This window comes from Arthrobacter sp. efr-133-TYG-104 (genome assembly GCF_030208915.1).
GTDB lineage: Bacteria > Actinomycetota > Actinomycetes > Actinomycetales > Micrococcaceae > Arthrobacter.
The window spans coordinates 288,358-345,122 of sequence record NZ_JARVTA010000002.1 but is presented as its reverse complement, the minus strand read 5'-3'; the positions used below and the strand labels follow the sequence as shown (position 1 = coordinate 345,122).

54 protein-coding genes (2 of these 54 only partly in view) are annotated in these 56,765 nt (G+C 62.7%); 35 read left to right on the top strand and 19 right to left on the bottom strand.

Annotated features, from left to right (window positions below; genetic code table 11):
- A protein-coding gene (locus QRN04_RS03780) for a Gfo/Idh/MocA family oxidoreductase (protein WP_284974811.1) crosses the window boundary here: on the top strand, window positions 1-964 show its 3' portion. Its footprint begins 71 nt before the window's first position; only the last 964 of its 1,035 coding nucleotides appear in the window; its start codon lies beyond the left edge, outside the window; the stop codon is at window positions 962-964.
- A 124-nt stretch (window positions 965-1,088) separates the two neighbouring features.
- Here QRN04_RS03780 and iolB read toward each other — a convergent pair whose 3' ends face one another.
- Window positions 1,089-1,982, bottom strand: coding sequence for a 5-deoxy-glucuronate isomerase (gene iolB / locus QRN04_RS03775; RefSeq protein ID WP_284974810.1), 894 nt, complete (start codon window positions 1,980-1,982; stop codon window positions 1,089-1,091).
- Between the two features lie 16 nt (window positions 1,983-1,998).
- Complete coding sequence (locus tag QRN04_RS03770; protein ID WP_284974809.1) at window positions 1,999-2,739, bottom strand: GntR family transcriptional regulator; 741 nt, start codon at window positions 2,737-2,739, stop codon at window positions 1,999-2,001.
- Between the two features lie 244 nt (window positions 2,740-2,983).
- On the opposite strand from QRN04_RS03770, the gene QRN04_RS03765 reads away from it, so the two are divergent.
- From QRN04_RS03765 to QRN04_RS03740, 6 genes are all read left to right on the top strand, one after another.
- Complete coding sequence (locus QRN04_RS03765) at window positions 2,984-3,319, top strand: DUF3311 domain-containing protein (protein ID WP_284974808.1); 336 nt, start codon at window positions 2,984-2,986, stop codon at window positions 3,317-3,319.
- Window positions 3,316-5,010 carry a monocarboxylate uptake permease MctP gene (gene mctP / locus QRN04_RS03760; protein ID WP_284974807.1) on the top strand — a complete coding sequence of 565 codons (1,695 nt, stop codon included), beginning with the start codon at window positions 3,316-3,318 and terminating at the stop codon, window positions 5,008-5,010. Before QRN04_RS03765 ends, mctP begins: the two co-directional genes overlap by 4 nt.
- A 170-nt stretch (window positions 5,011-5,180) precedes the next feature.
- Window positions 5,181-5,918: a GAF and ANTAR domain-containing protein gene (locus tag QRN04_RS03755; protein WP_284974806.1), complete on the top strand. Its 738-nt coding sequence runs from the start codon at window positions 5,181-5,183 to the stop codon at window positions 5,916-5,918.
- A gap of 198 nt (window positions 5,919-6,116) precedes the next feature.
- Window positions 6,117-6,611 (top strand): hypothetical protein, encoded by a 495-nt coding sequence (locus QRN04_RS03750; RefSeq protein ID WP_284974805.1) that lies wholly within the window; start codon window positions 6,117-6,119, stop codon window positions 6,609-6,611.
- 110 nt (window positions 6,612-6,721) lie between these two features.
- The gene (locus QRN04_RS03745; RefSeq protein ID WP_284974804.1) at window positions 6,722-7,471 is read left to right on the top strand and encodes an ABC transporter permease; all 750 of its coding nucleotides are present in this window, start codon (window positions 6,722-6,724) and stop codon (window positions 7,469-7,471) included.
- A gap of 64 nt (window positions 7,472-7,535) precedes the next feature.
- Window positions 7,536-8,906 (top strand): sensor histidine kinase, encoded by a 1,371-nt coding sequence (locus QRN04_RS03740; protein ID WP_284974803.1) that lies wholly within the window; start codon window positions 7,536-7,538, stop codon window positions 8,904-8,906.
- Here QRN04_RS03740 and QRN04_RS03735 read toward each other — a convergent pair.
- Entirely contained in the window at window positions 8,903-9,574 is a 672-nt protein-coding gene (locus QRN04_RS03735) for a response regulator transcription factor (RefSeq protein WP_284974802.1), read from the bottom strand. The two genes, QRN04_RS03740 and QRN04_RS03735, sit on opposite strands and share 4 nt — an antisense overlap.
- Window positions 9,575-9,667: 93 nt before the next feature.
- Between QRN04_RS03735 and QRN04_RS03730 the strand changes: the two genes are divergently transcribed.
- Both QRN04_RS03730 and QRN04_RS03725 read left to right on the top strand, forming a co-directional pair.
- A complete protein-coding gene (locus QRN04_RS03730) occupies window positions 9,668-10,396 on the top strand; it encodes a phosphatase PAP2 family protein (protein WP_284974801.1) in 729 nt (242 codons plus the stop codon).
- 50 nt (window positions 10,397-10,446) lie between these two features.
- Complete coding sequence (locus QRN04_RS03725) at window positions 10,447-11,154, top strand: DedA family protein (RefSeq protein ID WP_284974800.1); 708 nt, start codon at window positions 10,447-10,449, stop codon at window positions 11,152-11,154.
- A gap of 49 nt (window positions 11,155-11,203) precedes the next feature.
- On the opposite strand, the gene ligD (QRN04_RS03720) is transcribed toward QRN04_RS03725, so the two are convergent.
- Window positions 11,204-12,457: a non-homologous end-joining DNA ligase gene (gene ligD / locus QRN04_RS03720; protein WP_284974799.1), complete on the bottom strand. Its 1,254-nt coding sequence runs from the start codon at window positions 12,455-12,457 to the stop codon at window positions 11,204-11,206.
- Window positions 12,458-12,559: 102 nt separating this feature from the next.
- Here ligD (QRN04_RS03720) and QRN04_RS03715 point away from each other — a divergent pair, with 102 nt between their 5' ends.
- Complete coding sequence (locus tag QRN04_RS03715; RefSeq protein ID WP_284974877.1) at window positions 12,560-14,308, top strand: pyruvate dehydrogenase; 1,749 nt, start codon at window positions 12,560-12,562, stop codon at window positions 14,306-14,308.
- Here the strand turns inward: QRN04_RS03715 and QRN04_RS03710 are convergent.
- The gene (locus QRN04_RS03710) at window positions 14,305-16,881 is read right to left on the bottom strand and encodes an excinuclease ABC subunit UvrA (RefSeq protein WP_502868757.1); all 2,577 of its coding nucleotides are present in this window, start codon (window positions 16,879-16,881) and stop codon (window positions 14,305-14,307) included. The two genes, QRN04_RS03715 and QRN04_RS03710, sit on opposite strands and share 4 nt — an antisense overlap.
- A 217-nt stretch (window positions 16,882-17,098) precedes the next feature.
- On the opposite strand from QRN04_RS03710, the gene QRN04_RS03705 reads away from it, so the two are divergent.
- From QRN04_RS03705 to QRN04_RS03695, 3 genes are all read left to right on the top strand, one after another.
- Window positions 17,099-18,145: an iron ABC transporter substrate-binding protein gene (locus tag QRN04_RS03705; protein ID WP_284974797.1), complete on the top strand. Its 1,047-nt coding sequence runs from the start codon at window positions 17,099-17,101 to the stop codon at window positions 18,143-18,145.
- 100 nt (window positions 18,146-18,245) lie between these two features.
- Window positions 18,246-19,745 (top strand): ABC transporter permease, encoded by a 1,500-nt coding sequence (locus QRN04_RS03700; RefSeq protein WP_502868756.1) that lies wholly within the window; start codon window positions 18,246-18,248, stop codon window positions 19,743-19,745.
- Window positions 19,742-20,905, top strand: coding sequence for an ABC transporter ATP-binding protein (locus QRN04_RS03695; protein WP_284974796.1), 1,164 nt, complete (start codon window positions 19,742-19,744; stop codon window positions 20,903-20,905). The genes QRN04_RS03700 and QRN04_RS03695 overlap by 4 nt, the downstream gene beginning before the upstream one ends.
- 21 nt (window positions 20,906-20,926) lie before the next feature.
- Here the strand turns inward: QRN04_RS03695 and arfB are convergent, their stop codons facing one another.
- Window positions 20,927-21,355, bottom strand: a complete 429-nt coding sequence (gene arfB / locus QRN04_RS03690) for an alternative ribosome rescue aminoacyl-tRNA hydrolase ArfB (RefSeq protein ID WP_284974795.1) — start codon at window positions 21,353-21,355, stop codon at window positions 20,927-20,929.
- Window positions 21,356-21,481: 126 nt separating this feature from the next.
- On the opposite strand from arfB, the gene QRN04_RS03685 reads away from it, so the two are divergent.
- The 7 genes from QRN04_RS03685 (at window position 21,482) to QRN04_RS03660 (ending at window position 27,479) form a co-directional block, all read left to right on the top strand.
- A complete protein-coding gene (locus QRN04_RS03685; RefSeq protein ID WP_284974794.1) occupies window positions 21,482-22,240 on the top strand; it encodes a phosphotransferase in 759 nt (252 codons plus the stop codon).
- A gap of 40 nt (window positions 22,241-22,280) precedes the next feature.
- Window positions 22,281-22,781 (top strand): phosphotransferase, encoded by a 501-nt coding sequence (locus QRN04_RS18110; protein ID WP_350224907.1) that lies wholly within the window; start codon window positions 22,281-22,283, stop codon window positions 22,779-22,781.
- Window positions 22,782-22,804: 23 nt separating this feature from the next.
- Window positions 22,805-23,149 carry a phosphotransferase gene (locus QRN04_RS18105; protein WP_350224906.1) on the top strand — a complete coding sequence of 115 codons (345 nt, stop codon included), beginning with the start codon at window positions 22,805-22,807 and terminating at the stop codon, window positions 23,147-23,149.
- Window positions 23,150-23,472: 323 nt separating this feature from the next.
- Window positions 23,473-23,847 (top strand): hypothetical protein, encoded by a 375-nt coding sequence (locus QRN04_RS03675; RefSeq protein WP_284974793.1) that lies wholly within the window; start codon window positions 23,473-23,475, stop codon window positions 23,845-23,847.
- 478 nt (window positions 23,848-24,325) lie between these two features.
- Window positions 24,326-24,931 carry an RNA polymerase sigma factor gene (locus QRN04_RS03670; RefSeq protein WP_284974792.1) on the top strand — a complete coding sequence of 202 codons (606 nt, stop codon included), beginning with the start codon at window positions 24,326-24,328 and terminating at the stop codon, window positions 24,929-24,931.
- Between the two features lie 163 nt (window positions 24,932-25,094).
- A complete protein-coding gene (locus tag QRN04_RS03665; protein ID WP_350224905.1) occupies window positions 25,095-27,041 on the top strand; it encodes a sigma-70 family RNA polymerase sigma factor in 1,947 nt (648 codons plus the stop codon).
- Between the two features lie 84 nt (window positions 27,042-27,125).
- Window positions 27,126-27,479, top strand: coding sequence for a TraR/DksA family transcriptional regulator (locus QRN04_RS03660; protein WP_284974790.1), 354 nt, complete (start codon window positions 27,126-27,128; stop codon window positions 27,477-27,479).
- Window positions 27,480-27,491: 12 nt separating this feature from the next.
- Here QRN04_RS03660 and QRN04_RS03655 read toward each other — a convergent pair whose 3' ends face one another.
- Window positions 27,492-29,405 (bottom strand): FAD-binding monooxygenase, encoded by a 1,914-nt coding sequence (locus QRN04_RS03655; protein WP_284974789.1) that lies wholly within the window; start codon window positions 29,403-29,405, stop codon window positions 27,492-27,494.
- Between the two features lie 193 nt (window positions 29,406-29,598).
- On the opposite strand from QRN04_RS03655, the gene QRN04_RS03650 reads away from it, so the two are divergent.
- The 3 genes from QRN04_RS03650 (at window position 29,599) to hrpB (ending at window position 34,369) form a co-directional block, all read left to right on the top strand.
- Complete coding sequence (locus tag QRN04_RS03650; RefSeq protein ID WP_284974788.1) at window positions 29,599-30,534, top strand: 5'-3' exonuclease; 936 nt, start codon at window positions 29,599-29,601, stop codon at window positions 30,532-30,534.
- A gap of 126 nt (window positions 30,535-30,660) precedes the next feature.
- Window positions 30,661-31,704, top strand: a complete 1,044-nt coding sequence (locus QRN04_RS03645) for an NAD(P)-dependent alcohol dehydrogenase (RefSeq protein WP_284974787.1) — start codon at window positions 30,661-30,663, stop codon at window positions 31,702-31,704.
- Window positions 31,705-31,804: 100 nt separating this feature from the next.
- Window positions 31,805-34,369, top strand: a complete 2,565-nt coding sequence (gene hrpB, locus QRN04_RS03640) for an ATP-dependent helicase HrpB (RefSeq protein WP_284974875.1) — start codon at window positions 31,805-31,807, stop codon at window positions 34,367-34,369.
- An 18-nt stretch (window positions 34,370-34,387) separates the two neighbouring features.
- Here the strand turns inward: hrpB and QRN04_RS03635 are convergent, their stop codons facing one another.
- Both QRN04_RS03635 and QRN04_RS03630 read right to left on the bottom strand, forming a co-directional pair.
- Window positions 34,388-36,031 (bottom strand): amidohydrolase, encoded by a 1,644-nt coding sequence (locus QRN04_RS03635; protein WP_284974786.1) that lies wholly within the window; start codon window positions 36,029-36,031, stop codon window positions 34,388-34,390.
- Window positions 36,021-37,478 carry an APC family permease gene (locus QRN04_RS03630; RefSeq protein WP_284974785.1) on the bottom strand — a complete coding sequence of 486 codons (1,458 nt, stop codon included), beginning with the start codon at window positions 37,476-37,478 and terminating at the stop codon, window positions 36,021-36,023. The genes QRN04_RS03635 and QRN04_RS03630 overlap by 11 nt, the downstream gene beginning before the upstream one ends.
- 147 nt (window positions 37,479-37,625) lie before the next feature.
- On the opposite strand from QRN04_RS03630, the gene QRN04_RS03625 reads away from it, so the two are divergent.
- Together QRN04_RS03625 and QRN04_RS03620 are read left to right on the top strand one after the other, a co-directional pair.
- On the top strand, window positions 37,626-38,243 hold the full coding sequence (locus tag QRN04_RS03625; protein WP_284974784.1) for a TetR/AcrR family transcriptional regulator C-terminal domain-containing protein: 618 nt from the start codon (window positions 37,626-37,628) through the stop codon (window positions 38,241-38,243).
- Window positions 38,240-38,980 (top strand): M50 family metallopeptidase, encoded by a 741-nt coding sequence (locus QRN04_RS03620; RefSeq protein ID WP_284974783.1) that lies wholly within the window; start codon window positions 38,240-38,242, stop codon window positions 38,978-38,980. Before QRN04_RS03625 ends, QRN04_RS03620 begins: the two co-directional genes overlap by 4 nt.
- A gap of 23 nt (window positions 38,981-39,003) precedes the next feature.
- Here the strand turns inward: QRN04_RS03620 and QRN04_RS03615 are convergent, their stop codons facing one another.
- Window positions 39,004-39,669 carry an alpha/beta hydrolase family protein gene (locus QRN04_RS03615; RefSeq protein WP_284974782.1) on the bottom strand — a complete coding sequence of 222 codons (666 nt, stop codon included), beginning with the start codon at window positions 39,667-39,669 and terminating at the stop codon, window positions 39,004-39,006.
- Window positions 39,670-39,802: 133 nt separating this feature from the next.
- Here QRN04_RS03615 and ligD (QRN04_RS03610) point away from each other — a divergent pair, with 133 nt between their 5' ends.
- Window positions 39,803-40,825, top strand: a complete 1,023-nt coding sequence (ligD, locus tag QRN04_RS03610) for a non-homologous end-joining DNA ligase (RefSeq protein WP_284974781.1) — start codon at window positions 39,803-39,805, stop codon at window positions 40,823-40,825.
- 3 nt (window positions 40,826-40,828) lie between these two features.
- Here the strand turns inward: ligD (QRN04_RS03610) and QRN04_RS03605 are convergent, their stop codons facing one another.
- The 5 genes from QRN04_RS03605 to QRN04_RS03585 form a co-directional block, all read right to left on the bottom strand.
- On the bottom strand, window positions 40,829-41,449 hold the full coding sequence (locus tag QRN04_RS03605) for an L-threonylcarbamoyladenylate synthase (RefSeq protein ID WP_284974780.1): 621 nt from the start codon (window positions 41,447-41,449) through the stop codon (window positions 40,829-40,831).
- A 20-nt stretch (window positions 41,450-41,469) separates the two neighbouring features.
- Complete coding sequence (locus QRN04_RS03600; protein WP_284974779.1) at window positions 41,470-42,372, bottom strand: ABC transporter permease; 903 nt, start codon at window positions 42,370-42,372, stop codon at window positions 41,470-41,472.
- On the bottom strand, window positions 42,359-43,312 hold the full coding sequence (locus QRN04_RS03595) for an ABC transporter ATP-binding protein (RefSeq protein WP_284974874.1): 954 nt from the start codon (window positions 43,310-43,312) through the stop codon (window positions 42,359-42,361). Before QRN04_RS03595 ends, QRN04_RS03600 begins: the two co-directional genes overlap by 14 nt.
- Before the next feature lie 62 nt (window positions 43,313-43,374).
- Entirely contained in the window at window positions 43,375-44,388 is a 1,014-nt protein-coding gene (locus QRN04_RS03590) for a LolA family protein (protein ID WP_284974778.1), read from the bottom strand.
- 152 nt (window positions 44,389-44,540) lie between these two features.
- The gene (locus QRN04_RS03585; protein WP_284974777.1) at window positions 44,541-45,473 is read right to left on the bottom strand and encodes an N-acetylglucosamine kinase; all 933 of its coding nucleotides are present in this window, start codon (window positions 45,471-45,473) and stop codon (window positions 44,541-44,543) included.
- 222 nt (window positions 45,474-45,695) lie between these two features.
- Between QRN04_RS03585 and QRN04_RS03580 the strand changes: the two genes are divergently transcribed.
- The 4 genes from QRN04_RS03580 (at window position 45,696) to QRN04_RS03565 (ending at window position 49,483) form a co-directional block, all read left to right on the top strand.
- On the top strand, window positions 45,696-46,490 hold the full coding sequence (locus QRN04_RS03580) for an IclR family transcriptional regulator (protein ID WP_284974776.1): 795 nt from the start codon (window positions 45,696-45,698) through the stop codon (window positions 46,488-46,490).
- Window positions 46,491-46,660: 170 nt separating this feature from the next.
- Window positions 46,661-47,479, top strand: coding sequence for an SDR family NAD(P)-dependent oxidoreductase (locus tag QRN04_RS03575; protein ID WP_284974775.1), 819 nt, complete (start codon window positions 46,661-46,663; stop codon window positions 47,477-47,479).
- A gap of 52 nt (window positions 47,480-47,531) precedes the next feature.
- Complete coding sequence (gene chcC1 / locus QRN04_RS03570) at window positions 47,532-49,196, top strand: 4-oxocyclohexanecarboxylate 2-dehydrogenase (RefSeq protein ID WP_284974774.1); 1,665 nt, start codon at window positions 47,532-47,534, stop codon at window positions 49,194-49,196.
- Entirely contained in the window at window positions 49,193-49,483 is a 291-nt protein-coding gene (locus QRN04_RS03565) for a Dabb family protein (protein ID WP_284974773.1), read from the top strand. Before chcC1 ends, QRN04_RS03565 begins: the two co-directional genes overlap by 4 nt.
- A 22-nt stretch (window positions 49,484-49,505) precedes the next feature.
- Here QRN04_RS03565 and QRN04_RS03560 read toward each other — a convergent pair whose 3' ends face one another.
- The 3 genes from QRN04_RS03560 to kynA are packed head-to-tail and all read right to left on the bottom strand — an operon-like array spanning window position 49,506 to window position 52,539.
- The gene (locus tag QRN04_RS03560; protein WP_284974772.1) at window positions 49,506-50,372 is read right to left on the bottom strand and encodes a PaaX family transcriptional regulator; all 867 of its coding nucleotides are present in this window, start codon (window positions 50,370-50,372) and stop codon (window positions 49,506-49,508) included.
- A 7-nt stretch (window positions 50,373-50,379) separates the two neighbouring features.
- Window positions 50,380-51,618, bottom strand: a complete 1,239-nt coding sequence (kynU, locus tag QRN04_RS03555) for a kynureninase (protein ID WP_284974771.1) — start codon at window positions 51,616-51,618, stop codon at window positions 50,380-50,382.
- 51 nt (window positions 51,619-51,669) lie between these two features.
- Complete coding sequence (gene kynA / locus QRN04_RS03550; RefSeq protein WP_284974770.1) at window positions 51,670-52,539, bottom strand: tryptophan 2,3-dioxygenase; 870 nt, start codon at window positions 52,537-52,539, stop codon at window positions 51,670-51,672.
- A 148-nt stretch (window positions 52,540-52,687) separates the two neighbouring features.
- Here kynA and QRN04_RS03545 point away from each other — a divergent pair, with 148 nt between their 5' ends.
- From QRN04_RS03545 to QRN04_RS03530, 4 genes are all read left to right on the top strand, one after another.
- The gene (locus QRN04_RS03545) at window positions 52,688-53,233 is read left to right on the top strand and encodes an HAD domain-containing protein (protein WP_284974769.1); all 546 of its coding nucleotides are present in this window, start codon (window positions 52,688-52,690) and stop codon (window positions 53,231-53,233) included.
- A gap of 209 nt (window positions 53,234-53,442) precedes the next feature.
- Window positions 53,443-54,648, top strand: coding sequence for an inorganic phosphate transporter (locus QRN04_RS03540; RefSeq protein WP_284974768.1), 1,206 nt, complete (start codon window positions 53,443-53,445; stop codon window positions 54,646-54,648).
- Window positions 54,645-54,866 (top strand): hypothetical protein, encoded by a 222-nt coding sequence (locus QRN04_RS03535; RefSeq protein WP_284974767.1) that lies wholly within the window; start codon window positions 54,645-54,647, stop codon window positions 54,864-54,866. The genes QRN04_RS03540 and QRN04_RS03535 overlap by 4 nt, the downstream gene beginning before the upstream one ends.
- A gap of 13 nt (window positions 54,867-54,879) precedes the next feature.
- Window positions 54,880-55,419, top strand: a complete 540-nt coding sequence (locus QRN04_RS03530) for a dihydrofolate reductase family protein (protein ID WP_284974766.1) — start codon at window positions 54,880-54,882, stop codon at window positions 55,417-55,419.
- A gap of 45 nt (window positions 55,420-55,464) precedes the next feature.
- On the opposite strand, the gene QRN04_RS03525 is transcribed toward QRN04_RS03530, so the two are convergent.
- Complete coding sequence (locus QRN04_RS03525; RefSeq protein ID WP_284974765.1) at window positions 55,465-55,929, bottom strand: hotdog fold thioesterase; 465 nt, start codon at window positions 55,927-55,929, stop codon at window positions 55,465-55,467.
- 157 nt (window positions 55,930-56,086) lie between these two features.
- Here QRN04_RS03525 and polA point away from each other — a divergent pair, with 157 nt between their 5' ends.
- On the top strand, window positions 56,087-56,765 hold the 5' portion of the coding sequence (polA, locus tag QRN04_RS03520; RefSeq protein WP_284974873.1) for a DNA polymerase I. It continues 1,964 nt past the right edge of the window; 679 of the gene's 2,643 nt are visible here — the first part of the coding sequence; the start codon lies at window positions 56,087-56,089; its stop codon lies beyond the right edge, outside the window.

Sequence of the window (56,765 nt, the reverse complement as noted above, 5' to 3'; positions counted from 1 at the left end):
CCTACGCGATGTGCTTCATCGGCGTGGAGTGGACCTGCAGCTGAGGCTCACTGACGTCGCAGCGGACCACGCACGCACTATCGCTGCCGGGCTCGGTGCGGAGTTCTTCCCTTCAGCGGCAGCGATGCTTGCTTCGGGGCTGGACGGGTTGATCATCGCCACGGGAACTGCGACGCACCCGGAGCTTATTCGTGGGGGCGTTACAGCCGGCATCCCGGTCTTTTGCGAGAAACCGGTGGCCATGAACGTCGCAGAATCCCTACCAGTGTTGGACTTCATCAGGGATAACCGCGGGGTAGTCCAGATTGGCCACCAGCGTCGGTTCGACGCCGGGTACCTTGAGGCCAGGCGGGCTTTCCTGGCCGGTGAGCTTGGCTGGATCCATTCACTGCGCGCGGTCACCTGCGACATGGCGCCGCCGCCGGTGGAATTCCTGGCCACCTCCGGCGGCCTCTTCCGGGACTGTTCGGTGCATGATTTTGATATTGTCCGGTGGTTAACCGGGCGGGAGATCGTTGAGGTCTACGCGAAAGGATCCAACCGCGGCGACCCGGCTATCGGGGGAGTGGGAGACGTGGACACCGCCTTGGCCCTGATAACGCTCGACGACGGCACCGTGGGCACGGTTTCGGCGAGCCGCTACAACGGGGCCGGACATGACGTCCGGCTGGAGATCCAGGGTTCGGACAACTCGGTCCTCGTTGGGCTGGACGATAAAACGGCATTGGTATCGGCTGAAAGCGGTGTCTCCTTTCCCGGCGGCCGCCCGCACCAGACCTTCGCTGAACGCTTCGACCAGGCCTACCGGTCCGAGATGGCCGCTTTCGTCGAGTTGATTTTGGGAGAGCGGAGTAATCCCTGCACGCCGGAGGACGCCGTGGCGGCTTCCTTGGTAGCTGATGCTGCCCAGGAGTCCCTCGCTACCGGAGCGCCAGTACGGGTGGGAGTCAGTGTTCTGAGCTGACTAGGTGCAGCCCGAAAGCCCTGGAGAATAAACAGCGTGCTCCTTCCGGAACGTATTTCCGGAAGGAGCACTGTTTTGTTTGCGGGGAGTTGTAACCGGTGGCAGCCGGGAGGAGTACTTTTGGTCAGGCCCCGAACGGTAGCCGCGGGTCGATCTCCATGCCGTCCCAGCTTTGCCTGACCCAGCCGTGGTGCGGATCATCGCTGATCAACCATTCGCGTACCGGTCCGGGGCCAGCCATGACGTTGAGGTAGTACAGGTCGTAACCCGGGGCCGCCATCGCTGGGCCATGCCAGCCGTAAGGAACCAGGACCACGTCCCCCGTCCGCACCTCAGCGGAGACATCGATAGGCCGTTCGTCAGAGGCATACACGCGCTGGTAACCGATCGCATCAGCGTCGCTCGGGGCCCCCATGCCTGCAGCCACCTGCGTTTCGAAGTAGTAGATCTCCTCGAGATGTGTCTCGCCCTCCTTTTCTTCATCATGCTTGTGCGGAGGGTAGGACGACCAGTTACCGGCCGGGGTAATGACTTCGCAAACAATGAAACGATCTGCTTCCAAAGCCGCAGGGGTCCCGAAATTGTGGACCTGCCGGGAGCAGTTGCCGCCACCGCGAAGTTCCACGGGGGTTTCCGCGGCGGTGATCAGCCGCGTGGGGTAAGACGACTGTGCAGGCGCGGTCGCTACGGCTACGCGTCCGCCGTCGCTGGCCTTGATGGTGATCGCCCGCCCGATGCCTGAATACAGGACGTCGCTTGGGCCATGAAACACCGAGGATCGCCCGGCGAGGGCGTAGTCGACGTCGTCAACCGTAACGCTGAATGATCCGCTCAGGGGTATGACGATGCGTTCCTCATCAACAGCCGGAAGGTCAACCGCATTCCCGGCTGGGAGGGTGGCAACTTTCAACCCGGTATGTTTCCAGCCAGCTACCGCAGTAGTGGAGTCCGATGTTCCAAGGGAGATATCCCAATTACCGTCGGAAGCAGTTCCCAGAGGGTAGACCCAATTGGTCATAGTAGGTGTCCTTGCGTTAGCGCTGTACGAGGGTCATTTCAAAACTGTAGGAATCGGCCCGATACACGTGGTGGCCAGTCTCGACGTTGCGGCCGGTGTCGTCCACGGCCGTGCGCTCCATGGTTACCAGGGCGGAGTTGACGTCTGTTTCGAGGAGGGGCGCTTGGTAGTCATTAGCGATCATGGCCCCAATCCGTTGGGTTGCCAATCGGAAATTCACACCGCCACGTCGAAGAATGGAGTAAAGGCCTTCGGAGGCGAGCATCTCTTCATCCATCGCCGCAATGTCGTCCCGGACCCAGTTCTCCATCAGCGCCAGCGGCTTGCCGCCGACTTTACGAAGGCGGGTGAAGTGGTAAACCATGGAGCCCGCCGGAAGCTGAAGCGTGGCGAGGGTCGGTGCGTCTGCCTCGACGTGGGAGAAGGTCAGAACCTGTGTGGTTGGATTCTTGCCGTCGTTGGTGAGGTCATCGAACAGGCTCGAAAGTTCCAAGGGGCGCCGCACTTGGCTTGATACCACTTGGGTCCCGACTCCCCGTTTCCTGACCAAGAGACCGGAACGGACCAGTTCGTCCATAGCTTTCCGCATTGTGGGGCGGGACAGATTGAGCTGGGCGGCAAGGTCGATCTCGTTCTCCAACCGGCTGCCGGGTTCCAAAAGGCCGCTATGGATAGCCGCTTCGATGCCCTGGACGACCTGATGGTACAAGGGCACCGGAGAGGAACGGTCGATGTTGAGACCCAGTTGATTTGCCATTGGACATTCCCCACGTTTGAGGCCCACCCGCAACGTTGCGGATATGTCGCCATTTGTTCGCTTGATAGGACATACTTTCAAGATGATGTTAGCAGGATGGTAGAAATGGTCAAGATTCGGGCTTCCCGACTGTAAGCAAACTGTCTATTCTGAACGTGGACCGGAGTGGTGCCGGTCCGGCAGGCCACCCGTACGTTCCGGGAACCCTTCCTGATGCGGGAGCCGTCTTCATAAGGAGGCGTCCATGTCCAGTGCCGATATGCCGACCAGTCCCGAAGGGCCGGCCCGTCCTGATGTCCCGACCGACCGCGATACGCCAACCAGGGGGCCGGCCAAGTCCGCCCCGTATGTGATCGCCGGCATTCTCCTGGCCATCGCAATCGTTGTGCCCCTGTTTGTGCCGAGCTACTCGAGCAATAGCCCGCGCTTGGCCGGCATCCCGTTCTTCTACTGGTACCAGATGCTGTGGGTGCCCATCACCGCGGGCCTGGTTGGCATCTCGTATCAGGTGGTGGTCAGGGAGGATCGACGACGTCGGGACGCCATACGCGGTGGGGTCGGGCAGGGGGAGGTCCGATGAACGCCATGAGCGTGCCGGTGGCTACACCGGACCGGCCGGTGAACGGCGTGGCACTCACCGTCGTCATCGTACTTTTCCTGGTGGTGGCCGTCGTTGGCTTCCTCGCCGCCCGCTGGCGCGCTGGGGAGAAGAGTGGCCTTCATAGCCTTGACGAATGGGGACTCGGTGGCCGCGGATTCGGCACATGGGTCACATGGTTCCTTCTGGGCGGGGACCTTTACACGGCTTACACTTTCGTGGCGGTCCCGGCCGCAATGTGGGCCACCGGGGCGGTCAGCGGGTTCTTCGCCGTTCCCTACACCATCGTGCTCTATCCGATTGTCTTCGTGCTCATGAGCCGGCTATGGTCCGTCTCCCACCGCCACGGGTTCGTGACACCGGCCGATTTCGTGGGCGGGCGCTATGGAAGCCGGGTGCTCACCGTCGCGGTGGCCGTCACCGGCATTGTGGCGACGATGCCCTACATTGCGCTCCAGTTGGTCGGCATCAAGGCAGTCCTGACCGTACTGGGCCTGGGCAGCGCCGAGAACGCGCTGCTGACGGACCTGCCACTGATCGTCGCCTTCGTCGTCTTGGCTGCTTACACCTACACCTCGGGACTTCGCGCTCCGGCGCTTATCGCCGTCGTCAAGGACTTGCTGATCTATCTCGCGGTCATCGTCGCCGTCATTTACCTGCCGATTAAATTCGGCGGCTGGGACAGCATTTTCGGCGCGGCACAGCAAAAACTGACTGCAGTGAGTCCGGCGACAGGGAAACCCGCGGGCGTCTTCATTCCGGGAGCAAGCAGTTACTCCGCTTACTGGACGCTGGCACTGGGTTCGGCATTGGCGTTGTTCATGTACCCGCACTCAATCACCGGCGTTCTGGCAACGAAGAGCCGGAATACCATCCGTAAGAACGCAGCCGTGCTGCCGCTATATTCATTGATGCTGGGCTTCCTGGCCCTTCTGGGTTACGTCGCCATCTCAGCGGGTACCAAACCCATTGACCTGAACGGCACTGTCAACCCCCAACTGGTGGTTCCACAACTCTTCCTTGACCACTTTCCGGCCTGGTTCGCAGGGATCGCACTGGCAGCGATCGCCATTGGGGCCCTGGTTCCTGCGGCCATCATGTCGATTGCCGCAGCAAACTTGTTCACGCGCAACATCTACCGGGACCTGATTCGGCCCACCGCAGACCCGCGGCAGGAAGCGAAAGTTTCCAAGATCGCTTCCCTTGTGGTCAAGTTTGGTGCCCTCGTGTTCGTTATCGGGATGGATCAATCCGCTGCCATCAACATGCAACTCCTGGGCGGGATTTGGATCTTGCAGACCTTCCCGGCCATCGTCGCCGGTCTCTACACCCGCTGGTTCCACCGGTGGGCTTTGTTCGCCGGATGGGCCGCTGGCATCTTGTACGGCACTATCGCCGCCTACAACGTGGTCAACCCCGCGACGAAAGCTCACTTCGGCGGCTCCGTCTCAGCCATTCCGGGCACCGACATCCAGGTGTACATCGCCATCGTGGCTTTCGTGATCAATATTCTGGTGGCGGCAATCCTCACGCTGGTCTTCCGGGCGATGAAGATGGCAGATGGCAAGGACATCACGCGGGAATCGGACTACGGTGCAGACGAGCATGACCCGAAAGTTGCCGAGATCGGACGCTCCTACCCTTTAAGCGAATCAGGTGATGTATTGGGGTAGCTGCGCGAATCGACCGGCGATAACCGCCATCTGTCCAACTTTGAAGCAAAGAAGAAATTCATGCATAGTTGAGTTGAAGTTTTGCGCTGAAGAAGTCCGGCGATTCATTGGCTTGCGCCCGGAGGATAACGCTTTGCACGACTTCAACGATGCTCTTCTGGGCGGCCACCATGGCAACTGAAGAACAGCACGATGACTTTCAACGGCTTCACCGGCTCATCACAGGCAGCGGGGATGTCAAAGGATTCCTGGACGGCATGACCAGGTTCGCAGCCACCACCATGAGCCGGGCAACGGGCGCACGGGTCGAGTGCGCGGTGACGTTGTGGCGCCGGAAACGAGCGGTCACCATCGCGGGAAGCAGTGACGACGCCATTCTGCTGGACGGGATTGAGCAGTCCAATGGTGACGGCCCCGCCCAACTGGCGTTGGAAAGTTCAACGCCAGTGCTGCTCGCTGATGTCGGCACGGACCAACGTTGGCCCAAGTACTGCAAAGATCTATCCCTGTCCGGCGTCCGGAGCGTCCTCGGTGTTCCGTTGTCCTTGGGTGAGGACGCATCGGCGGCCCTGAACTTCTTTGCAGGTGCCATCGGCCTTTTCACCGAAGAAGCTATCCAAGAGGCGTCTGTCTTCGCCGATATCGCGGCCCAAGCGTTGCGGCTTTCCCTTCGGATCGCTGCCGCTGACTTGCTCGCGGAAGACCTGAAGGCGGCAATGGCGCGAAGGACCGCCATCGATCTGGCCAGCGGCATGATCATGGCGCAGAACAAGTGCACACAGGAAGAAGCCTTTGACTTCCTCTTGAAGGCCTCCCAAAATCGAAACCAGAAGCTGCACGACGTCGCGCTTGCCATGGTCAGTGGGCATTCCGGTAAAACGGAAGTGTCCGCTACTTTCGACAACTAGGATTTCGCCAACGAGGGCATCCGCCGTCAACGGCCCAAAGACACGGCGACACCTCCACCTGTGTCTTCACAGCGCCCGAACAGCCTGACGACAGGGCAGGCACAACGCACAACTCGAAGCTGAGTACATGGCCGCTCCGGCGGCCTGCCGGCGTGCCGGGTAACCCGACGCGCCGGGTCCAACTCAGGAGGAATGCACATGGCAAAGATCAATACGACCACCGCCGGCATCATGCTCGCTGCTGTGATCGGAGGTGGTGTGGTAGGAGTTTCTACATTGCCGGCAATGGCTGACACTGGAGGCACTTCATCCAGTTCGACGGCGGCCACCAACGGCTACGGTACGGAAACCCAAGCTGCCCAGGGACCGCACCAAGCCAACGGCATCACGGAGTCAGTCCTCACCGGCGATACCGCGGCCAAGGTACAGGCGGCCGTCAAGGCCGCGCAGCCAACGGCCACCATCGACCGCATGGAGACCGACGCCGATGGTGCCACTTATGAGGCACACATCACCAAGTCCGATGGCACCCACGCAACGGTGAAGCTTGACGCCAACTTCAAGGTCACCGGAACCGAGGCCGGTCCCGGCGGGGGCGGCCACGGCAGGGGAGGCAACGACGGGGACGCGGATGATGCCGGCGGTTCCAGTGGAAGCACGCAGTCCACGACGCCGGCCCCGTCTGGTTCCTAGCGGCTCTGGTTCCTTGCGGCGCGGGCACAGCCATGAGTGAAATGAGGTGATCGGGACGCCGTCCCCTTGGGGCGGCGTCTCTCCCCGCGTCGCCGGATAGGCTGGCCGTTGTGACTACCATTGAAGCCCTGAGTCCCACCCTGTTCTGCGTGGTGCTCTTTGTCGTGGTGTCGATCGGCGTATTGGGGCTTTTTGGAGTCCGTCCCAGGATGACTCTTGCCGTCGCCGTCTTGCGGGGAGCCGTCCAACTCGCGATTATCAGCGTGATCCTCAGCGGGATCATCAGAAATCCGGTTTTCGTGGCATTGGCTTTGCTGGTGATGTTCAGTGTCGCCGTGCTCACTGCCACGCGCCGCATCGCGTGGTCGCGGCACGGCCTCGCAATGGTCGCAGGCTCAATGGCGGCGGGCGTGACTGTCACGTTGCTGATCGTGTTTGCCTCCGGGGCAATTCCGTTGACGCCGCGGTACGCGTTGGCTATCGGGGGGATCATCATCGGAAACACGATGACGACGGCCACCTTGGCTGGGCGTCGCTTCACGGAAGCAGTGGATGCCCGTTGGGAAGAAGTGGAGGGCTGGCTGGCGCTTGGAGCAACGCCCAGGCGGTCCACCCAAGACTTGGCTAGGACCAGTGTTTATGCCGCGATCATTCCCTCCATTGACCAGACCAAGACCACGGGCCTCGTGACTTTGCCTGGAGCATTTGTCGGCGCAATTTTCGGTGGCATCTCTCCTCTGGAGGCGGGCAGGTTCCAGATTGTGGTCCTTGCCGGCATCATGGCCGCCGGCACGGTCACGGCGACGGCGGTCATTGCGGCGCTGGCTCCCGTCCGGGTTCGCCCGAAGTTGCCCAGCTAACGGCCAGAACCGTTGGCCGGTGGCAAAGTTGTTGGGATCTGCTCGCGTGATCCATTCTTGGAGCATGCGAAGAACGCGTTGGGGGATCCGTAAACGTGCCACAGCCACCGCGGTGGGTGTCGTTGCGGCTGCCTTGCTGGTGGGGGCGATCGTCCTGCTTGTCCTCCTTCAGACCTCACTGGCCGCGGATGCTGAAGGAACCGCGCGGCAGAAGGCTCAGGATGTGGCCGCCCAACTCGGCGATCCGGACGACACTGAGGCTGCCAAGTATGTGTCCTCTACGTCGCGTCCCGACCAAATCGTTCAGATCATCAATTCCGCAGGTGTAGTGGTGGCCGCGTCAGTCCCGGCCGCGGCAAAGGCGCCCCTGACCCAGCTGCGGCCGGCCGACGGCCAAACATTGACCCAGGATGTGCCCGACCTATCGATCATCGGAAACGACGACGAGTTCTTGGTGGTTGCTACCGGGGCCCGCTCAAACAATAAAACCTTCACTGTGGTGGTGGCCGCGGCGGAGGCCATTCAGAAGCAGACAATCATCACGGTGGGATGGTTCATCCTAGGAGCAACTCCCGTGCTCCTGATGGTGGTGGGAGTATCCGTGTGGGCGTTGGTGGGACGGTCATTGCGACAGGTGGAAAGAATTCGCGCCCAAGTGGCAGCCATCAATGCCCGTCGATTGGACGAACGGGTGGAAGTACCCTCAACAGCGGATGAGATCCAAGCGCTGGCATTGACCATGAACAACATGCTGGAGCGGCTGGAGTCTTCGGACCGTGAACAACGCCGTTTCGTTGCCGACGCATCTCACGAGCTGCGCAGTCCGCTGGCGACCCTCAGCGCGGGAGTCGAGATAGCCGCTGCTGACCCCACAGGCGAGACGTGGCGGGACATGAAAGGGGTGCTGGGCGAGGAGACTGACCGAATGCGGTATCTCGTGGAAGACCTGCTGACCCTGGCCAAAACCAATGACGAAAGACTTGAAGTCGACGCCATCGACGTGGATTTGGACGATGTTGTCGACGCCGAACTCAGAAGGCTTAAGTCCACGAGCCGGAATGCGATCAACGCACATTTGGGCCCTTCCCGCGTTCTGGGGGACGCACGGCAGCTTGGCCAAGCCGTCCGCAATATCCTGGACAACGCGGACCGCCATGCCACCTCGCGGATTGACATTGACCTGCTGAGCCTCGACGGAAATGCTGTCCTGACGATAGAGAATGACGGGCCTCCGGTTCCCCTGGAAGAACGACAGAGGGTTTTTGAACGGTTTGTCCGACTGGATGAAAGCCGGTCCCGGGAAAGCGGTGGCAGTGGGTTGTGTCTTGCGATCGTGGCCGGAATTGTGGCGGCGCATCACGGGACGGTTGAGGCGGGGGAGACGACCGCTGGCACCAGTCGCTTCCGGATGGTGCTTCCCTTGGCAGGCAGCTAGTCCGCAGTCAGCCGATAGCCCATTCCCCGAACCGTCGACAACGTCTGCACGCCGAAAGGCGAATCGATCTTGCGCCTCAAGTAGCCAATGTAAACCTCGACGACGTTGTCGCGGCCATCGAAGTCAGGGTCCCATACGTTGTCGAGTATCTCGGCCTTTGACACCACTTGATCATGCCGGCGCATCAGGTATTGCAGTAGCCCGTACTCCCGGGGCGTCAGGGTGATAGGTTCGGTGCCGCGGCGGACAGTCCGGGAGACCGGGTCCAGTGAAAGGCTGCCCAAGGACAGAATTACCGGACGTTCCGGGGCCCCACGGCGGATCAGGGCCCGGATCCGGGCTACGAGAACCAGGAAGCTGAAGGGTTTGGTGAGATAGTCGTCGGCACCTAGATCAAAGGCGTCAGCTTGGTCGTACTCGCCATCCTTGGCTGTCAGCATCATCACAGGGGTCCAGATGCTGCGGCGGCGCATCTCCCGGAGGACGTCGTAGCCGTTCTTCAACGGAAGCATGAGGTCGAGCAAAACGACGTCGTAGGGGTTTTCCGTCGCCGCCCACAGGCCGCTCACGCCGTCGTGGGTGACATCCACCACGAATCCTTCGTTTGCCAAGCCGCGACGCAACGTATCAGCGAGCGTCTTCTCATCCTCAACGAGCAGGATCCTCATGGTCTGGCCCTTTCGCCTCTCAGCATCTTTTCAGTACGCGGACCCCATGGTGTAACGAGGCCATTACCCGTCCCGACGATAAGGACTATTCCTGTGGAGACTGCCACACCAGCGCACGACGCGCAAAAACCATCCCTGGGGATGCTGCCTCTGCGATCATGGCTATGGACAATGCCGGCTGCTGTTCTGTATCTCGCTGGCCTCGGCGTAGGTTTGCTGGCGAAGTCGATGGGACGGACCACACCGGAACTGGGCGTTGATGTCGACCTGAGCCACGGGCGGAGCGCTGTTCTGACAGGTTTCAGTGAAGTCATCAATTATGTCCTGGCACCAGCGGGGACAATCGTCCTGCTCGTGCTGATATTTTGTTGGATGGCCTGGCGTAGGCGCCGTCCGCTGCAGGCTCTCGCCTTTACCTCTGTGGCGGCCGTTGGTTGGCTTAGCTCAACTGTGGCAAAACAAGTAGTCAGCCGACCCCGGCCCCCAGCGGATGCAGTTTCTGCCCTTGTCCGGGAAACTCAACTCGATAGTTTTCCCTCCGGACACACCGCAGTTGCTGTGTCTTTGGCTTTGGCTGTGGTGTTGGTTGTGGCGCGGAATCGGGCCGAGCGCCTCTTAGCAGGCGTGGCAGGACTCGTTTTCGTGGTACTCGTTGCGTTCTCCCGGTTGTACCTCGGCGCCCACTATCTTTCGGACGTGTCAGGTTCGTTGCTGATCAGTGGTGCTGCGATCCTGGCCTGGCTGCCCATTTGGAACAACCTCCTCGCGCCACCACTGGCACGCCGATGGGACAGCTCGCGAATGCAGCGGGCCCCGCGGTAGTCCGAACCTCCCACAGGCCTTTCTCAGGAGGGCCCACATACCGTTGAACCATGGACTTTTCTCCGCGATTCATCAGTGCACTCGGCACGGGCCGGGTCGGTGCCGGCTTGCTCCCGGACTGGGCTGACCCCGCCGTCGTTCTTCATCAACCGGCCTTGGCTCCGTGGCTCCTGCTCATTATCGGCGGGTTCGTCTTCGCCGAGTCGGGACTGTTGGTGGGTTTCTTCCTTCCCGGAGACTCGCTCCTCTTCACCGCGGGGCTGCTGGTGGCGACGGGAGCACTCAACATCAACATCTTCCTCTTGGGTGCCCTTGTTTTTGTGTGTGCATTTGTGGGGGACCAGACGGGCTACCTCATTGGCAGGAAGACCGGTCCCGCTCTCTTCAGGCGACCAGACGCCCGGTTGTTCAAGCAGGAGCGCCTGGCTAAGGCGCACGCATTCTTTGACAGGTACGGCGGGCGCGCGGTGATACTGGCGCGCTTTGTTCCGGTCATCCGCACCTTCACCCCGGTGGTAGCGGGAGCTGCCAATATGAGCTACCGCACATTCATCCTTTTCAACGCGATGGGGGCGTTCGTGTGGGGCATGGGCATGACATTGCTCGGCTACGGCCTGGGCCAATTCGACTGGATCGGCAAAAACATCGACCTGATCTTTGTTGTGATCGTCGTGGTGTCAGTAATTCCGATGATTGCCGAACTGATCAGGTCCAAGCGCCGCCAACCGGTAACGAGCGGGAGCCCCGAGCGGAACTAGCCCGGGCAGAACTAACCCGGAGCGGAACTAACCCGGAGCAGGATCGCCGTCAGGCCGGACCTGGCTCTTGGCGTCCTGTCCATTCCTTGCCCGCCCAGGGATCGTAGTCCGCAATAAGTTCTCCTTGGGCCGGGCGATCCGTTTCAGGAACGTGCTGCAGGTTCACGCGCACTCGGTACCACAAGGAACTGGAGCCACGCATGCCATCGACCAGTACGTCGGCAGGGTGGAGCGCTGGAACAACGCTAGCGTGAACTGTTTTCCACTCATCGAGCGCTGCCAGCGCTTCAGGCTTGGTCTTGGTTCGCGCTACCTCGATCAGCGGCATGGTGGATTGCCGCCTGCCGGTGCCGTCGCCAGCACGTGGTGCTTTCTCGGCCGGCCCCATGTCCGCGGCCATGGCGAGGAGTCCGTCCAGGGATCCCGCCACGTCATCGATGGCATGGTGGGGATCGCCGATCTCGGCAAAACGGGCAGGCACGGTGAGAACGGTGAACTGTTCGGGTCGGGCGCTTCGGACCTCGTCCCAGCTCAGCGGCGTCGAGACCCGTGCATCCGGCAGGGCCCTGACCGAATATGCCGACGCTACTGTCCGGTCCTTGGCGTTTTGATTGAAATCGACGAACACGCTTTCGCCGCGCTCCTCTTTCCACCACCGCGCCGTGGCCAGGCCAGGGGCCCGGTTCTCCACCTCGCGGGCCAGGGTCTCAGCTGCCAGCCGCACGTCCCGGAACGACCACTGCGGCGCTATGCGCACCAAGATATGGAGTCCGCGCGAGCCGCTCGTTTTGGGCCATCCGATAAGCCCGACGTCGTCCAACACCTCCCGTACCACATAGGCAACATCCACGATTTGGGACCAATCAACCCCGGGCATCGGATCAAGGTCCACCCGCAGCTCATCAGGGTGGTCAAGGTCTTCGGCGCGCACCGGGTGCGGGTTGAGATCGAGGCAGCCGAGATTGACTACCCACGCCAAACCGGCGGCATCCCGAATAACGGCTTCTTCCGCGGATGTCCCGGACGCGTAGTGCAGCGTTGCGGTGTCGATGAAGTCCGGATGGTTCTCGGGCACACGCTTTTGGAAGAACGGTTCGGCACTGATGCCCTTGGTAAAGCGCTTCAAAACCATCGGCCTGCCCCCGGCGCCGCGCAACGCGCCGTCGGCTATTGAGAGGTAGTACCGAACCAGGTCCAGCTTGGTGACCCCAGCTTCCGGGAACACCATCTTGTCCGGACTCGAGACGCGGACCTCATTGCCGGCAATGTCAAGGATCTCGGCCGGGGCCTTGGACGGACTCATGTCGCCACGCTAGCAACGATCCCCGGTCACAGCCAGACCATAAGGAGGCAGACTATATTGGCCATGTCAGCCCACCACCACAATCGCGGGAGCCTGCACATCATGGCCAAGGAACTTGCCACCCAACTCATCGAACAACTTCAGGCTGCCGGTGTGCAGCGGATTTACGGGATCGTGGGGGACAGCCTCAACCCGATCGTGAACGCAGTGCGGCAGACCGGCGGCTCAACCAAGGGCGGAATCGACTGGATCCATGTCCGGCACGAGGAAGCGGCGGCCTTCGCAGCGGCCGCGGAAGCGCAGCTGACCGGCAAGCTGGCTGTCTGTGCCGGTTCGTGCGGGCCCGGCAACCTGCACCTCATCAACGGACTGTATGACGCCAACCGCACCGGCGCCCCGGTGCTCGCCATCGCCTCGCATATTCCCAGTAAGCAGATCGGCAGCGGCTTCTTCCAGGAAACGCACCCCGACCGCCTGTTCAATGAGTGTTCCGTGTACTCGGAGATGATCAGCACCACGGAGCAAGCACCACGGGTCATGCACAGCGCGATTCAAAACGCGATCGGGCTTGGGGGAGTCGCCGTCGTGACCCTTCCCGGTGACATTGCCGGGCTGGACGCCACCGCGCCCACCCCGCTGCCTGCCACCTTCCGGCCTGCCAGCCTGGTGCCGGACGCGGCCAGCGTCCAGGAGTTGGCGGATGCCATTAACGACGCCGGCAAGGTCGCCATTTTCGCCGGGGCCGGCGTCGAAGGCGCCCATGACGAGCTCATTGCCCTGGCCGAGCTGGCCAAAGCACCCATCGGTCATTCCCTGCGCGGAAAGGACTTTGTCCAGTACGACAATCCGTTCGACATCGGCATGACGGGTTTGCTCGGTTATGGCGCGGCCGCGGAGGGCATCGACGACGCTGACCTGCTCATTCTCTTGGGAACCGATTTTCCCTACGACCAGTTCCTGCCGGATACGCGCACTGCGCAGGTTGATCGGGCGCCGCAGCGACTGGGACGGCGCACCGACGTCGACATTGCAGTCCACGGCGATGTCCTGCCGACCCTCCACGCGTTACTGCCGCTGGTGACGCCGAAAAAGAGCAGCCGCTTCCTGGACCAGATGCTCAAAAAGCACGATCGCCTGATGAACAAAGCTGTAGGCGCCTACACGCGGAAGGTGGAAAAGAAGCAGCCCATCCACCCGGAGTACGCGGCGTCGCTGCTGGACCAGGTGGCCTCCGAGGACGCCATCTTCACAGCTGACACCGGCATGTGCAACGTTTGGACTGCCCGCTACATCAACCCGCTGGGCACGCGCCGCCTGATTGGTTCGTTCCTGCACGGCTCCATGGCCAACGCACTGCCTCATGCGATCGGCGCGCAGGTGGCCTATCCGGACCGGCAGGTCGTGTCTGTCTCCGGCGACGGCGGCCTTTCGATGCTGCTTGGCGAGCTCGTTACGGTTGCGGCGCACAAGCTCCCCGTCAACGTCGTGGTGTTCAACAACTCCACGTTGGGCATGGTTAAGCTCGAGATGCTGGTGGACGGACTTCCGGACTTTGGCGTGGACGTTCCGGATGCGAACTACGCCGATGTTGCCAAAGCACTGGGTTTCCACGCCGTGCGGGTCACCGATCCAGCCAAGATCGAGGCAGCTTTCCGCGAAGCGTTCGCCTACCCCGGCCCGTCGTTGGTGGAGCTCATTACTGATCCGAATGCATTGTCCATTCCGCCCAAAATCTCGGGTTCCCAAGTGATCGGGTTCGCGACGGCCATGTCCAAGGTGGTGCTGAACCGCGGCGCCGGCGAAGCGGTCAGCATGGCGCGCAGCAACTTGCGGAACATTCCCCGGCGCTAGGGTTTGCGTCCCTCCACGGCCAACTCGGCAGCGAGATACGGTGCCGTGCGGCTGGTGGTGGAACGGGCGACGACGGCTGGCGGCCCGGCGGCGACAATGGTGCCACCGGCGTCGCCTCCGCCTGGCCCGAGGTCGATGACCCAATCGGCTGAGGATACGACGTCCATTTCGTGCTCCACCACCACTACGGTGTTACCTGCATCCACGAGCTTGTGCAGCTGGGACATCAGGAGCTGGACATCAGCGGGGTGCAGGCCCGTGGTCGGCTCGTCCAAGAGGTAGAGCGTGTGGCCCCGTTGGAGGCGCTGCAACTCGGTGGCGAGCTTGATGCGCTGCGCTTCACCGCCGGAGAGTTCAGTCGCAGGCTGCCCGAGCCGGAGGTAGCCGAGACCCACGTCCCGGAGTGTCTGCAGGCTGCGGGACGCTGCGGGCAGGTCAGAAAGGAAGTCCGAGGCCACGTCCACCGTCATGCCCAGAACGTCCGCGATGGTGCGGCCCCGGTAGGTGACTTCCAGGGTTTCGGGATTGAACCGGGACCCATGGCATTCGGGGCAAGGGCCATAGCTCCCAGGCAGGAACAGCAGTTCCACCGCAACGAAGCCTTCACCAAGGCAGGTCTCGCAGCGGCCTCCGGCCACGTTGAAGGAGAACCGGCCGGCACCAAACCCGCGGGAACGTGCACCGTCTGTGGCCGCGAACTCTTTCCGGACCCCGTCGAAAAGGCCGGTGTAGGTGGCCAGGTTTGATCGCGGCGTGCGGCCGATGGGCTTTTGGTCCACCGTGACCAACCTGTCGAGCCCGCGCAGTCCGGACGCCAGGCTGCCCGCCGTGGGTTTCAATCCATTCTGGCCCGCCGCATCCTGTCCCGATTCATCTTGCCCGGCCGGGTGTAGCGCGGCGCCCACCACCTCGGCCAGCACCTGGCTTACCAAGGTGGACTTTCCCGAGCCGGAAACTCCTGTGACGGCGGTGAGCACGCCCAACGGGAACTCAGCCTCGAGGCCGCGGAGGTTGTGCCGGGTGATCCCACGGAGCTTCAACCACTCTTGCGCTTCCCGCGGAGCAGCCGAACCGTCCGCCCTTGCAGCGGTGAGCGGGCCGCCGCTGTGGAAGAGGAACGGCCGCGTGATCGACTCCGGTACGTCGTTGAGCCCGTGAACGGGGCCGCTGTAGAGGACGTGGCCGCCCGCCTCTCCGGCGCGGGGCCCGACGTCGACAATCCAGTCCGCTGCCCGGACAAAGTCCATGTTGTGCTCCACAACGAACACGGAGTTGCCTGAGGCCTTAAGTTGCGCCAGGACGTCAAGGAGCGGCTCGGCATCGGCGGGGTGAAGGCCTGCGGAGGGTTCGTCGAGGACGTAAATCACGCCGAAAAGCCCTGAGCGCAGTTGGGTCGCGATCCTCAGGCGCTGCATTTCGCCGGGGGAGAGGGTGGGCGTCGGCCGTCCGAGCGCAAGGTAGCCGAGCCCAAGGTCCATCAAAACCGTTAGCCGGCCCAGCAGGTCGCGGGTGATCGCGACAGCTACCTCATTGTCCTCCCCCGACGTCACGGTCCGCGAAGCTGTGTTGGTGACCGTGAGTTCAGTGGTGGGGCGGATGACGTCCGCCAGCTCCGTCATGGGCAGTGCATTGAGCTCTGCGATCGTCTTGCCCGCAAAGGTCACCGCGAGTGCGTCGGGCCGGAGGCCACTGCCACCGCATCGGGGGCAGGGGCCGGACTCCATGAAACGCATCACTCTTTCACGCATGCCCGGGCTCTTTGAATCGGCCAAAGTATGGAGCACATAGCTTCTGGCGCTCCAGAAGCGGCCTTTGTAGGGTTTGGCGACCCGATCCCGCTGGGGCGTCACCTCCACCACGGGCTGTTCTTCGGTGAAGAGGATCCAGTCCCGGTCCTTCTTGGGGAGCTTCCGCCACGGGGTGTCGACGTCGTAGCCCAGGTGGGTGAGGATGTCGCGGAGGTTCTTGCCTTGCCAGGCTCCCGGCCAGGCGGCAATGGCGCCGTCCCGGATGCTGAGGCCCGGGTCCGGGACGAGGGAGTTTTCGCTGACTGTGTGGGCTGTTCCCAGGCCGTGGCATTCGGGACAGGCGCCTGCGGCAGTGTTGGGCGAGAACGCATCGGAGTCCAACTGGCTTACGCCTGGCGGGTAGCTGCCCGCACGGGAGTAAAGCATCCGGAGAGAGTTGGAGAGCGTTGTTAGAGTCCCGACGCTGGAGCGGGACGTCGCTGTGCTGCGGCGCTGTTGAAGCGCGACGGCGGGAGGCAGGCCGGTGATCTGCTCCACCTTGGGGTTGTGGCCCTGTTGGATGAGTCGGCGGGCGTAGGGCGCCACTGATTCAAGGTAGCGGCGTTGAGCCTCCGCGAAGATGGTGCCGAAGGCCAAGGACGACTTTCCCGACCCGGAAACGCCGGTGAACGCGACGATGGCATTCCGGGGGACGGCCACGTCAACATTGCGCAGGTTGTTTTCGCGGGCACCACGGACTCTGACGTAGCCGTCTTCTGCAGGGTTGGCATCTCCCGCGGGGTGGAACGGCGTGGGGTGGAGCGGAGCGGGCTGTCCGGAAACCATCAGTTCACTGTCCATTTGAACGACTCTATCGGCAGTCCGGGCTGGGGCGCTCGCACCGATGCTTCGTTCCACGGTGTCAGGCCGCACGCAAGTCAAACACGTTCGTGAGAGCCGTCACATGACGGGCTTCCGAGTTGGCTTCTTAGGGTTGGCTAACCTACGCTTCGATGGAAGGGTTTTCCCTTGCCCTGGACGTGCTCGCAGAAAGTAGCCCCGAATGAAGATCCGCAAAAACGCGTTGGCAGGCATCGCCGTCGTCGCCACCACCGCGCTTGGCCTCGCTGCCTGTGGCTCGGCCTCCACGCCCGCTGCCTCAGGCTCGGCAGGCTCCGTCTCCGGTGCGATCACCGTGTACAACGCCCAGCACGACACACTAGCCAAAGAATGGGTTGACGAGTTCACCAAAGAGACCGGCGTCAAGGTCACCGTCCGCCAGGGCTCCGACACCGAGATGTCCAACCAGATTGTCCAGGAAGGCGCAGCTTCCCCGGCCGATGTCTTCCTGACGGAAAACTCTCCTGCAATGGCGCAGGTGGAAAATGCGGGCCTCTTCGCCGACGTCGACAAGAGCACCTTGGACCAGGTTCCTGCTGAGTTCCGGCCGTCCACCGGCAAATGGACCGGCATCGCAGCCCGATCCGCGGTTTTGGTGTACGACAAGAACAAGATCAGTGCCGACAAGTTGCCAAAGTCCATGCTGGACCTCGCCAACCCGGAGTGGAAGGGTCGCTGGGCCGCATCCCCGTCGGGAGCTGACTTCCAGGCAATCGTCGCCGCTTTGCTCCAGCTGAAGGGCCAGGACGCCACACAGGCCTGGCTCAAGGGAATGAAGGACAACGCCAAAATCTACAAGGGCAACAGCACGGCCATGAAGGCCGTAAATGCCGGCGAGGTGGACTCCGCCCTGATCTACCACTATTACTACTACGGCGACCAGGCCCAGACCGGAGAGAACTCCAACAAGGTCACGCCATACTTCTTCAAGAACCAGGATCCGGGAGCCTTCCTGTCCCTGTCCGGTGGTGGGGTGCTGAAGTCCGCCAAGAACGCCACCGCAGCCCAGGCTTTCCTGAAATTCATCACCGGTAAGAAGGGCCAGGACATCCTCAGGACGGGAACATCCTTCGAGTATGCGATCGCTTCGCAGGTGGATTCCAACGCCAAACTGGTTCCGATCAAGGACCTTCAGGCACCCGTCGTTGACCCTGCGAAACTGGATTCCACCAAGGTCACGGACCTTATGACCAAGGCAGGACTGCTGTAGTTCAGTGACCACCAAGCACGTCGTTGCCGGCCGTACGGGCCCGGCAAGCACCACGGCAGACAAGGGCACCCGCCCTCGCCTGCCGCTCGGTGTTTCCACCATCTCCCTGTTGGCAGTCCTGATTGCCCTCTTCTCCCTCCTTCCCCTTGGCTACGTGGTTTACATGACCGTCGCCACGGGTTGGGACACCGCCGTCGGACTTATTGTCCGGCCGCGGGTGGGCGAACTCTTGGCCAATACGGTGCTCCTAACCGTTGTGACCGTGCCGCTTTGCCTGGTGCTTGGTGTGGGCGGCGCGTGGTTGGTGGAGCGGACACATTTGAAGGGTCATCGATGGTGGGCGGTGGCGCTGGCCGCTCCACTGGCAATACCCGCGTTTGTTAACAGCTACGCATGGGTCTCCGCAGTTCCTTCCCTGGAAGGGCTGTGGTCCGGCGTGCTCATCGCCACGCTGTCGTACTTCCCGCTGGTCTACATTCCCGCCGCGGCCACACTTGGCCGCCTCGACCCGGCCATCGAACAGTCAGCGGCGTCCTTGGGCTTGGGTCCCTGGGCGGTCTTCTTCAAGGTGGTTCTCCCACAGCTGCGCATCGCCATGTCCGGTGGAGCCCTGCTGGTGGGCCTGCACCTCCTGGCGGAGTACGGCGCGTTCGCCATGATCCGCTTTGATACCTTCACGACGGCGATCATGGTTCAGTTCCAGTCCACGTTCAACGGTGCCGCCGGCAACATGTTGGCCAGCGTCCTTGTACTGCTTTGTTTGCTATTGCTCCTTGGCGAGGTGAAGAGCCGCGGTAATGCCCGGTACGCGCGTATCGGCTCCGGCGCCCAAGCAAAGGCGTTGCGCTTGTCCTTGAGGGGCTACCAGATCCCGGCGCAGCTTGGACTGCTGGCCCTGACGGCTCTGGCGTTCGGCCTCCCGGTCTTCTTCGTTGTGCGCTGGGTCATCATGGGAGGACCCGGTGTGTGGGCGGCAGAGGAACTCCTTCCGGCCTTGCTACAGACCCTGCTGTATGGCGCATTCGGCGCTGCCGTCACCACCGTGGTGGCATTCCCCATGGCCTATTTGGCTGTGCGGCACCCGAGCTGGTTCAGCAAGATGCTCGAGTTGTCCAACTATGTGACCAGCTCACTGCCGGGCATCGTCGTCGGGCTGGCCTTTGTCACCGTGAGTATCCGGGTGGTTCCCGGTTTGTACCAGACGGCAGGTGTTTTGATCGCCGCTTACGTGCTGCTTTTCTTGCCGCGGGCCTTGGTGAATATCCGTTCCGGACTGGCCCAGGCGCCCAAGGAGCTTGATGAGGCCGCGCAATCCCTTGGCCGCCCCCCGCTCGTCTCGTTTTTCCGGGTCACGTTACGACTCACCGCACCCGCGGCAGCAGGGGGCGCGGCACTGGTGTTCCTCGCCATCGTCAACGAACTGACCGCCACCTTGCTCCTTTCGCCAAATGGTACGCGCACGCTTGCCACCCAGTTCTGGAGCAAAAGCAGCGAGATCGACTACACAGGTGCTGCCCCTTACGCCCTGCTGATGATCCTCCTCTCAGCCCCCATGACCTACCTGCTCTTCCAACAGTCCAAGAAAGTGGCCGGACAGTGACCGAACAAATCCCCTCCAGGCTTCCGGCCCCCCGCGTTTCGCCGTCGGTGGCCCCCACCACCAACGCTCACTTGGACATCTCCGAGGTCACCAAGGACTTCGGCTCCCAAGCCGTGTTGAAGGGCGTTAACCTGTCCGTGGCCAGGGGTGGGACCACGGCCATCGTCGGTCCTTCCGGCTCTGGGAAGACCACCCTGTTGAGGCTCATAGCCGGTTTTGAACATCCCGGGACGGGTTCCATCAGCCTAGGTGGCTCGCCCGTTGCCGGAGACGGCATCTGGGTTCCTGCCCACAAGAGGCACGTGGGGTACGTCGCCCAGGACGGAGCACTTTTCCCGCACCTCACTGTGGGGCAGAACGTGGCTTTCGGCTTGAACCCGGCCAGGCTCGACGGCGGACGGCGGGCGGTCGCTGCCCGCGTCGAGGAGTTGCTCCACATGGTGTCCTTGGACGGTGCCATGGCCACGCGGCGTCCGCATCAACTGTCCGGCGGGCAGCAGCAACGCGTCGCATTGGCCCGGGCGTTGGCCCGCGAACCTGAACTGATGCTCCTGGACGAACCGTTTTCCGCCCTCGATGCCGGCCTGCGGGTGGCTACGCGCAGGGCTGTGGCCAAGGTGTTGAACGCGGCAGGCGTGACAACCATCTTGGTGACCCATGACCAGGCGGAAGCATTGTCATTTGCCGATCAGGTTGCGATCATGCGAGGCGGTAAGCTCGCCCAGATCGGCAACCCTTTCGTGGTCTACACGCGCCCGGCAGACCGGGCCACCGCCGAATTCCTCGGCGATGCCGTGATCTTGGAAGCCTGGATGGAAGGCTCACTTGCCACGTGCTCGTTGGGCGGCATTCCCGTTCGCAGGCCCCCGGCCCAAGGGAAAGTCCAGCTCATGCTCCGCCCGGAACAGATCCGCATCGCACCCGATGGACCCATCAGGGGCGTGGTAGTGGATACAGACTATTTCGGACCCGAAACAACGGTCCGGATCAAGCTTGGCGAAAACGCCGCAGCCACAGCGGAACCTGGCTCCAGCCACCGGTACCCAGGCGGCGGGGAGATCATCACTATCCGGCATTGGAATGCTTCCATCACCCGTCCCGGCACCGAACTGTGCCTACGGGTGGTCGGCGAAGGCGTGGCTTTTCCGCACGGAGAATAGGCTGAGCCCGTGCGTGCAGCGCTACTCGGCGGCAGGGCGTCGTCGTTGCTGTTTGGTCGCGGACCTGTGCTCTTTGGCCGCTCGGTGCCGGCGTAACGAACCGCGGGTGGGCCTGGAGGGCCGTCGCACCGGTTCCGGTGCAAGTGCGGCGGCAACGAGGCGGGCCAGCTTGTCCAGGGCGATCTCCCGATTGCGTAACTGCGATCGTTGCTCTGAAGCCGTGACGGCAAGTATCCCGCCGATAAGCCGTGATCCGAGGCGCTGAAGCAGGATTTGCCGTTGATGGTCCGTTAGAGATGCCGAATCGGCCACGTTCCACAGGAGCTCCACACGGCTGTCCGAGGTATTCACATGCTGACCCCCCGGTCCGGATGAACGCGAGAACCGCCACATCAGTTCGGACGCGGGAATGCTCAGCGTCGGTGAAATCTCCAGAATCTCCAGGTCCATCCGACAAGCGTCGCATGAGATGGCCGGGCACAGCGATGCCGTGGTGCAGCCGCTGAATGCGTGCAGCAGGGATCAGATGGGATGCACGCTGAACGACCCGCTTACGGGCGGAACTAGTATCGAGTAATGGATGCCGAGCAGTTACTCGAAGGTGGCAATGTCAGCAGCGGTGTCGTGCGCATTGGATCGACTGTCCGCAAGCCGTGGATGGACTCGACACCGAGCGTCTTCGAATTCATGACAGCTGTGCGGAACGCCGGCGTCGACGTGCCAGCCGTCTTGGGCCAGGATGAGCAGGGTCGGCAAATAACCGAGTTCGTTCCGGGCCGGCTCGCGCTCGAATCAGAGCCACTCACTCATTCGGAACTTCACCGTGTCGGAGCGATGGTCCGCGCCATCCACGACGCGAGCGAGTCATTCGTTCCCCCGCGTGACGCGCGGTGGACCGTAGCGATCCCGTCACCGGGCGAACAGTTGATCTGCCATAACGACCTGGCGCCATGGAACCTCATCATCGGTGATCGTTGGACGTTTATCGATTGGGACGCAGCCGCGCCCAGCACGCGACTGTGGGACCTGGCCTACGCCGCTCAGGCATTCACGCTCTCGGACACGAACCAGGCGCCGGAGGAAGCCGCGCAGAACCTGACGGCCTTTATTGCTGGCTACGACGCGGATCGGCAGATGCGGGGAGAACTTCCGGAAGCCATGTCTCAGCGCGCCGCCGCAATGTATCACCTCCTAAAGTCTTCCCACGCCTCGCGAATTAAACCGTGGGGTTCGATGTATATCGAAGGCCACGGGGACCACTGGAGAGCTGCAACGCGTTACGCACAGCATCATCAGGGTCTTTGGTCGAAAGCGCTTCTCACATCCCCGCGCTGACGGATCCCCTATCGGAGAGCCAATAGGGGATCATTATCCCGTGGTCTCTCAACGCAAGGACGGGCGGGCAGGAATCGATACCCCACTCGTGGGGCGGCTCATTGCTGAGCAATTCCCGCAGTGGGCTGACCTTCCGGTTATGCCCGTGGAGTTCGAGGGGTGGGACAACCGGACCTACCGACTCGGGGAGAGGATGTCGGTGCGCCTGCCCACGGCTCCCGGATACGCTCCCGCAGTGGCGAAGGAGAGCTATTGGCTTCCGCGACTGGCGCCGCATCTGCCAGTGGCGGTCCCGACGGTCCTAGCGGTGGGAGACCCAGATGAAGACTATCCGTTGCCTTGGTCAGTCCGGACCTGGATCGACGGCGAAGCAGCCGCCTGCGGGCACGTCAGGGATCGATTAGGGTTAGCCGTAGCTGTTGCCGACTTCCTGCGTGCCTTGCAGGCCTGCAACGCGGCCGGCGCGCGCGAGGCCGGCGAGCACAGTTGGTTCCGTGGCACCCCCCCTCCCACTGCGACGACGAAACCCGCCGCTGCCTAAGAGCGCTAGAGGGCCGCCTCGACATGGTCGGGGCCTCGGCAGTCTGGGACGCGGCGCTCGAGGCCAACTGGGCCGGGGACCCCGTGTGGTTCCACGGCGACGTTGCCTCGGGAAACCTGCTCGAGGCCGAGGGTGCCCTTACGGCCGTGATCGACTTCGGAACCTCCGGAGTCGGCGATCCGGCCTGCGATCTCGTCATCGCATCGACGATGTTCACTGGACAAAGCCGGGAGGCATTCCGACAGACAGTCGCTCAGGATGACGGGATGTGGGCCCGAGCCCGGGGCTGGGCACTGTGGAAGGCCCTGCTCGGCCTTGCCAACTCCAATGGCAGGGATCCCTTGCGTGGGCACCGGGTGTCACGGTAGGAGGGCTTCGGTGAGATCGGCAGGCCCCAGCGCGGGTGATCCGGCTGCGGTTAGGGCTTCAGCGTTTTGGCCCTGTGATCGCCTAGTGGCGTGTTTTTTAGCCAGCAGAGGTCACTTAGGTCCTGATAGTCCGTACTGGCTTGCGCGTCCATCAAGGTGCGGATTCGTTCTACGGCCTGGTCAGCCGAACACGGCCAGGGTATGAGACTAAGGTGTTGCACGTTCCCGACGACCATGAGTTCCTCACTCAAAACGTATCGGAGGTAGTCGAGGACAACTCTTTGCAACTGCGTGCCCCTGGTTTCTGTAGAGACTGAAATGAGATGGCTGAACATCCCCAGACTCATGAAGTCCTGGAGGTTTTCGCACAGGACCTGATCCACGACAGCATCGATGGCGGTGCGGCAGGATGTGGTCAGAAACCCGTGTCGACCTGGCTGTTTTCTCCCGTCGTCGAGGTTTGGCGGCGTTGGATCGTTCTGGACGGGGACCGCGTGTTCGCTCGTGACCGGGAACGCCTGGGATGTGGTGATGACAGCAGCGACGGCTGTCAGGACGGCGCCAATGCTGTGAAGTGCGGCGATGGGGTCTACCGGACTGTTTACCGGATCGGCAAGAAAACGGTATTCATTCCAGCGGATTGCGAGTTCGGCCAACTCAGTGCCTCCGACCGTTGCCGTTGGGCGGTCGATGATTGAGTTGGAGCGGCGCTGTGCCCTTCTCATATCCCTATAACCGTTGACACGGTGAATCGTGACGGACCCGGGACCGTGCGATTGCCCACTCTTTGCCGGTTCCCTGCCCGGTGCTATGCAGGTGGGGCCAGCCAGCGTCCCTAAACCGGCCGGCCCCATTGGTGCTGCCGCGCCGCTGTATCGAATCGGGGGGACGCGAAGCGGCACGGTTTCATGGCTCGGCCGAATCGGGCGCGGGCCCGGTACCAAGCCATGACAAAGGCTTAACCCCGTGAGGGGACTTTCGTGACGCTTTGCCCCTACCTGCAGGTGCGGGATGTCCAGGACACCTCCCTGATGGCTACCTTCCCTGCACGGGACCGGCGAACAATGTCGAATTCTTGGGTTTTCCCGTCACGATTTTGTCTTGTCGGTTACTGGTACGCATCGGGGACAGCTCATTGGCAGTTCTCACACTTTTTGACGACGGGCAGGAATCCTGGTGGGTGCAACGGGGCGACGTGGGGGTTGGGCGTGCTCGGACACGGTGGCGGGAAGTGACGCGGAGCTTCTTTTGGCTACCCGCTCGGGCGATTCGGATGCTGTCGCTGCCCTGTACGTCAGGTATCAGGGCAAGGCGTTGGGCTTTGCCCGGTCGTTAGTGCACAACGAACATGATGCGGCCGATGTCATGCATGAGGCTTTTACGAATACACTCAGCGCCGTCCTGAACGGGCGCGGACCCACGGATAATTTTCTGGCTTATCTGCACACCGCCGTGCGGTCGACGGCATCAGTTTGGTGGAGCAAGAAAATAAGAGAGCAACCGGTGGATTCTTTCGCTCCTGATCCGGTCAGCGAACCTGGGTTCGATCGTATCTTGGACCGGGACGAGCACAACCGTGTGATCGCGGCGTTTAACACCCTGCCGGCGCACTGGCAGAGAGTGCTGTGGTGCATGGATGTGCTTGAGCAACCACCGAGGATCGTGGGTCCACTGATGGGCATGAGCCCCAACGCGGCATCCGCGCTGCTCCGCCGCGCCAGGAACGGGCTCCGCATAGCCTGCCACCGGCAAGAAACACTGTCCAACCTCAACCGGACGTGAAGGCGGGACTTTTGATCAACTCACCTTTGCTTGTATTCGGATTGACCATCGTGATTTGGTGTATCGGGGCCGCTGTAGTCGGCGTCGCAGCACTGGCGGCACTTCTGCTCACGGCGGTCATCCGCACGGTTACCAGGGTCCTTCGCGGGGCCCGGAGAAAGTGATGCGATGGCCGACCCGGCCGGATTCCGGAACCGAGAGTATTTTCTCTTTTCGGTTCGGACCGTATCCTTGTTGTCGAGCGCAGTCCATGGAAGCGGCGGCTGCGTGGGGCCTGCAGCAGCGCGGGTCCGCGGTCGCGTGCCGGGAGGATGCGGGTTGTCGAAGTTTTACCGCTTCCCAGGCAGGTATCAGTATGACCGCAACAGCTCCGCCGACAAGCAGCGGAAGCCATAGCACACGGCCGTTTCGAGGTCACCATGCCGGCCACCCGAGGTCCCCGTCCGATAGCGACGCGGACCTCATTTCACGGGTGCGTTCCGGTGATGGAGAAGCCTTCGGAGTCTTGTTTGAACGCCACCGTGAGATGGCACAAAAGATGGCGGCCGCCCAACTCGACAATCGTGCTGACGTTGACGACGTCGTTGCTGATGCGTTCACCTCTGTGTACCAGTCTCTGGCAGCAGGTAAGGGCCCTGACACGTTTTTCCGTGCTTACCTGTTGACAACGGTCCGCCGTGTTGCTTACAAAGCGAATCAAGCAGGCTCCCGGATACGGCCCACGGCCGAATCGTATGTCATCGACTCTGTTGAAGGTCCACACGATCCGGTCCTGGCTGAATTTGAGTCCACAACGGTAGCGCAGGCATTCAAAGCCCTGCCCGAGCGGTGGCAAGCAGTTCTCTGGTACGTGGACATCGAGGGAATGAAGCCGGCAGATGCCTCCGCAATGCTGGGCCTTAGCCCAAACGGTGTATCGTCACTGGCTATCCGGGCACGCGAACGCCTTCGCCAGATTTATCTTCAAAACCACATCAACACAGCAAGTGGGGACAGTTGCGAGGAATATGCTTCCCAGTTGGGCGCCTTTGCCCGTGGCGGCCTGAGAAGCCGTCTGCGGGAGAGGATCCAGACACACCTTGAAGATTGCCCTAAATGCACAGCCGTGTTGCTGGAACTCGACGATGTCCAGGGGGCCATGCGGGCGGTAATCTTCCCACTGATAGCCGGCGTCGCCTTCACACCAGCCATTCCGGCACTGACAGCTGCAACGACCGGAACACCCGTTACAGGTATTCACGGTGTGCTGAAATCGATGCCGGCCAAAATAGGTGTTGGAGTCCTGACAGCGGTAGCAGTTACTGCCGGCGCGGCCGTTGCGATGGGGATGACAGGAGCAAGCAAGACGGGTTCGCCAACGGCCACAGTAACCGCTTCCGACGGCGCGCTGGCTTCTGCGCCGTCGGCCGCCGTTCCGGCAAAAGCATTGAACAGCCCCGCTCCGCGCTCCACAGAACAACCGTCGCCCTTCGCCCCGGCAACCCATACCCCGCCCCGGGGCCTACCGGCCTTCGCCCTTCCTAAGACCACAAAAGGACAACCCCCAGCCTTCCCGAACGTATCCAAACCGGCACAGCTTCCTGCCGCGAAGGCCAACCCGGTCCCGGCGACGGCAATTCCTACCCTGCCTATCACCCTGCCACCGTTACCCCCTACGGTCCCGAAAACCACGACAACAATGCTTCCAACCCCCTCAACGGCGGCGGCGCCCGTGCCGACACCGGCCCCGACCTCCACCGCGACACCGCCAGCGTCGGCCCAAGCCACAGCGACTTTCAACACCGGGGCCGGCACGACGGCGGTAGAAACCAACGCCACCATCACTTTCAGCCTCCCCGAAGGGACCGTCCCGGCATCAGCCGAAGCGATCTTCACCATCTCAGAAAACGCCGACATGATCCCCGGCAAACTCATTGAACCTCCCGGTTGGACCTGCAAGCAGACCAACCTGGGTATCAGGCAATTCCACTGCACCAGCACCACGCTGGATCCCCACAGCCTGACGTTCGCGCTCACCATCACACAAAAAGCGACCAGCCAAACAGCTACCCTCACCTACCAGTTCAGCGGCACCGGACTCCAAACAGCCACATTCAGCAACACCTTCTAAAATGAGGGAATTCTCCCATGACAAAGGAGCCGTATATAGTTGCCTCCCAAGCCTCAGCAGGTACAGCAGGATATGGTGCTGAGCATGATGGACACTTCGCGGTTCCGAACCCTCCTTGAGCAGGAGCGCGCACGAAAACTCAGTCTCCTCCAGGACCTGCAGACGGACATAACCTCTGTTAACGTGGCCCGGCAAGACTCCAACGTCGATGACGAGCATGATCCGGAAGGCAGCACGATCGCCTTCGAGCTCTCCCAAGCCTCCGCCCTCCTGGCGCAAAGCCGCGCGGGCCTGGCGCAGATAGAAGCGGCGTTAAACCGGATCTCGGAAGGAACCTATGGAGTGTGCAGCGTGTGCGGCGCAGCAATTCCGGAGGGGCGCCTGGAAGCCCGGCCGTGGACTCCGTTTTGTGTGGCGCACGCTTCCGGACGCGCCTGACCCGGGCGAGGCTCAGGCCGGCGAGGGAAGGACGCTGTCCCGGTGTCCGGAATGCAACGCGGCGAAGAATTGACCCAGTTCTGCTGTTGCGTCCAGCGGCAGGATGTTTGCAACGTACTGGTCAGGGCGCACCACAACCACGACGCCGTCGCGGCTGAGGCCGCGCTGGTCGAAAATGTCGTTGGTGGGGTCGGTGCCGAAAACCTTTTCCAAGTACGTGAGCTTGAAAGGTCCGACGGTGGGCTTGAAGGCGGCAGGGACGGCGTTGATGTCAACAGCCGTGTGGTCCTGCTGGTAAATCACCTTCACATCGAACCACGCATCGCGGTCCAGGTCCGACGGCGTTCCAACCACCGGCGAGTCCGGCGAGTTCGCGATCCACTCGGCGAAGTCCGCAACAGGTCCGGGCGCTCCGGCAGGGGCAGCGTCAGCGAACACGTAGATGCGCCAGCGCCCATCGGCCTTAGCATGGTGGCCGAGCTGCATGGGGTTGGTGTCGCAGACACGCAGCACAGGTGCTGACTTGAATCGTTTGCCCAACGGGAATCCTGCCGCGAGTTCCTGGTACTTGGGCTCGGCAATGAGCATGGAGGGCGCATACTGCGTCATGAACCCGGCAGGGAACTCTGCAGTGCGGGTGTAGAAGTTCTCCAACTCCGTGGGGTCTTCGAACTCTTCGGGTTTTTTCGCCATGAGGGTGGACCACTGTTTATCGAAATCAATGAGGTTCTTGGCGACCACCTGCCGCTCGGCGGAGTACGTATCCAGCAGGCTCTCCGGGCTGCGTCCTTCCAGGACGTGCCCCAGTTTCCAGCCGATGTTGAACCCGTCCTGCATGGAGACATTCATGCCCTGGCCGGCTTTCGCGCTGTGCGTGTGGCAGGCATCCCCGGTAATGAATACCCGTGGTGTCCGTTGACCGCGTTCCTGCGGCAGGACGTCGTCGAACCTGTCCGTGAGGCGGTGGCCCACCTCGTACACGCTGTGCCAAGCCACGTTGCGCACATCCAAGGTGTAGGGGTGGATGATGGCGTTGGCCTTCTGGATGATTTGCTCGATGGTGGTCTTCCGGACTTCCCCGTTGTCGTTGGGATTGACCTCTCCCAGGTCCACATACATGCGGAAGAGGTGCCCGCCCTCGCGGGGAATCAGGAGGATACTTCCGCCGGCGCCGGACTGGATGGCACATTTAAGCCGAATGTCCGGGAAATCGGTGGTGGCCAGGACGTCCATGACGCCCCAGGCGTGGTTGGCCTGGTCTCCGGCGAGCGTGCAGCCGATGGCGTGCCGGACCTTGCTCCGCGCACCATCTGCACCCACCACATACTTGGCCTTGATGATGCGGTCGGCCCCTTCGTGGGGACCTGAGGTATGGCCCAGCGTCACGGTGACCGGGTACTGACCCTCGCCGGTGACCTCAAGGCCCTGGAATTCGTATCCGTAGTCCGGAGTCATCCGGGTGGGGGAGTTGGCCATGACTTCGGCGAAGTAGTCCAAAACGCGTGCCTGATTAACGATCAGATGCGGAAACTCACTGATCCCCGCGGGGTCGTCCACTGCGCGGGCCGCCCGGACAATGCGTGAATGGTCCGCCGGGTCCGGCTTCCAGAAAGCCATCTCGGTGATCCGGTAGGCCTCGGCAATGATGCGCTCCGCGAACCCGAATGCCTGGAATGTTTCCACGCTCCGCGCCTGGATACCGTCCGCCTGGCCGATTGCCAGCCGGCCTGGGCGGCGTTCGATGATGCGGGTGGTGACGTCCGGAAACTGGGACAGCTGTGCAGCGGTCAACATGCCTGCCGGCCCTGTGCCCACGATCAGCACATCTACTTCATCGGGAAGATCACCGGGCCGATTGATTCCGACGCCGGCAGCCGGCTCGATGCGCGGGTCACCTGAAACGTAACCGTGATGGTGGAACTGCACGGGCTTTCCTCACTTCTTTGTGTGCCGGCTGTTCTTGGCCACCGGCTGGTTCCGTGTTCGATAATAGAACTTGCTGTTCGATTATCGCTCGTTCAATGGTAACCTTGGTCACAACGTTGGGCAAATTCTTTTGCACTGGCCCGGCCCCTGCGTGCTTTCTCCATAACTTGCCCGTCCCGTGTCAGGATCAGGTATGGCCCGCCTGATGCTCCTGGACACAGCCTCCCTGTATTTCCGCGCCTTCTACGGCGTGCCCGATACCATCCGCCGCTCCGACGGAACACCGGTCAACGCCGTCCGCGGACTTCTGGACATGATCGCCCGGCTCACTACGGAATATGGAGCCACACACTTGGTGGCCTGCTGGGACAATGACTGGCGGCCACAATGGCGCGTGGACCTGATCCCGAGCTACAAATCCCATCGCGTGGCGGAGATTGTCGCCGATGGCCCGGACCTGGAAGTCGTGCCGGATCCCCTGGAGGCACAGATTCCGCTGATCCGTCGGGTCCTCGGGCTCGCGGGCATCGCCGTGGTGGGAGTGGACGGCTACGAGGCAGATGACGTCGCGGGCACCTACACCAGCCATGCCACCATGCCCACCGACGTCGTCACCGGGGACCGTGACCTCTTCCAACTGGTGGACGATGACCGGGGCGTCAGGGTCATCTACACAGCACGGGGCATGAAGAACCTGGAAATGGTCACGGACGTTGTGGTGGTGGGCAAGTACCATGTCCTGCCGCAGCAATACGCGGACTTCGCGACTCTCCGCGGCGATGCTTCCGACGGACTGCCGGGAGTCGCAGGCATTGGTGAAAAGACCGCGTCGTCGCTGCTGGGACGCTACGGTTCCCTTCAGGCCCTACTGGAGGCCGCACAGGACCCCGACGGTGGGGTGTCAGCTACCGTCGGCGCCAAGTTGGCGGCGGCGGCGGAATACCTCAAAGTGGCCCCCGCCGTCGTGAGGGTGGCGCGTGACCTGACGGTTCCCGCGCTTGAGGAGGTGCATGCCGAACTCGCTCCCATCACCGGCGAGGCACGGCGTGAACTTGAGGGGCTCGCCTCGGAATGGAATCTGGGCGGCTCCGTGAAGCGGTTGCTTGAGGCTTTCGACGCACAGCGGTAATTGGCAGGGGGAGGACGAAGGACCTGAAGGGGGCCCTGCCAGTACACCCTCCAGCAGTATCTGCCTACTCTCAGGCAAAGAGTGTTAGATGGATATGTCCACTCAAGCCAGACTCGCAGGAGAAACATGTCTACCGCTTCCGCATTTGCTTCACCCTCGGCCACGGGCGACCTGACCCTCACCACCATCGAGCGCCGGGACGTAGGACCCCACGATGTCCACATCGACATCAAGTTTGCCGGGATTTGCCACTCAGACATCCACACTGTCCGCGGTGACTGGGGCCCCCAGCAGTACCCGCTGGTGCCGGGACACGAGATCGCAGGAATCGTCACCGAGGTTGGTTCGGAGGTTACCAAGCACAAAGTCGGCGATCGCGTCGGCGTCGGCTGCATGGTCAACTCATGCAAGGAGTGCAAGAACTGCCTTGCCGGCGAGGAGCAATACTGCTTGAACGGCAACGTGGGCACCTACGGTGCGGTTGACCGGGACGGCACCATCACCCAAGGCGGTTACTCCACGGACATCGTGGTGAACGAAGATTTCGTTGTCTCCATCCCGGATGCGCTGGAGCTCGACGTCGCAGCGCCCCTGCTCTGCGCGGGCATCACCACCTTCTCCCCGCTGCATCACTGGGGTGCGGGTCCGGGCAAGAAGGTCGCCATCGTGGGCCTTGGCGGCCTCGGCCATATGGGCGTCAAGATCGCCCACGCCATGGGTGCCGAGGTGACTGTCCTTTCGCAGTCACTCAAGAAGATGGAAGACGGCCTCAAGCTGGGCGCCGACCACTACTACGCCACCAGCGATCCAGCCACGTTCGAGGAACTTGCAGGCACCTTCGATCTCATCGTCAACACCGTCAGTGCCTCCATTGACATCAGCGCCTACCTTCAGTTGCTGACCCTCAATGGCACTCTTGTCAACGTCGGGGCGCCGGCCGAGCCGCTGCCCGTCCAGGCCTTTGCCCTGATCGGCGGGCGTCGCCGGTTTGCGGGGTCCATGATTGGCGGGATCCCCGAAACGCAGGAGATGTTGAACTTCTGTGCCGAGCATGGCCTCGGCGCCGAAATCGAGGTCATCCCCGCCAGCAAGATCAATGAAGCCTATGAGCGTGTCCTGGCATCCGACGTCAGGTACCGCTTCGTGATCGACACCGCAACCATCGGCTGATCGTCCCATCACACCATCAACATTCGCGACGCCCCTTCCACGCGGTGGAGGGGGCGTCGCTCTTTGAGAGGATGGACCGGTGACATTCCAACTGGCCGACATGAGCGCGGGTCTGGCTTTCGCGGAGTCCCTTGACCGGCTCGCTGCCGCACTGGGGGAACAGGGCGGCGGGGGTGCGGCGGTGGTCCAGGCTCCGCCCGGCAGCGGGAAGACAACGCTGGTGCCCCCGCTGCTGGCAAACCTCATGTGGGCCAGCAAGAGCGACCGGCCCCGCGTCGTCGTTACCCAACCCCGGCGCGTTGCGGTTCGCTCGGCGGCCCGGCGGTTAGCTTCGCTGGATGGTACGCGCCTGGGCGACCGGGTGGGTTACACGCTCCGCGGTGAGAGCAAAACCAGCACCAACACCCTGGTGGAGTTCATGACCCCCGGCATCCTGATCCAGCGCCTGCTCACCGATCCGGGCCTGGAGGGCATCCATGCGGTGGTGCTGGACGAGGTCCATGAGCGCAGCCTGGACTCTGATCTCCTCGTCGGCATGCTCGGCGAAGTCCGGGCGTTGCGGGAAGACCTTATCCTCGTGGCCATGTCGGCAACCCTCGATGCTCAGCGGTTCGCGGCGTTGCTGGGGCACGCTCCTGTTGTTGACTGCCGTTCGGCCCTGCACTCCTTGGAGGTCCGGTGGGCGCCAGCGAGGGAACACCGGCTTAACGAGCGCGGGGTTTCCGGTGCCTTCCTCCACCACGTTGCCGATACGGCGGCCAGCGCCCATGCGGAGGTTCTCGGGGCGCAGCCCGACGTCGACGCTTTGGTCTTTCTTCCTGGCGCGCGAGAGGTGTCCGACGTCGCGTCCCGGTTGCGCTCCCGCCTGGCCGGGACTGTTGAGGTTCTGGAGTTACACGGCCAGATCGGCCCTGAAGCACAGGACCGTGCGGTGTCCGGGAGGGAGCCTGGGGGCCCGCCACGGATCATCGTCTCCACCGCTTTGGCGGAGTCATCCCTCACGGTTCCCGGCGTGCGGTTGGTTATCGATTCCGGGCTGTCCAGGGAGCCACGCCGCGACCGCGGGCGTGGGATGTCGGGCCTTGTGACTGTGTCCTGCTCACGGGCTTCGGCTGAGCAACGCGCCGGCCGTGCTGCACGACAAGGACCAGGTACGGTCATTCGTTGCTACGATCCCCAAGCGTTCGCAGCTGCACCGGCGCATACAACACCGGAAATCACGGTCGCCGACCTGACGGGTGCCGCCTTGGTGCTGGCATGCTGGGGTGCCCCGGAGGGGCGTGGCCTGGACCTCCCGGACCCGCCGCCCCACCCCGCCATGGAGGAAGCCATGACAGTGCTGCGCGAGCTGGGCGCGGTGACGGGAGAGGCAGCAGCCACTTCCCTCGGCAAAGTCTTGGCTCGCGTTCCCGCCGACCCCCGGCTCGCGCGCGCATTGCTGGGCGGGTCCGCGATCGTCGGCCATCGGGCAGCCGCAGAAGCCGTGGCCCTGGTGGCAGGCGACATGCGGGCACCCTCAGCCGATTTGACGCAATTACTTGCCGCGCTTCGTTCCGGTTCTGAGCCGGCCTCGCGGCGATTTCGGGAGGACGTCCAGCGGCTGGAATCAATTGCCCGCAGGGAGGCGGCCGTCGTGGCGGATTCCCTGCCCGACGTGAGCGTCAGTACGCAGCAGGCGCTGGGATTCGTTGTCGCCCTCGCCTTTCCGGATCGGGTAGCCCAGCGTGTCCCGGGGAAGAACTCCGGGACGTACCTCATGTCATCGGGCACGCGTGCCGGATTGCCGATGGGAAGTCCGTTGTCCGGCCACGAATGGCTCGCCGTTGCTGAGGTGTCGCGCGCCCACGGCCGGGCAGCTGCCGGCACGGGCGCGGTGATCAGGGCGGCGGCTCCGTTGTCTCCTGCGTTGGCGGAGGCTGCGGCGTCCGCTTTGGTGACCGAGAATACGCGGACGACGTTCGCGGAAGGCCGCGTAACGGCAAGGGCGGAGCGCAGCCTTGGCGCGATCGTACTATCGTCCACGCCGGTCCGCCCCAGCGCGGAAGCGGGGCGGAAGGCGGTCGCGGACGCCTTGCTGGGGGCGGGTTTATCCCTGATCGGCTGGTCGAGCGCAGCTGACTCATTGCGTCGGCGCCTTGCACTCCTGCACCGTGTGCTGGGGACGCCGTGGCCCGATGTCACAGACACGGCACTTCTTGCCTGCTTGGACCTCTGGCTGGCGCCCGAGATGGAGTCCATGGCGACAGGTAGCCCTGTCCGCACGGTGGATCTTCATGAGCCGCTCAGGAGATTGCTTCCGTGGCCTGAAGCGGCGCGCGTGGGGGAGTTTGTGCCCGAGCGGCTTGAGGTGCCGAGCGGCTCCCTGGTGCGGGTCCAGTATCCGGACGTGGACGACGACGCCGGACGCCCGGTCCTGGCGGTCAAGCTGCAGGAATGCTTCGGCTGGGACCGCACGCCACGCTTGGTGGACGGTAGGGTTCCTGTGCTGTTCCATTTGTTATCGCCAGCGGGTCGGCCCCTGGCTGTCACGGACGATCTCGAATCTTTCTGGTCAGGGCCGTACGCACAGGTCCGGGCCGAGATGCGTGGGCGTTACCCCAAGCATCCCTGGCCCGAGGATCCGTGGTCCGTTCCACCTACCGCCCGGACTAAGAAACGGATGTAACGGTGAGCATGGCTGCAGCTAGCGCAGCCGCTCAAGCATGAACTGGACCTCCCCGTCCACAAAAGTGCCGAGAACTCCGCTGGCGGCAAGCTCATCCGGGTCCGTGGTCAGCGGATCGAGGTCCAACGCGGTCAAGTCGGCACGTTTGCCCACCGTGATGGAGCCGGACACCTCCCATAAACCCGCGGCCTTGGCTGCGTGTGAGGTGTAGCCTTCCAGCGCTTGGAGTGCCGTGAGTGCTTGGTGCGGAGCGATCGGTTCCTGTTCAGGATGCCCAGACCTTCTCCGGAGCCGGGCATCGGCCATGATCGGAAGCGGCGCGAACGGTGCAACAGGCCAGTCCGAACCCATGGCGACGGTAACCCCCGCCTCCCTGAGATCCCGGCAACGCCAAGCCCGGTTCGCGCGTTCGGGCCCCAGCCGCGTGGACCAGTTGTCGCTGTGGTCGGCCAGCGAGTAATGCGTGCAGTGCGTTGGCTGCATGCTTGCAACAATGCCTTGCTCTTTGAACCGGGCGATGAATTCGTCCGGAATAGTCTCGATGTGTTCAATCCTGTGCACGGATCGGCGCTGGCCCGCTGGCAGGGCCTCCGCCGGTAGCGTCTCCAATGCCGTCAAAACGTGGGCAACGCCCGCGTCGCCAATGGCGTGGGTCGCCGTCGGAATGCCGCGTGTTGCAAAGTAGTGCACTGCAGCGCTGTAGTCCTCCGGGCGTGGCCAGAATGGCGCCGTTGATTGTCCGTAGAGGTCCGGCTCGTAGAGCCAGGCGGTTCCGTTGTCCACGGTTCCGTCAACGAACAACTTGATGGCTTCAACGGACCAACGGCGTCCACCTGTGCCTGCAGCGCGGGCCAAATCCTCCCATTCGGCTTCGCCGGTGCCTGGCATGCACCACGGTGCACTCCGAATCCGGAGGGGGAGCTCGCCCTCAGTTTCCAAGGCCCGGAACAGCGCTGCGGATTCCTCGCTGTGGTCCATGACGTGAGCACCCGTCAAGCCCGAGCGCGCCAAGTCCTGCAAAAGAGCCCCGAGTCGTGCCTTCCGCTGGGCAAAGGATTCCTGCGGCATATGCCGCTGGACAAGCTCCATTGCGGCGGCTTCCAGGAGGAAACCGGTAGGAACGCCGTCTGCGTCGCAGACCACTTCCGCGGCCTGCCCGAACTCATGGCGGCCCCGGATTCCGGCGATCTCCAAGGCCTTGCTGTTGGCCAAGGCCGAATGGGCATCGAACAAGCGGATCAGGGCCGGCCGATCACCGGTGATGTCATCGAGGGTGTCCCGGTGCAAGGGGACTGTACCGAATGCGTTCGGGTTCAGGCCCCACGCACGTATCCAGCCGCCGTCGCCAGCTGGTTCCTGGCGCAACAGCGCCCGCACTTCCTTCAACGTGGTGGCGCCGGACAGGTCCGCACCCATGGTGAGGTCAAGGCCGAAGACCGGATGGATGTGGCAATCCACCAGCCCGGGCGTGAGGGTCGCGTCCCCAAGGTCTACAACGCGGGTGCGTGGGCCGGCCCACTGGTTGGCTTCATGGCGGCTCCCGACTCCAGCGATAACGCCGTCGGTCATCGCGACAGCCTGCACCGGAGCCTGGGGATCTCTGGCTTGGCCTTCGTCCAGCGTGTGAACGGTGCCGGCAAGAATGATGAGGTCAGGATTCATGGGTTTCAAAGCTTCCAATTCGGGCGTATACGGCTGGTCGGGTGGTACGCAGTTTGCGGGCAATGAGCAACCCGGCAAGGAACACGAGAGGTGCAACCAGCAAAAGGATGATGTTGGTGACGTCATCGGCGAAAGTCAGGAGTTCGATGTTGACGGCGATCAAGACCGCCACACCGAAGAGCAGGACCGCCGAGGCCACGCTGAGCGGAATCAGGAGGCGGTTGGTGACAGCAGCGGGATTGCGCCGCAGGTACAGGAAGGCTGCTACCGACACCAGACCCTGCAGGCCAACGATGCCGAAGATGCCCGGCGTATTGACCCAGATGAGCAGCTGCTTGTACGGATCCGCGCCAACTACCGTGCAGATCAGGATGACGACGGCGGCCAGGATGGTCTGGATCTGCCCGGCACGGTGCGGGGATTTGTACTTGGGGTGGGTCTTTGCCAAGAATGCGGGCAGCACCCCGTCTTTGGCCAACATGTACACGTACCGGTTGATGGCGTTGTGGAAGGCCAACTGCGAAGCGTAAACGCTGGTGACGATCAGGACATACATCACCACCTCTGCCCAAGGACCCACATAGTGGTTGATGGTGGCGAAGAACATTCCGTCCGAGAGCTCTCCAGCGGCTGCGACCACATTGCCGTCACCGTAAGCCTGAACCACGGTCCATACGATGAAGGCGTAGAAGAGCGACATGAAACCCACGGCAACATAGGTGGCGCGCGGAACGGACCGGTCCGGATTCCGTGCTTCGCGACGGTAGAGGACCGTGGATTCAAATCCCATGAACGCGGCGAAACAGATGGCCAGGATGGCCAGGACGCCGGGAGTGAAGGCGTGCTCAGGGGAGAACGAGGCAAAGCTGATGCCGGCAGCGCCACCTTTGGCGAGAATACCCACGCCCATGACCGCCAGGATCGCGGTCTCGGCGACCAGCAGGACCCCCAGGACTTTGGCTCCGACGTCAATGCCACGGTAGCCAAGGAACCACACTGCGGCGATAGCAACCAAGGCCACCACCGGCCACGGCACGTCCAAGCCAAACAAAGTATGGAGCATGGCCTGCGTCTGGACCGCGAACAGTCCGTAGACACCTATCTGGAGGCAGTTATAGGAGACGATGGCAACGATTGCAGCTGCTAAGCCCACCGTCTTCCCCATCGCCAACGCGATGTAGGTATAGAAGCCACCGGCCGCTTTGACGTGCTTGGTGATGGCCATGAAGGAAATAGCGAAAATCAAAAGCACTGCACCGGCTATGACGTAGCCCATGGGGGCGCCGATGCCCCCGATGCCGATGGCGACAGGGGCTACGCCCGCCATCACCGTCAGCGGTGCAGCTGCGGAAATCACCAAGAAGGCAATGCCACCTGTTCCAATGGCATTCCGTTTGAGCCCAGTGGCCGCTTCGGCCGTGGGTGGCCGGGTTTCGAGATCTGACATGGTGGTCCTCGGGGTCAGGAAGGGGGAGGGAAGCCAGACGTAAGCGAAAGGCTTTCGTTTATCGTAAGGCTTTGTGATGCACTGCACAAGGCTCCGCCGGTAAGTTCTGGCTAGAGTCGTAACTACGCCGTTGATAGGAGAACCAAAATGGCACGCCCTCGCGTCCCGTTGATTTCCGTAGATGCCTTAGTCACCGCCGCCTTGGAGTTGGTGGACGAATCAGGGGACTTCAGCCTGCCCAAGCTGGCCAAACGCATCGGGGTGAGCCAATCCTCGATCTACAACCACGTCAGCGGCCGCGAGGAAATCCTGGAACTGATGCGGGGCCGGATCATTTCGGAAAGCCCGTACGACCTCGACGCCGCGGACGGCTGGGAAGCTGCGTTGGGCTCGATCGTCCGCAGCTACCGTGATGCGTTTGCCAGGCATCCCCGTTTGGCGCCGTTAATGGTCCTCCAGACTGTCCAGGACAGCCAAGTCCTGGCACTGTACGAGGACCTCGCAAAGGTCCTGGAGCAGGCTGGATTTCGCGGCAAGGACGTGGTTTCTGCGATCTCCACTGTGGACAGTTTCGCGCTCGGCTTCGCCCTTGACCTGGCAGCGCCCGACGTCGTATGGGCGCCTCCGGCGGACGGGTATCCCGCCCTGACCGGCGCCTTGGCCCAAGGAGCTTCGCCTGAGGACCGTGGAGGAGCCGCTTTTGATTTCGGCCTGGAGATCCTGATGGCTGGCCTCCGCAGCCGACTCCAAGCGACGGTCCGGTGAGTTTCGCCACTACGTGGTGGGCCGCCGTCGTTCGCGGCTTCACGGAATCACAAACCACTGCGGTTCCGATGCCTGTGTTGGTGGGGATAGTGGCGGCCGCCGTCGCTCTCAGCGTTCCGGCCGCAACGTGGCGGTGGTTTGGGCTTTATGTAACGTTCGTCCACGAGCTTGGCCATGCTTATGCCGCGCTTATGACCGGGCGGTATGTTCACGGGCTCCGCATCGGACTGGACCACTCCGGCCGCCTCGTCAGCAGTGGGCGCAGTGCGTTCGGCGCGGCCTGGTCCGGGTTTTGGGGCTACCCCGCACCGGCAGTCGTGGGCCTGGGGCTGATAGCGTCATTTACGGCGGGGCGGGCAGGCGCGGCCATGTCCATAGGGGCGGTGCTCCTCCTGGTCTCACTGATCTTCCTCCGGAACATCACGGGGATCGCCGTGGCCCTCTGCAGTGCAGCTATTGCCCAAGCCCTTGTTCTTTTCGCCTCTCCCACTGCCGTCAATTATGTAGTTCTGGGGCTCGGAATCGCTCTAACAGTGGGGGGAGTCCGCGACCTCGTCAAACTCGTCGGCGTCCACACACGGCGTCGCCATCAATTGGCGTCCTCAGATGCCTACATCCTTGCCCGCACCACCGGCGCGCCCTCGCTCGTGTGGCTGGCGGGTTTCACGGCAGTAATCGGTGGAGCCGTGGCACTAAGCATCTGGCTACTGTGGGAAATGTTCCACCTGACGCAGTGACATTTGCTCCCACAGCCGGCACATCAGGTCGCCTGCCGAAGGAACGCGGCGACTGCGGGCGCTAGCGAGGCGCCTACCTCGGCGGCGGTGCGCTTCACGCCTTTGATGGCAAAGGAATGGTCGCCGTCCTCAACCCATTGGATGGTCGCCGTCGGGCCTACAGCGGCGACCACGCGTTCAAGGAGCTCCGTTGTGGCGAACGTGTCCCTGGTGCCTTGCAGGAAAAACATGGGCACGGTGAGCCCGTACAGTTGTTCATCCCGCAACTTCTCCGGCTTGCCGGGCGGGTGCAACGGGTAGCCGAGGTATACCAAACCCTTGGCATTCATGCCTTCCGCGACGGCCATGGAGGCCATCCTGCCACCAAAGGATTTCCCACCGGCCCACAGGGGCTGGTCGGGTACTATCGCCGCAACGTGCTCCATCACCGCCCGCCACGCGGCGACGGCAGCCGGGGGCCGGTCCGGGAAGCGACGCCCGGCCTCCCGGTAGGGAAAGTTGAATCGCACCGTAGCCACCCCCAAGCCGGCCACCGCCTGCGAGAAGCCGTCAAGGAATGGGTGATCCATCCCGGCGCCAGCGCCGTGTGCCAGCACCAAGGTGGTGAAAGGCTGGTCCGGGCGGAGGTGGATGGCGGAGACGGCTCCCTCGCCTACGGCAATCTTCAAGGATGTTTCCGTGGTCGGCATGTCTCCATCATGCTGCAATCGGGGACGCTGAAGCGGCGAATAACAGGTAAGCCGGCAGGGCCGGATCGAATATGCGACGCACCGGCGGCGGGGGATCAAGACGCAACAGGGTTTGGCGGGGTAGTTTGTGGCCATGGCAAGCGAAGCAACCACTGTCACCGTCCCAGGTCCCCACGGTCCCCGGGAGGTGCGGATTTCAAGCCCCAGCAGGGTGATGTGGCCCGAGGCAGGACTGACAAAGCTGGACCTCGCGAATTACCTGATCGACGTCGGTGAGGCTTTTGTCACGGCTAACGGAAACCGGCCCGTGAGCCTTCAGCGGTACTCAGGCAACATCGACGGTGAGATGTTCTTCTCCAAAAATCCGCCCAAGGGCGCGCCGGAGTACGTGCGCTCGGTGCCGGTGACCTACCCCAGCGCCCGGTCCCATCCGCAACTCGTCATCGACGAACCAGCGGCAGCGGTGTGGGCGGCGCAAATGAATACCGTGGTCTTCCACCCGTGGGCGTCGCGTGCGGACAATTCGGACAACCCCGACCAATTGCGGATAGACCTGGATCCCCAACCGGGAACAGACTTTGCCGACGCCATTCCGGCTGCCCTTGAACTCCGTAAGGTCTTGGCGGACGCCGGACTGACCGCGTTCATCAAGACTTCGGGCAACCGAGGGCTTCACGTCTATGCGCCCATCGATCCTGTCTTCGAATTCCTGGATGTGCGGCACGCCGTGATAGCAGCCGGACGGGAGCTGGAACGAAGAATGCCCGAGCAGGTGACTACTGCTTGGTGGAAAGAGGAGCGCGGCTCACGAATCTTCGTCGATTTCAACCAAGCCAACCGCGACCGGACCATCGCCGGCGCCTATAGTCCCCGGGCTGTGCCCCAAGCCCAAGTGTCCTGCCCCCTGACGTGGGAGGAACTAGGCAGCGCGGATCCGGCCAAATACACCATCAGGACTGTTCCTGAGCGCTTGAAGACGGTGGGAGACCCTTGGGCAGCCATGCATGATCACCCTGGCAAGATTGACGTATTGCTTGAGTGGTGGGAGCGCGACGTCGCTAACGGCCACGGCGAGATGCCTTTCCCGCCCGAATTCCCCAAGATGCCCGGAGAGCCAATGCGGGTCCAACCGAGCCGGGCCCGTAAGCCGGAGTAGGACTCATTCGAACCGGGAGGGGTCCCCGGTTCCGCGACGAACAACCTCTGCAACACCGCTTGAAAAGTCGATCACGGTGGTGGGCTCGGACCCGGTGTCCCCGGAATCGATCACGGCGTCCACCTCATTGTCCAACCGTTCCTTGATCTCCCATCCTTGGGTGAGGGGTTCCTCTTGGTCTGGAAGCAGCAAGGTGCTGGAGAGCAACGGTTCACCGAGTTCGGCCAAGAGTGCTTGGACCACCTTGTGGTCGGGGATTCTGACGCCCACGGTCTTCTTCTTGGGATGAAGGAGCCGCTTAGGCACTTCACGCGTTGCCGGGAGGATGAAGGTGTAGCTTCCCGGAGTGACGGCCTTGATGCTCCTGAAAACGTCATTGTCCAGCATGACAAATTGGCCCATCTGGGCGAAATCCTTGCAGACAAGGGTGAAGTGGTGTTTGTCGTCCAAGTTCCGGATGGTCCTGATGCGGTCAAGTGCCTCCCGGTTCCCGATCTGTGCTCCCAATGCGTAACAGGAGTCCGTGGGATACGCGATCAATCCGCCGTCCTGCAGCATCTTCACCACCTGGCCGATGGCTCGCGGTTGCGGATCTTCAGGATGCACATCAAAGAATCTGGCCATGGAAAAAGCGTACGGCAAAGCTAAGACAACACGTCCTTATTGGAGAATTTCGCGTAAGCCAACGCACCGCACACCGCGATGTAGCCACCCTGAAGCAGGAGGTTATCTCCGAACGACGCCCACGATATGGGCTGACGTAAAAGATCAGCGAAACCCACCCAGTGGTGGCTGAACAACCAGGGATGGAGCCAGTCCAGTTGCGGCAGCGTATCCAGGACCTGCGAGACCACTGCGAGTACGATCGTAGCCGCCATCGCACCCACGGGGACGTCCGTCATGGTGGAAATCAGTAAGCCGATTGCGGACAGCCCTACCAGGGACACAGTGGCGTACGCAGCTATCAGCAACGACCTCACAGCTGCCTCGCCAACGCTGACAGTTTCACCTGACAACAGGGTCACCGGCCCCACAGGAAAGAAGACGACGCCGGCCAAGGCACCTGCCGCCGCAACAGTCGCCGTCGCCGCACAGCAGAAGGCGACCGCGCCGGCGTATTTGACCAGGAGCAGCCGGGTCCTTCCGGTCGGCGCCAGCAGCAGGTAGCGAAGTGTTCCTATGCTGGCTTCACCGGCAAGGGTGTCACCGGCCACCACGCCAACGGTCAACGGCAGGAACAGGGGCACACAGACCACCAGCGCCGTGAGTGCGACGAAGAGTCCATTCTGGCTGATCCGGTCCAGGAACAGTGGGCCCCTTCCTGGCGCCGTCGGCCGCGACGAGAGCTTGACGGCGACGGCAATGAGGATGGGAACAGCCGCCAGCGCCGCCAGCATTGCCCACGTCCGTACCCTGCGGAAAAGTACCGATATCTCCGAGGCAAGGAGGACCCAAGCCGCTGATGCGCGTCCGGAGTTGGAGCCCGCCTCATTACTGCCTGCCGTATCGCCGTTTCCCTTGGCGCGGCCTCGCTCAACCCGCGACATCAAAACCCTCCCCGGTGAGGGACAGGAAACGGTCTTCCAAACTCGCGCTTTCCACTGAAAAGCCCCTGACTCGAACCCCATCAGCAACGAGGGCTGCAACCACTGTTTCGGGTTCACGTCCGTCCAAGCCCGTGGCAAGCACTGCATCGGCGGCAAGTGAAGGACCATCCCAGGGCTGGGGCACGAAGCCCAGACGCGTCAGCACGCCTTTGGCGCGGTCGACGTCGGGCGTGAGAACCCGGACGCGCGACTGTCCAGCAGATCGGAGCTCCTCCAATGGACCCTGCGCCACCAGGCGTCCAACGCTCATGACACCCACGTGCGTGCACATCTGCTCGACCTCGGCGAGCAGATGGCTGGAAACGAATACGGTGGTTCCACCAGCGGCCAACGAACGGATCAAGCCGCGCACCTCCCGGGTGCCTTGCGGATCGAGTCCGTTGGTTGGTTCGTCCAACACCAGCAAGCGGCGCGGCCGCAGGAGCGCATTGGCCAAGCCCAGCCGCTGCTTCATGCCCAAGGAGTATGCCCGAACCTTCTTCTTCGCCGCGTGGCTGAGGCCCACCTGGTCCAAGGCGTCGTGAATCCGCTGCTTTCGGGTTTCGGATGGGGCATGCGGGTCCGCCGAGTCAAGCCGCCGCAGGTTGTCAGCGCCCGTCAGAAAGGGATAAAAGCCCGGTCCCTCAACCAGCGCCCCGACGTCGGACAGCACCGACGCCAGCGCCGCTGGCATCTTCTTCCCGAGCACCCGAACGTCGCCGCTGTTGGCCGATGCAAGGCCCAGCAGGAGCCGGATGGTGGTTGTCTTTCCGGAACCGTTCGGGCCCAGGAAGCCGAATACGGAACCAGCGGGCACGGCTAGGTCGATGCCGTTGACGGCAATTCGTCCGCCGAAGCGCTTGGTCAGGCCCCGGGTTTCGATGGCCCACCTGTCGGGCAGGCCAACGCTGTCCTGGTGCGGAGATTGCCCGCCTTGCTGGGACCTGTCGCGCCAAGTTCCGCTCACTGGGCGGCAGCCGCCGACTGGAGTCGGTCCAACGGCACCATGCCTGCGAAGACGCGGCCGTCGTCAAGGATCAACACGTTGATCAAGGATGTGGTCAGCGCATGCCCACCCGGAACCGGTTGCATCACTTGGGCGTAGGTCGGATTGGTGGTGATCCCGGAAGGGATTGACCCCGCGGGCAGCGCAACGATTGCGCTCCAGCCTTGGCCCGTAACGGTGAGTTTGGGGTGGGGCAGTTCACCGCTGGGGCTCGGTGGGGCAGGGCTCGAAGGAGGCGTAGGTTTCGCCGGCAACGCCCTTTCCGTGATCGATGCGCCCTGCGGGGGAGTGAAGTCGAACAATCCCGCGTCGGGCGAGGAGAGTGACAAGTCTGTGTAGGCCAACGTGTACGCGGGATCAGTTTGCGCCTTGGCCTTGACCTCCACTGCCAATGGAAGCCCTGTCTCAGAATCGATGTCGATTCCCACCGAGTCAACCAAGGTGTCTGCACTTCCCGGCGCCAGGTTCAGACGGTATGCGCTGCGACCGGCGACTGTGGAAGTCGGCCCAACAGTCATGTGGGTGTCTGCCTTGATCGCCGCCAGGAAGTGGTTGGCCATGGTTCCGGGCGTGGGAACCGGGACCGGAGTCGGCTCCTGCGGTGTAGCCGACTCCGTACCGCCACTCACGTGGGTAGCACTGTTATCCGCTGAGTTGTAGAACCACACCTGATGCTGGTTGACCACCAGATCCCGCTCGGCGAGCGCGTCCATGATTTGTACCCGGGCTTTTGCCGGACCGTCCACATAGACACGGGCGGTGTGCGTCCCGGTCAAGAACTCCAGCGCCGAGGCCGCGCCCGGAACGGTACCGGCGCCCAGCGTCGGAACCGCCGGTAACCCGAGCCCTGCCGTTTGCTGCACTGTCCCGGATAAGGCACGTACCTGAGTGTGGGTCATCATGGACACAAGCTCATCCGGTGTTTTGGGCGGAAGCGAAACAGTGGCTCCCGCTCGGACTGAAGCAGTCATGACAGCGAGCATCAAGGCAAGCGGTATCAGAAGGGCCGTGAGCCACCGCCGCCTAGCCGGTCCCATTGCTACAGATCTTCCTGCAGGAATGCCATGTCACCAGAATACTCCCGTTGAACCCCGCGAACGCGGGATGAACAGCCGGAACCGGATCAGGCTGGCAGAAGCCGGCGCGCGAGCTCAACGGCCCCGCGGACGGGCAGTTGGTCCAGGATGCGGACCGACGACGGGTCGTCCAAGGAAACCTTCCGGGACACTGCTGCTGCCAACTCTTGATGGTTCACCAGGACGCGTCCAGCCATGACCAACGGCAAGTCGAGGCCAAGCTCGCCCAACACCTGACGGGCCAGGGCCGCCAGCGAATGGGCGGCCTCGGCTTGGATGCGCAACGCGGCCGGCTCGCCCTCGGAGGCAAGTTCGAGGACCAGGGGAGCCAGCCCGGCCCAATAGTCCGGTTCCCGTTTGGTGTAGAAAGAATCCATGAGCTGGAGGGCGTCCACGCTCGCCGTGGCTGCCATCAAAGCGCGCACCAGGGTGCCAGGTTCCAACCCGGCGTAGTGCTCCCGCAATGCCTCGCGAACGGCGTCGCGCACCACCGAGTATCCGCCTCCCTCATCGCCCAGCAAGTAGCCATAGCCGCCGCTGCGGGCTTCGCGCCCTTCGCGATTCCGGCCCCACGCGACGGAACCGGTCCCCGCCACAAGGACCACACCGGCTTCCAGCCCGGCAGCGGCGAGCACTATGCGCGTGTCGTGGACTACCTCGATCGCTGCACCGGGAAAGTGTTCTGTCAGCAACGCTGAGAGGACCGCCCTACTGGCGGGTGTATCGGCTCCAGCCGCCCCGGCGCACACCGCTTGGACGCCGTCGCCGACGCTTGCTGCGATGCGTCGCAGCACAGCGTCAACGCCTTGGTGCCCTACTGAGGAAAGGTTGGCGCTGCTCTCGGTGATTTCCAGGCCGTTGAGCCCGGCTTTTCCTGGCCCAGCGTCCGCCAGGACCGCATGGGTCTTGGATCCGCCGATGTGCAGGCCGAGCACCGTTTGCGGCTCGGCCGTTGCCTGGAACTGCTGTGTTTCCCCCACGAGGCGCCCCTTCACTGCGGATGATCTGTGGGGCCTGGCAGGCTCCCACGAGAGTAAGCATGGCACAAAAGCCCCTGAGCCCAAGCAGGCAACGGTCAAAGCAGAGTCGGGATGTCGCTGACCGAAATGATGTTGCGACGCCAGGCAGCAGTAGTGTTCCCGTTATGTCCACCGATGCACTGCAGGCGCTCACTCCCTATGACGTGAAGGCAGGGGAGTGACGTGGCGAATTCCTCATCGGGCGAGTCAGTCATCCGCCGCGTCGTTCGCTTGGTAGGGGCGTTTGACGATAGTCACCGGACCATGAGCGTCGCTGCGCTGGCACGCCGTTCCGGGTTGCCCCCCAGTACGACGTATCGCTTGGTCGATGAGCTCTTGGCTGAAGGGCTGCTGGAGCGGGAACCCCATTCCGAGGTCCGTATAGGGACCCGCCTGTGGGAGCTGGTATCGAGAAGTTCCAGGATGGTGGGGCTGAGGGAGGCCGCGCTGCCGTTCATGGAGGACGTTCAATCCGTGGTCCAGCACTCGACTACGCTCGGGATTTTGGATTCGGATGAAGTGCTCTACATTGAGCGCCTCGGTTCGAGGGATTCCATGGTGGACATCACCAAGGTGGCCGGGCGCCTGCCCATCCATGGAACCTCGTCGGGACTGGTTCTCCTGGCGTACTCGTCGGCCCCGTACCAGGACCGGTTTCTCGCACGCCGGTTGGAGAAGTTCACTGACGCCACGCTCACCGACCCCGACGAGCTGCGCAGGCACCTGGCGGGCATCCGCAGCCAGGGGTTTGCTTCCATGCCGGGTTTGATTGTTCCCGGGTCCAGTGGCATCGCGGTCCCGGTTTTTGGGCGCACCAATTCAGTGGTTGCCGCGCTCAGCGTCGTCGTTCCGCGGAACGAGGAAAATGCAGCCGCTCGCGTCCCTGTGTTGATGACAGCCGCTCGGGGAATTTCCCGGTCGTTGGGCTGGCGGGGCGAACTGAAGGGTGCCTTGCGCCAAAGCAACGGGAATTTCTAGTTCCCGTTCATCGGTAACGCCGCCTGTCGGGTCGGAGGCCGCTGGCAGAGTGGAGCGCAGCAGGGCAGCTCGCTCCGGACACCACCGGGAGGGCTCCGGAGGCTTCCATCCGTGATGCCCTGCACCCAGGCACCACGAGCGTCGCAATGATGCGGCAGGAGGAGTTGGCCATGCAGGCATCAGCACACTCAGAACCACAGGCAGAACCAAGTACACCAGCACTTGCACAGGAGGACGCACGAGGGCGTGTGGCCGGCAAGGTGGCCATCGTCACTGGGGGCCGGGGAGACTTGGGCAGCGCGACGGCGCGCTTGCTGGCGGCCCACGGCGCGGTAGTCGCGAGCCTCGACCGGGCCGGTACTCCACTCGCCTCGAGTCACCCGGGTATCACTGAATACGACGTTGACGTGACGGATGAATCAAACGTCGCCGCAGTAATCGCCCGCATCGGGGCAGAGCTTGGACCTCCGAACGTCCTGGTCAACGCGGCCGGCATCATCGGACCGGCCGGAGCGAGCCATACGGCAACGGTGGACGACTTCAATGTCATCTTCGATGTCAATGTCAAAGGTGTCTGGCTGATGACGAAGCACGTTGTTCCGGGCATGATTGTCAAGAAGTCCGGGAGCATCATCAATTTCTCGTCCATCCACGGTCTGACCGGTGGACGGAACGTCCCTCTGTACCATGCCACCAAGGGGGCCGTCCGCCTCCTGAGCAAATCCGATGCTGCCGCCTACGGCGTGCACGGCATCCGGGTCAACTCCATCCATCCCGGTTCCATGAACACCAGGATGAGCCGCCGCTCCGCCGAACAGTCCGACGTCGGCGCTGAAGCCTACTACCGGCAGCTGGTGGGCGGTAACCCCCTTCCCCGGCAGGGAGAGCCCGACGAGATTGCATACGGGGTTCTCTACCTCGCCTCCGATGAGTCCCGCTTCACCACCGGCTCGGAACTGGTCATTGACGGCGGATACACCGCAGTCTGAGCGCACTTCCCTGCTTTCCACCGGCATTCCAGATTCCACGAAAGGCTCCACCATGAAATTCCTGAACGGTACGCCGGCAGACAGCTACGACGTCGTCGTCCTAGGTTCCGGCGCGGGCGCGCTAACCGCAGCGGCCACAGCTGCACGCGGCGGGAAATCCGTCGTCGTGCTGGAAAAGAGCAGACTCCTGGGAGGCACCTCGGCAGTCTCAGGCGGCATGTTGTGGATAGCTGACAACCACCATGCCCGCGATGCGGGGCTGACTGACTCCAAAGAAGCGGCAGGGAGGTACGTCCGGGCAGTGGCCCGTGGGCGGAGCCGGGACGAGCTACTGGACGCCGCGCTGGATTACGGCGATGCAATGCTGCGCTTTACCGAAAACGAGTGCGGTCTCCGCTTTATTTTCCTGGACAACTTCCCGGATTACCGGCAAGACCTTGCCGGGTCAGTTGCAGGCGGCCGGACCGTGGAACCGGAACTGTTCAATATCCGCGACGCGCTCGGCGCGCTGGCCGATCACGTCCGTTCCGATGGCCGTGCGCCGTTCACCATGCAGGAATACGAGAATTGGGGAGCTTTCACCAAGTTCCCCTGGGAGGAACTCAACCGACGACAGGACGAAGGGCTCGTTGCCAAGGGCCACGCACTGGTATCCATGTTGCTTGCCAGCTTGGTCCATGATGGTGCGGCGCTGGCCGTGGATGCACGTGGCCAACGCCTGCTGGTGGACGGGGAAAGGGTGACGGGCGTCAAGCTGGAGTCGGGAGAGGTTTTCCATGCGAACGACGGCGTCGTCCTCGCCACTGGCGGCTTCGAGTGGGACAAGGAGTTGGCTGACTCCCTGTTGGCGTCCCGTCTCCATGCCGTGTGTTCACCGCCGTCGAACACCGGTGACGGGCTCAAAATGGCCCAGCGGATCGGGGCGCAGACCCGGGGAACCCGCGAAGCGTGGTGGGCTCCGATGGCTGTCACGGGAGACACGCGGGACGGTGAACCAGTTGGTACGTTGCTGCGGTTTGAGCGTCAGGGGCCGGGCTCGATCATGGTGAACCGGAACGGGCAACGCTTTGCAAACGAATCGCAGAACTACAACGACCTTGCGCGCTGCCTGCATTCGTGGGACTCACCCAACCACCGCGCCTTGAACACGCCAGCGCACGTGGTGTTCGACCACAGCTACCTGGAACGTTACGGAGTCCTCGCCCACCGGGCTGGCCAGCCGACTCCGGCGTACTTGATCGAGGCGCCCACCCTCAGTGAACTCGCCAACAGGATCGGTGTTCCGGCGCCGAATCTCGAGTCCACGGTGGCTCGGTTCAACGAATCCGCCGTCAAGGGCGAAGATCCAGAGTTCGGCCGGGGCCTCAGTGCGTATGACAAATATTGGGGTGATGACGATTGCCCGTGGCCGAATCCTTCCCTGGGTCCACTGCAGACAGGACCGTTTTATGCCCTGGAGGTGGTCAACGGCGCGTTCGGAAGCAATGGGGGCGTGGCCACGGACGGCCTTGCGCGCGTTATGGACGTGGATGGCCAACCGATTCCAGGCTTATTCGCAGCGGGCAACACCGCTGAGAACGCTTACGGTGCGGGCTATCCAGGTGCCGGTGCCACCTTGGGGCCCATTATGACCATGGGCTACCTGGCAGGCCGGACCATCGCGGGCCAACCAGCTGAGTATCACGCTGCTCCAGCCCCGGCGGAGGTGGGCGCGTGATACGGCACGCAGTGATGTTCAAGTTCTCGCCGGCCTTCCCCGCGGCGGACAAAGCCTTGTGGATCCGGGGCCTGGATGACTTGGCCGGCAACATTCCCGGGTTGCTGGAATTTGCCCACGGTGCAGATGTCCTCCAGACGGAACGTTCGTTCGATTACGCCATCGTTGCGGACTTCGAGAGCGTTGAGGACATTCTGGTCTACAACACACACCCGTTGCACGAGCCGCTGAAGAAGTACTCGTTTCCCAACTGCGAGAAGATCATCGCGGTGGATTTCCTCCTCTAGACTCCCGCCTGTCGCAATGGTCTTAGGGGCTGGCCGCAACCTCTGCAGCCAGCTCCAGGGTGGCTCGCACGAACTGCCGGCTTGGCTTGGAGTAGTCCTCCACGATGCGCGTGAAAAGCTCGACGCCCCGCACGCCGGGCCAGTCATCCGGGAGGAACGCCAACGGGAGCCCGGGGTCCAGATACGGGATGACCCGCCAGCGGTCAATGCACTGCACGTAGACAGCAAAAGCTTCGGCCGAGGGTTCCACATGGCCGCTCCGGGCTGCCCGCCCCGCAGCGTCGAGTTCCCGGATGAAGTCCTTGTGCAGCTCCGCCACGGCGTCCAAATCCCACCACGAGGACACGGCCTCCTTCAAGCTGCCGCCCACCAGCGGAGTCTCCGTGACGAAGATAGTTGCCATCTGCCGCAGCTGCAGGTCCTCAAGGATCTCTTCGACCTCGACGCGAAGGGAATCCGGGCAAATCCACAGCCCTGCCGCAACCGTTCCGCAGCCTATCCAGTGGAACCTGCGCCGCAACTGATGGCGCTTTTCCCGCTCGGTCTCGGGGATGGAAAACGAGATGAGGCACCACGGATCGGAGGGAGCCATGCTCCGTGGGTTGAAAATCCGCCGATCACCCCGGGAGAGCATTGCGCCGGCGCCGTCGGTGAGCATGAATCCGGGAATTCCGTCGCGCACCTCCTGGACCACCACGTCCTTCTTGCGCAAGCGGCCAAGCGCGGTCCTGGTCACCGTTCCGGAGGTCCCTAGTGCTTCCATGAGCGCAACGATGTCCTTGGCGGCCATCCATCCACCGGCGTCGCGCAGGTACAGCCCGATGATCGTGCGTAGAAGTGACGTGGTACTCCCGGGCCGGGAGTCCATGTCATCGAGGACTGCACTCACAGCTGGCTCACAAAAGCTCGGAGAGGGCACTGCGGATTGCTGCCACCCCTACTTCCACCTCTGCGTAACTGGTGCTCAAGGGTGAGAGGCCAATGCGCAGTCCATGTGGAGGACGGAAGTCGGGAATGACGCCCTTCTCCCACAGCGCAGCTGTGACGTCGGCAAAGAGCGGGTGGTCCACGGTGATGTGGGAGCCACGCTCGGCAGCATCCCGGGGGCTCACGATTTCGGCGCCCAGCGGAACCAGCTGTTCCTCGGCGAGCGCGATTGCGTATTCGGTCAGCTTGATGGACTTCTCCCGGACAGCCTCCATGCCCACGGAGGCGATGAGTTCCACCATGTCCTTGATGGGCTGCATGGCCAAGACCGGGGGAGTGCCTGTGATGAAGCGGCGGATGCCCTGAGCAGGGCGGTAGGCCTCGGTCATTCCGAACGGGTTATCAGCTCCCATCCAGCCCCAAATGGGCTGCTGGAGCTGTTCCTGGCGGGATGCGTTGACGTAGGCGAAGGCCGGGGAACCGGGACCGCCGTTGAGGTACTTGTAGGTGCAACCTACTGCCAGGTCGACGCCCCATGCATCGAGCTCCAGCGGCACCGAACCAACGGAGTGGCAGAGGTCCCACAGCATCAACGCACCGGCCTGGTGCACCTTGGCGGTGATTGCCGGCGCATCGGCGAGGAACCCTGAACGGTACGCAACGTGGCTGAGGACCACGACGGCGGTACGCTCGCCCAGCAGGCCGTCAAGGTCAGCCGGGCGGACACCGCTGGCAGGGTTCGCGGCGATCCATTTGATGCTCGCCCCGCGTTCCTTGGCAATTCCTTCGATGATGAACCGGTCCGTGGGGAAATTATCGCGGTCAATGATGATCTCGTCCCGGCCCGGTTGGGAATCTACCGCGGCGCGGATCATCTTGTAGAGCATCACGGAGGTGGAGTCACCCACTGTGACTTGGCCCGGGGAGGCTCCCAGCGTCACTTCACCGATGCGGTCGCCAACGGCGGTGGGCTCGTCCATCCATTGTTCGTCCCACCCACGGATCAGGCGGCTACCCCAGGCGTCGTGGACAAAGGCGGTGAGGTTTTCGGCCGTTACTTTAAGGGGCCTGCCAAGTGAATTTCCGTCGAGGTACGACGTGAGCTGTCCGGCGTCGGGCGCGTAAAAAGCGTCCCTCTGCGCGGCGAGGGGATCGGCGGCGTCCAGGTCGGCCGACGTCGGCCATTGGGTCTGGGGAGCGGTGGTCATGGTGTCTCCTGCTGCTGGTGTTGGTCCGAGGCCTTGGGTGCTGAGCGAAAATCAGCTTCCGATGAGCGTGCGTACGGCGTAGAGCTCGGGGAAAAAGGTCAGGTCGAGGGCGCGTTTGAGGAAGTCGACGCCCGAGGAGCCGCCCGTTCCTACCTTGAAGCCAATGGTTCTTTGGACCGTGCGGAGGTGGCGGAATCGCCAAGCTTGGAAGTTGTCTTCGATGTCCACGAGGTCTTCGCAGGCTTCGTACAGTCCCCAGGGGGTTTCGTCCGATTCGTAGATTTTCCGGAATACCGGGACGAGGTCCTCGCGAAAAGTCCAGGGTTCGCTGGTGTCCCGATCGAGGATGTCTTGGGGGATCTCGAAGCCGGCCCGGGCAAGTACTCCGAGGAACGCATCATAAAGCGTGGGTTCATCCAGCAGGGAGCTCAAAAGGGCATGTGCTTGGGGATCGCTTTCGAAGACACGCAGCATCGCCCTGTTCTTGTTGCCCAACAGGAACTCCACACCGCGGTACTGGTAGGACTGAAAGCCCGATGAACTGCCGAGGAAACCACGGAACTGCGAGTATTCGCGAGGCGTCAGGGTTCCCAGGACAGACCACTGTTCGGTCATGGTGCGCTGGATGGCTTTGACGCGCGCGATGCACTTCAGTGCTTTGCCGAGGTTGTCGACGTCGAAAAGCCTTCTCGCTTCCAGGAGTTCATGCAGGACCAGCTTGAGCCAGAGCTCACTGGTCTGGTGCTGAATGATGAACAGCAGTTCATCGTGGTGTTCCGGCTCGCTGAGTGGGTGCTGAGAGCTGAGCAGCCGGTCGAGGTCCAGATATCCGCCGTAGGACATCGCGTGCCTGAAATCAGTGCGCACGGTGTCCTCGATGGGACGGACATTCTGCTGTGACTGGTCTACGGGCTTTTCCATGATTCCAGAATATCACTTTCATGACGAACGTCAACAGATTGATGGGTTCCCCAATGGTGTAGCTCACTGGTGTACCGATTTTCCTGCCGATTCTCACGTAGTCTGGTGGGAGCCTGTGGGGGAGGGGGCGGTGGACATGGATGCAGGCATGAACTTTGACATAGAACCAGCGACACCAGGTTCCAAGGCACCCCGAGTGTCGATTTATCTGGACGTCGACGGCGTCGTGAATCCGTTTAGTCCCACCGGCGCCACTGACTGGAGTGGTGAATGGCGGAAAGTCGACGCCGGCGTCGTTGACGTCGCTTATGCGCCGGAAGTCGTCGCCGAACTTAACGAGCTCGCCCGCCACCCCGCTGCCCGCTTTGTTTGGTTGACCACGTGGGAGCAGCTTGCGCCGGGCATGCTCTGCCCGGCCATCGGCCTCAACGGACAGGACTGGCCCGTCCTCTCCAGTGACGGCTGGGACGGCTCCTCTGACTGGTGGAAGCTCGTGGCACTGCAAAAGGACCTGTCCGAGTCCGGGAGCGGACGCTTTATCTGGGTGGATGACCAGCTCGACCAGGAGCCCCAAGCTCGCTCCTGGGCAGAGGACCAGGGCGATCTTGCCCTCTGCCTCTCGCCGGATCCAAGCAAGGGCCTGACGCGCAAGGACATCGAAGCTTTGCGCAATTACTTGGAGCGGATGGGCTGAGATTATCGTCCTGTCATTCCCGTTGCCGGGCGCGTTTGTCCGCCCGGCTTTGTCCGCCCCGTCGATCCCACGTAGGATTCTTAAGGTTTCACGCCTGCGCCAGTGAAATCCGCAAGCCGCGTCCGATGAACAATCGCTGAACTATGCTGTGGAGGGCAGGTATGGGGAAGAGAAACTGCTGAACGTCGACTCTGCAGATTGGGCAACAGGTGGCAATCACCTTCATGGTCGCGCTGGTTATAGCGCTGGCCCTATTTTTTGACTTCACCAACGGCTTTCACGACACAGCTAATGCGATGGCCACGCCTATCGCTACGGGCGCCATCAAGCCCAAGACGGCCGTGGCGCTGGCGGCGGTGCTTAACCTCGTGGGTGCGTTCTTGTCCACAGAGGTGGCCAAGACAATTTCCGGCGGCTTGATCCGCGAAGGAACTGACGGCATCCACATCACTCCTGACATTATTTTTGCGGGACTTATGGGCGCCGTTCTCTGGAACATGATCACTTGGCTCAAAGGCTTGCCATCAAGTTCCTCGCATGCACTCTTTGGCGGCTTGATCGGCGCCGCCATCGTCGGCATCGGAATCCACTCCATCAACTTCGACACGGTATTGATCAAGGTCATCCTTCCTGCGCTCTTCGCGCCCCTGATCGCGGGCGGCGTGGCATATATCTGCACCCGGTTGGCCTACGCGCTGACCTCGCGGCACGATCCGGAGACCGGAGACAAACTGACGCAGAAGCGCGGCGGGTTCCGTACGGGCCAGATCTTCACTTCAAGCCTGGTGGCCCTCGCTCACGGAACCAACGACGCCCAGAAGACGATGGGCATCATCACTCTCGTGTTGATCTCCGCCGGCACACAATCGCCGGGTTCCGGACCCCAGCTCTGGGTTATCACTGCATGTGCACTCGCCATCGCCGTGGGCACCTATGCGGGCGGGTGGCGGATCATCCGGACCATGGGATCCGGCCTGACCGAAGTCAAGCCTGCCCAAGGCTTCTCCGCAGAGACCAGCACGGCGACGGCGATCCTCGCGTCCTCGCACCTTGGCTTCGCACTCTCCACTACCCAGGTCGCTTCCGGGTCCGTCATCGGATCGGGCCTCGGCCGCAAGGGAACCTCCGTCCGCTGGGGAACCGCGGGAAAGATCGCCCTGGGGTGGCTCTTCACCCTGCCCGCCTCAGCCATCGTTGGCGCCCTGACGGCCTTGCTGGTGAACATCGGCGTCGTAGGTGTTGTTATCGCCGCAGTGGTTGGCACGGCGGCTGTCGCGTACATGTTCATCGCCTCGCGGAAATCGCAGGTCGGCCACCATAACGCCGTCGAGGTCGACGAGGCCGGCCGCGCAGTGCGGTTCCGGAAAAAGAAGAAACCGGGCAAGAACAACCGGAGCGAAGGTGTGCAGCTATGAAGTGGATGGAAGTGCTGCAGGTAGCCGGGGTTACCCTGGTGGCCGCCGTGACGTTGGTGGTCCTCTACTCGCTGGGTGTCCGGCTGACGGCGATCGCCGCGGACGCGCAGCAAAAATCCCCGGTGCTGGCCCGCTCCCTTGCCTACGCCTGCTTTGCCGCCTGCGCAGTGGCCGTGCTTTATGGCATCTACCTGATCGTCCCGTACTTCGGGAAGTAGCTAGCATGGGCCTATGGCCATCTTTCAGTACTACGTTGCCTCCACTATCGACGGCTTCATTGCCTCGCCGGACGACGATCTTGGCTGGCTGCTGCAGTTCGACGGCGTCGACGGACTTGATGCCGGAATAGAGACGTTCATGGACGGTGTGGGATGCATCGTCATGGGCGGTAGTACATACCGGTGGCTGATGGCGCACCAACCGGACCCTTGGCCGTACCCGGATCACCCGTGTTGGGTGTTCACACGCCAAAAGCATGGGCCGCCCGCAGGGGCGGACGTGACCTTTGTGCAGGGCGATGTCGGGGACATCGCGCCTCGGCTCTTGTCCGACGCCGGGGAGAAGAACGTATGGCTGGTGGGCGGCGGCGACCTTGCTGCCCAGTTCGCGAAGGCGAAACTCCTGCATGAGTTGATCGTCACGGTGGTGCCCGTGGTCCTCGGCGCCGGTAAGCCCTTGCTGCCGCTGGACGGCCCCACGCCGCCCATGGAGTTGGTCTCGTCCAGGATCCTTGGCGGAGTGGCCGCCGAATTGCGCTACCGCTTGTCCTGAACGGTCACGTTGTCCCGAGCGGTCAAGTGGTCCTGCGGAACAACCTCAACCCCGATTGTCCCGGATCATGTTAGTGATTCGGGCCGTGGACAATCGGCGGCCTTGGTCATCGGTCATGACAACCTCGTGGGTGGTCAGCGTTCCGCCCAAATGGATGGCCGTGCACGTCCCCGTCACTGTTCCGCCCGCAACGGAGCGGTGGTGGGTGGCGCCTACCTCGATGCCCACTACGTGACGCCCTTCGCCTGCGTGTAGGGAAGCGGCGAAGGATCCCAAGGTTTCGGCGAGGACCACATGGGCCCCGCCATGCAGGATTCCGGCCACCTGGGTATTTCCTTCCACTGGCATTGTGGCCACGGTGCGTTCGGGGCTCATTTCAACAAACTTGATCCCCATCTTCACCACCAACGCACCCACCCCGTGGGCGGAAAGCCAACCGTGAAATTCTTCGGGCACCCCGGCGAGGTAGAGTTCCTGGGCGATGTGCTCGGGCGTGAAATTGTCCATCATGCCAACTAGGCTGGCACCTGTGAGTGAAACAACCAAACCGGACCACGTTCCCGCAGCCCCCGCTGCTGCCATTGCTACAGCCAACCCCTCGGTCTCCGCCCCCACGGAATCCCTCGGCGAGGGCCGGCCCCGGTTGCTGGTGCTGGACGGCCATTCCATGGCGTTCAGGGCTTTCTACGCACTTCCGGCGGAGAACTTTTCCACGGCCAGGGGGCAGTACACCAACGCGGTCCACGGTTTCACGTCAATGCTCATCAACTTGATCAAAGATCAGAAGCCCACCCACGTCGCCGTGGCCTTCGACGTTTCCGATGACACCACCTTCCGCAAGGCTGAATACAGCGAATATAAGGGTGGCCGCAACGCAACGCCGGCCGAGTTCCAAGGCCAGATCGCCCTCATCGCGAAGGTCATGGACGCTTGGGGCATTAAGACCATTGCCCTGCCCGGCTATGAAGCTGATGACGTCTTGGCCACTTTGGCCGCGCAAGGGGATGCTGCCGGTTTCGAGGTATTGCTGGTTTCCGGCGACAGGGACTCGTTCCAGCTCATCAATGAGAACGTCTTCGTTTTGTATCCCAAACAAGGCGTGAGCAACATTCCCAAGCTGGATGCTGCGGCCATCGAAGAGAAGTACTTCGTCAAGCCTTCTCTGTACTCCGACCTCGCAGCCCTCGTGGGTGAATCGGCTGACAACTTGCCCGGCGTTCCGGGCGTGGGGCCCAAGACGGCGGCAAAGTGGATCAATCTCTACGGGGGTTTGGAGGGAATCCTGGAAAACATGGACGCCATCGGCGGCAAGGTAGGGGGAGCCCTGAAGGAGAACCTGGAAAACG

Excerpts from the sequence above, each read along its gene's own strand:
- iolB (WP_284974810.1), bottom strand. The coding sequence starts at position 1,982 with ATGACCAATTGGGTCTACCCTCTGGGAACTGCTTCCGACGGTAATTGG.
- QRN04_RS03770 (WP_284974809.1), bottom strand. The coding sequence starts at position 2,739 with ATGGCAAATCAACTGGGTCTCAACATCGACCGTTCCTCTCCGGTGCCC.
- QRN04_RS03765 (WP_284974808.1), top strand. The coding sequence starts at position 2,984 with ATGTCCAGTGCCGATATGCCGACCAGTCCCGAAGGGCCGGCCCGTCCT.
- mctP (WP_284974807.1), top strand. The coding sequence starts at position 3,316 with ATGAACGCCATGAGCGTGCCGGTGGCTACACCGGACCGGCCGGTGAAC.
- QRN04_RS03755 (WP_284974806.1), top strand. The coding sequence starts at position 5,181 with ATGGCAACTGAAGAACAGCACGATGACTTTCAACGGCTTCACCGGCTC.
- QRN04_RS03750 (WP_284974805.1), top strand. The coding sequence starts at position 6,117 with ATGGCAAAGATCAATACGACCACCGCCGGCATCATGCTCGCTGCTGTG.
- QRN04_RS03740 (WP_284974803.1), top strand. The coding sequence starts at position 7,536 with ATGCGAAGAACGCGTTGGGGGATCCGTAAACGTGCCACAGCCACCGCG.
- QRN04_RS03735 (WP_284974802.1), bottom strand. The coding sequence starts at position 9,574 with ATGAGGATCCTGCTCGTTGAGGATGAGAAGACGCTCGCTGATACGTTG.
- QRN04_RS03725 (WP_284974800.1), top strand. The coding sequence starts at position 10,447 with ATGGACTTTTCTCCGCGATTCATCAGTGCACTCGGCACGGGCCGGGTC.
- ligD (WP_284974799.1), bottom strand. The coding sequence starts at position 12,457 with ATGAGTCCGTCCAAGGCCCCGGCCGAGATCCTTGACATTGCCGGCAAT.
- QRN04_RS03715 (WP_284974877.1), top strand. The coding sequence starts at position 12,560 with ATGGCCAAGGAACTTGCCACCCAACTCATCGAACAACTTCAGGCTGCC.
- QRN04_RS03710 (WP_502868757.1), bottom strand. The coding sequence starts at position 16,881 with ATGGTTTCCGGACAGCCCGCTCCGCTCCACCCCACGCCGTTCCACCCC.
- QRN04_RS03705 (WP_284974797.1), top strand. The coding sequence starts at position 17,099 with ATGAAGATCCGCAAAAACGCGTTGGCAGGCATCGCCGTCGTCGCCACC.
- arfB (WP_284974795.1), bottom strand. The coding sequence starts at position 21,355 with ATGGACCTGGAGATTCTGGAGATTTCACCGACGCTGAGCATTCCCGCG.
- QRN04_RS03685 (WP_284974794.1), top strand. The coding sequence starts at position 21,482 with ATGGATGCCGAGCAGTTACTCGAAGGTGGCAATGTCAGCAGCGGTGTC.
- QRN04_RS18105 (WP_350224906.1), top strand. The coding sequence starts at position 22,805 with ATGGTCGGGGCCTCGGCAGTCTGGGACGCGGCGCTCGAGGCCAACTGG.
- QRN04_RS03675 (WP_284974793.1), top strand. The coding sequence starts at position 23,473 with ATGGCTGAACATCCCCAGACTCATGAAGTCCTGGAGGTTTTCGCACAG.
- QRN04_RS03665 (WP_350224905.1), top strand. The coding sequence starts at position 25,095 with ATGCGATGGCCGACCCGGCCGGATTCCGGAACCGAGAGTATTTTCTCT.
- QRN04_RS03660 (WP_284974790.1), top strand. The coding sequence starts at position 27,126 with ATGATGGACACTTCGCGGTTCCGAACCCTCCTTGAGCAGGAGCGCGCA.
- QRN04_RS03650 (WP_284974788.1), top strand. The coding sequence starts at position 29,599 with ATGGCCCGCCTGATGCTCCTGGACACAGCCTCCCTGTATTTCCGCGCC.
- QRN04_RS03645 (WP_284974787.1), top strand. The coding sequence starts at position 30,661 with ATGTCTACCGCTTCCGCATTTGCTTCACCCTCGGCCACGGGCGACCTG.
- hrpB (WP_284974875.1), top strand. The coding sequence starts at position 31,805 with ATGAGCGCGGGTCTGGCTTTCGCGGAGTCCCTTGACCGGCTCGCTGCC.
- QRN04_RS03635 (WP_284974786.1), bottom strand. The coding sequence starts at position 36,031 with ATGAATCCTGACCTCATCATTCTTGCCGGCACCGTTCACACGCTGGAC.
- QRN04_RS03630 (WP_284974785.1), bottom strand. The coding sequence starts at position 37,478 with ATGTCAGATCTCGAAACCCGGCCACCCACGGCCGAAGCGGCCACTGGG.
- QRN04_RS03625 (WP_284974784.1), top strand. The coding sequence starts at position 37,626 with ATGGCACGCCCTCGCGTCCCGTTGATTTCCGTAGATGCCTTAGTCACC.
- QRN04_RS03615 (WP_284974782.1), bottom strand. The coding sequence starts at position 39,669 with ATGCCGACCACGGAAACATCCTTGAAGATTGCCGTAGGCGAGGGAGCC.
- ligD (WP_284974781.1), top strand. The coding sequence starts at position 39,803 with ATGGCAAGCGAAGCAACCACTGTCACCGTCCCAGGTCCCCACGGTCCC.
- QRN04_RS03605 (WP_284974780.1), bottom strand. The coding sequence starts at position 41,449 with ATGGCCAGATTCTTTGATGTGCATCCTGAAGATCCGCAACCGCGAGCC.
- QRN04_RS03600 (WP_284974779.1), bottom strand. The coding sequence starts at position 42,372 with ATGTCGCGGGTTGAGCGAGGCCGCGCCAAGGGAAACGGCGATACGGCA.
- QRN04_RS03590 (WP_284974778.1), bottom strand. The coding sequence starts at position 44,388 with ATGACTGCTTCAGTCCGAGCGGGAGCCACTGTTTCGCTTCCGCCCAAA.
- QRN04_RS03575 (WP_284974775.1), top strand. The coding sequence starts at position 46,661 with ATGCAGGCATCAGCACACTCAGAACCACAGGCAGAACCAAGTACACCA.
- chcC1 (WP_284974774.1), top strand. The coding sequence starts at position 47,532 with ATGAAATTCCTGAACGGTACGCCGGCAGACAGCTACGACGTCGTCGTC.
- kynU (WP_284974771.1), bottom strand. The coding sequence starts at position 51,618 with ATGACCACCGCTCCCCAGACCCAATGGCCGACGTCGGCCGACCTGGAC.
- kynA (WP_284974770.1), bottom strand. The coding sequence starts at position 52,539 with ATGGAAAAGCCCGTAGACCAGTCACAGCAGAATGTCCGTCCCATCGAG.
- QRN04_RS03545 (WP_284974769.1), top strand. The coding sequence starts at position 52,688 with ATGAACTTTGACATAGAACCAGCGACACCAGGTTCCAAGGCACCCCGA.
- QRN04_RS03535 (WP_284974767.1), top strand. The coding sequence starts at position 54,645 with ATGAAGTGGATGGAAGTGCTGCAGGTAGCCGGGGTTACCCTGGTGGCC.
- QRN04_RS03530 (WP_284974766.1), top strand. The coding sequence starts at position 54,880 with ATGGCCATCTTTCAGTACTACGTTGCCTCCACTATCGACGGCTTCATT.
- QRN04_RS03525 (WP_284974765.1), bottom strand. The coding sequence starts at position 55,929 with ATGATGGACAATTTCACGCCCGAGCACATCGCCCAGGAACTCTACCTC.